Source organism: Phycisphaerales bacterium (assembly GCA_040221175.1).
Taxonomy (GTDB): Bacteria; Planctomycetota; Phycisphaerae; order Phycisphaerales; family UBA1924; genus JAHCJI01.
On record JAVJVK010000019.1, the window covers coordinates 1 to 57671 of the forward strand.

Here is a 57671-nt window from a genome sequence, read left to right on the forward strand (position 1 = left end):
GGGGGCCGCCTCGCCTCCGCATGCGCTTTCGCTCGAAGACTCGCTCGGCGGATGCTGCGGCGCGGGGGGCAGGGTGAGCGTGGGCGTGCACGGTGGCGCCGGAGCATCCGCGCAGCGAGTCCGCGAGCGGAGCGCATGCGCAGGCGAGGCCCGCCAGGGCCCGGCCAAAGGCCGCAAGCGAGCGAAGCGAGCGCCTCAAGAACACTACCTTTGGTCGAGCCGAAGCGCAGCGGACCGTCTTGTCTGGTGGGGGGCGGGCCGCTCCGCGCAGGCGTCACCCGTCGGCGCACCGTCGAAGCCAGTGCGCACACTCCACCGTGCCCCGCGACGCGCAACGCCCCCCGCGCCGGGCGCAGCCCGCGCCCGGCCCCGCCGGCGAGGCGACCAGCTAATCACACCCCGCGTCGAACGCATTCTGGAAGGCGAGGAAGTCGAAGATGGTCAGCGCGCCGTCGCCATCGAAGTCGGCCCGCGGGCTGCCGGCGTCGAACAGATTCTGGAAGGCCAGGAAGTCGAACAGGGTCAAGGCCCCATCGCCGTCGAGGTCGGCGCCGCAGACGCCGCGACCGAAGACGATGAACGCGCGGCCGGCGGAGGCCTGGCCAGGAAGGTCTGCGCCGACGGCACCCACGAGCATGTCGGGCACGCCGTCCCCGTTCACGTCGCCGCCACCGCCGACGGCGAATCCGGTCCGATCCCCATCATTGATTCCGATCAGCAGCACGCCGTCGCCAGTGCCCGGACGCAGCACCGCCGGGAAGCCCGTGGTCCGGCCAAAGATGACGTGGGCTACTCCCGGCCCACCGCCGCTATCGCGGCTGACCATGAGGTCGTCAATCCCGTCGTTGTTGATGTCGCCGGCGGCGGCAACGGATCGGGCCGCGCGGTCGTACGAGCCGAATCGCAGCACCAGCCCATCGCCGCCGTCAAGCGTCTTGAGATCGTACTCGGGCGGAAATGCGCCGCGAGGTCTTCCGAAGACGACGTGGGCCTCGCCGTCGTCGACCGAGGGGAAGGGACTGCCGTATGGATCATTCGAGGTGCCCGGCGAGCCGACAACGAAGTCGGCGAACCCGTCGCCGTTGATGTCGCCCGCGCCCGCCAGAGCGCTGCCGAGCCTCGCGTCGAATGCGCCCGTGCTCATCCGGATAGTGCCCGAGGCGAGACCGGGCACGAGGATCTCGGGGTTCGAGAACGGATCCGACGCGGCGTCACGCCCCAGCAGCACGAACGCCCGCCCCGACTTGAACGTGGAGCAACTGTAAGTCGTGTAGCAGTACTCGCGACCGAGCGAACTCGGCGAGCCGAGGAGCAGGTCGTCAAGGCCGTCGCCGTTGATATCACTCGCGATGGCCACGGTGAGGCCCGGATTATCGTCCGGGGCGCTCGCCCGGAATCCAAGCGGCGGCGCCAGGGTGCGCAGGTCGATGGTGCCCCCCGGCACGGGGCCGTACACGATGCACGCGGCATTGCGGTTGGTGCCGACGACGATGTCGTCCAGCCCATCGCCGTTGATGTCGCCACCGCCGCTCACCGATCGTCCCGCGAACGAATCCGCGAACGGGCCGTCCCTCCAGCCAATCAGGCGCGTGCCCTCGTTCGAGCGGAGCCCCGCCAGGGACAGGACCGCAGGCCACGGCTCGCTCGCCGGTCGGCCGAAGATGAGAAACGCGGCTCCGTTCTGGTTCTGGATGTAGGGGCCGCCGATCAGGATATCGTCGATGCCATCGCCGTTTGCGTCGCCCGCCCCAGCAACGCTCCAACCGGCTCTCGCCCCGCCTTCGGGCCCATCGATCCGGAAGCCGACCCGGCCGTCGAGCATGGAAGGGTTCAGCAACGCCTGCCAAGGCTCGCGACGTCCGAACACAACGTAGATAGAGCCCGCATCGTCGCCCGGGCCGAAGTCGGCCCACGGCGCGGCGATGAGCAGGTCGGCAAGACCATCGCCGTTGATGTCACCGACAATGGCCACCGCCTGTCCGGTGGAGTCCAGCCGCGATACGCCATCGAAGACCACGCCCAGCGAGCCATCGCCGCCTTCACTGGGCAGCAGCGTCTCCAACTCGAACCTCGACCCGAACGGCTCGGCCAGCGGGTCGCTTTGCCCCAGCACGGGGTGCGTGGCGCCAACGCCGACGGCCAGTCCGCACGCGGCCAGGATGCGTGCCTGGGGTGGAATCGCTCCACGGATCATGGCTGGTTCCTCCTTCGGGGCTCTGGAGACCTTACCCAAAACCGCGTTGTATTGCAAGAGTTTCTGGGAACGGATGCACGGCGAGCCTCGTGTTCATCGCGAGAAGCCCGGACTTGCGCCCGGGCTCTTTGCAATTCTCATCCGGATGCAGTTTGGCCTACCGATCCAACTCCGCCGCCACCACGTTGATCGACCCCAGGATCCCCACGATGTCCGCCAGCATGTGCCCCTCGGTCATCAGGGCCATGATCTGGTAGTTCATGAAGGTGGGCGGGCGGGTGCGGACGCGCCAGGGGCGGGGGCCGCCGTCGCTGACGATGAAGTAGCCAAGCTCGCCGTTGGCGGTCTCTTGCGCGGCGTAGTGCTCGGCGACGGGGGGCTTCCACCCCCGGTTGCTCATGATGAGCTCGAAGTGTTGGATCAGGCCTTCGATCGAGCCGTAGACCTCGCTCTTGGGCGGCTTGACCATCTTCGAGTCGGTGAAGGCGTTGATCGAGCCGCCGGGGATGTCGTCGATGAGCTGGTCGATGATCTTGACGCTTTGCTTGATCTCCTCGATGCGCACGAGGAAGCGGGTGTAGACGTCCCCCTGGTCGGCGACGGGCACCTGGAAGCGGACCGGGTTGGCGCCCTGGCCGTCCCAGTTGTCGGCGTAGCAGAGGTAGGGGCTGTCCTTGCGCAGGTCGCGGGCGACGCCCGAGGCGCGGGCCATGGGGCCGCTGATCGACCAGCCGATGGCGTCTTCCTTGCTGAGGATGCCGATGCCGCGGGTGCGGTCCATGAAGATGCGGTTGCGCTCGACGAGGGTTTCCAGGTCCTTGATGGCAACCAGGCAGTCGTCGTGGCAGAAGGCCTTGACCATGCGCTGGAAGACCTCCTGGTCGGGCAGGTCCTGCATCGCCCCGCCCACGCGGGTCCAGTCGGGGTGGTACCGCTGGCCGCTGACGAAGTCCATGATGTCGTAGATCTTCTCGCGGGGGTTGAAGCTGTAGAGGAAGCCGGTGATGGCGCCTAAGTCAAGGGCGGCGGCCCCGACGCACAAGAGGTGGTCCTGGATGCGGCCGAGTTCTGCGAGAATCGTGCGGATGACCTTGCAGCGCGGGGTGATCTCGATGCCGAACATGCTCTCGACCGCGCCGTGCCAGGCGATGTCGTTGGAGACCGGCGACAGGTAGTTCATGCGGCTGACGATGGTGACGTACTGGTTGTAGTCGAGCGCCTCGCCCAGCTTCTCGAAGCCGCTGTGCAGGTAGCCGATGTGGGGCGTGCAGCGGGCGATGCGCTCGCCGTCGAGCTCGAGGACCAGGCGGAGCGTGGTGTGGGTGGCCGGGTGCTGGGGGCCGAAGTTGAGCGTCCAGCGGTCGCCGGTGTCGGGGCGGTCCTGGAGGTAGCCGGTCGACTCCACGTCGAGGTCGTAGCCCTGGTCCGGTCGCATGGTGTACGGCATGGGTGCTCCGCGGGGGTGCCTGGAGATTCGTCTGGCGAGGCCGATGATAGACGTCGCCGGTGGGGCTTTGGCGGGGGCCGGAGCTACGATGGGGTGTCCCGCGCCCGTCCTGCGTCCGTCCTGCCCACTTCCTGAACTCCAGCGAGCCACCGCCGCATGCGCATCTGCCTTGTCAGCCGAGAAATCGCCCCCTTCTGGGGCGCCGGCATCGGGGTCTACGTCTCCCTGATGGCCCGCGCCTGGGCCCGGGCGGGCCACGAGGTCCACGTGCTCACCGAGGCCCACCAGGGGCTGCTCGAGGAAGGCCCCAAGACCCATCCGGGCGTCCGCTTCCACGCCGTGGACACCCAGGCCGGCCAGTGCGCCCTGGACGGCTACCGCTGCCCGCTGGAGCGGCACGCGATGGCCGTGCACGAGAAGCTCGGCGAGTTGCACGCCCGCGAGCGCTTCGACTACGTCGAGTTCCCCGACTTCGGCGGCGAGGGCTGGCTGGCCCTCAAAGCCCGGCGGACGCTGGGCGCCTACGACGGGGCGGTGATGGCCATCCGCCTGCACACGCCCCTGGCAGACTGCATCGAGCTGAATGCCGACGCCATGCTCGACCGCGAGACGGCCCTGATCCTGGCCATCGAGGCCCAGGCCATGCGCGACGCCGACGCGCTGATCTCCCCCTGCACCAGCCTGCTCGAGAAGGTCCGCGCCCGCTACGGCCCGGACGTCGCCGAGGACCGCACCTCCGGCTTCGTCGTGCCCTACGCCTTCGACATGGCAAGCGTGGAAGAGCTTGGCAAGGGCGTGGCCGAGCAATACGAGCGTCCGACGGTGCTCTTCTACGGCCGGGCCGAGCGTCGCAAGGGCGTGCACCTGCTCGTCCCCGCCGCCCAGCAATTGATGGACGAGGGGCTGGACTTCGACGTGCGGTTCATCGGCGGCGACACGCTGACCGGGCCGGCCTGCGGCTCGATGCGGCGGCACCTGGAGAAGCTGGCCAGCCGCGCGCACGCCGACCGCTTCCGCTTCGACCCGCCCCGCCCCCGCGCCGAGCTTGGCCCGGCCATCCGCGGCGCCACGGCCTGCTGCTTCCCCTCGCTGTGGGAGAACTATCCGAACGTGTGCCTGGAGGCCCTGGCGCTCGGCAAGCTGGTGGTGGGGAGCAACGCCGGCGGCATGAGCGAGCAGATCGAGGACGGCGTCAGCGGGCTGTTGTTCGAAAGCGGCAGCATCGAGAGCCTGAAGGACGCCCTCCGACGGGCCATTACCGACGATGCGCTGCGGGAGAAGGTCAAGACGACCGCTCCAGAGCGCGTCGCGACCCTGTGCGACCCGGCCCGCATCGTCGAGCAGACCAGTTCGGCGATCGAGACCGCCCGTGAGCGGATGGCCAGGACGACCGAGTTTACCGAAGCAACGGCCGCCAGCAACGGCTCGACTACGCCCGATGCCTCGATCATCATCCCCTTCTACAACATGGCTCGCTGGCTGCCCCAGACCCTCGAGAGTGCCAGGGCCCAGACGCACGCCAACACCGAGATCATCGTGGTCGACGATGGTTCGACCGACCCGGCCAGCATCGCGATGATCGACCAGCTCGAGCGCGACGCGTTGGTCCGCGTGGTCCGCAAGCGCAACGGCGGGCTGGGCGACGCCCGCAACGCCGGCATTACCCAGGCGCGCGCCAAGTACGTCGTGCCGCTGGATGCCGACGACCTGCTCGACCCCACGTTCGTGGCCAAGACGCTGCACGCGGCGCGGCAGCCGAGCAAGTCATCGCGCCCGCTGGCGATGGTGACCTCGATGGTCGCGGCGTTCCCCGATCCGCCCGGCACGCACATGGACGCCCCGTGGGTCTGGCTGCCGCTGGGGCTGGAGCGTGACATGCTGCCCGCGGCCAACGTGTGCTCGTGCTGCGTGGCGCTCATCGACAAGGACGCCATCGCGGCCGTGGGGGGCTACGACGCGTGGCTGACCAGCTACGAGGACTGGGACTTCTACTGCGCCCTGGCAAGCAGGGGGTACCGCTGCGAGATCATCCCCGAGCGATTGATCTATTACCGCCAGCGGCAGGAATCGATGCGTCACGAGATCGGCGAGCCGAACCTGGTCCGCTTCCGGGCTCTCATTACCCAGCGACACCCCGATCTGGCCGAGCACCCGGACGTGGCCCTGCGGATCCTGGCCGGCGAGCTGCGCCAGCACGAGTCGGTCTACCTGCGCAATCCGAGGTATCAGGTCGCCGACCGGATCAACGAAGCGTTCAAGCGCACGCCGCTGCACCGCCCGCTGAAGAGTCTGGTGCTTCGCACGCTTGGTGTTGGTGCGATGGATTGAGCACCGCGTCGCGCTGCTAGACTTGGCCGATCGCCCCACGCACGAGCTCCACCTCCCCCGGGACCGCGCATGCCCCATACCGCCGCCGAAGCTCGCCGTCTGTCACTGCCCGTCCTGAATAATTCCGCTGCGGCGCGCCCCTCCCACGGGCTCGGGCACGACCCCGACGATTGGGAGAAGAAGGAGAAGTGCGCGGTCTTCGGCATCTGGGCCGGGGCCCACGGCAGCGTCCGGCCGGTCCACACCGCATACACGGCCCTGTACGCCCTCCAGCACCGGGGGCAGGAGTCCGCGGGCGTGGCCATCAGTGGCGATGCGGGCATCGCCGGCCATACGGGCATGGGCCTGGTGCCCGAGGTCTTCGCCCCGCGCGTGCTCGCGACGCTGTCCGATGCCAACCCGCGTGCGGCCATCGGACACAACCGATACAGCACCACCGGGGCAAGCCTGGCCACCAATGCCCAGCCGCTGGTGCAGACGACTGCGCAGGGGCGCGTCGCGGTGGCGCACAACGGCAATCTCGTCAACGCGAGCGCCCTGCGGCATGCGTTCGGCGAAAACGGCCACATCTTCCATACTTCCAGCGATACCGAGGTCATCATCCACCTGCTGGCGGCGCCCCAGCAACAGCGCACGCCCGACCCGCTCGCGGCGACGCTCCGGCGGTTGCAGGGCGCGTATTCGCTCGTAATTCTGTTCGAGGACAGGATCGAGGCAGCCCGCGACCCCTGGGGCTGGCGGCCGCTCGTGCTGGGCGAGATGGAGGATGGTTCGCCGGTGGTGGCTAGCGAGACGGTGGCCCTGGACGTCATCGGCGCCACGTTCGTTCGCGAGGTACAGCCGGGCGAGATCGTCACTTTGGACGATGCCGGGGTCCACAGCCGCCGTTTTGCGCCCGAGGCGTCGCCCACGGCGCTGTGCGTCTTCGAACACGTGTACTTTGCCAGTCCTGCCAGCGACGTCTTCGGGCAGAACGTCCAGGCCTTCCGGGAGAACCTGGGCGCCGCCCTGTGGAAAGAAGACTCTGTCCTGCGCGACACGCCCGCCGACTACGTCATGCCGATGCCCGACTCGGGGCGCAGCGCGGCCAACGGATACGCCCGCGCCAGCGGGATTCCGTATCGCGAAGCCATCGTGCCTAACCGCTACGTGGGCCGCACGTTCATCAAGCCGACCCAGCACGAACGAGAGATCGCCGTCCGGCTCAAGCTGAACGTCATCGCCGAGCTCGTACGAGGTAAGCGGGTGGTGGTCGTGGACGACTCGGTCGTCCGAGGAACAACCACGCGGCTGAAGATGCGGCAGATCTACGAGGCCGGCGCCGCCGAGGTGCACCTGCGCATCAGTTGCCCGCCCATCCGCCATCCGTGCTACTTCGGCGTCGACTTTGCCACGCGCGACCAGCTCATCGCCAACGGGCGCAGCGTCGAAGACATCCGCGAGTACCTTGGCGTCGACAGCCTTCATTTCCTCTCGCTCGAAGGCATGCTGGGCTGCGCGATGCATCAGCCCGAGCGATACTGCACGGCATGCTGGAGCGGTGACTATCGCATCGACGTGGCGCACCCAACCACGGATCAGTTCGTCGAGCCGCAGCAGGAGAAGATGTTCGACATGGCTCCAGCCCCAGGAGCCAACGGCCGGGAGGCGTAACCCGTGCGAGATCGCGCCCATCGACCGGCCGTGCTCCTGCCCGTGCTGGTGTTCGGGCTGCTGGGCGCGCTGTGCGCACTGGGCTCCGCGGTGGTTACCGTGCTCATCCCTGATGGCGGGCAGCACGCACCACGCACGAGCATGCGGCACGATCTCTCGGAGAGCCGAACGATCTACGTCTTCACCGTCCGGCGGCCGGGGTACATGCTCATGTCCGTCAGCGGCCCGATGCCAACGCACGTCGCGGACGAGCTCGATCGGATCCGAAGCCAGGCGATACCCATCGGCGATGGTGATCCGCGGCCGGGCTGGCTGCAAGGTGGCGAGCCGCTCCAGCCCCAGACGTCCCGCGGCATCGCGGCGGGATGGCCCTTCCTCTGCGTGTGGGGTCGGACGGATCGCAACGTCAACGGCCGACCGCAAACCGTGCATTCCGGGCTGGCCCATGTCAACGTGCGGGGCGTACAGCGCGCGTTCCCATGGCGCCCGTGGTGGCTCGGGTTTGCGGGCAACGTCGCGTTCTACGGCGGGGCGATGCTCGTGCTCTGGTACATTCCGGTCCTAAGCATCCGACGCATCCGGCGCGCGAAGGGGCGGTGTCCGAACTGTGCCTATCCGAACTTGGTAGGCGCTGATCGGTGCTCTGAGTGCGGCTACGAATTCGAGCCGGCCGTGGCGGGCTCCAGCGACACTTCCGCAGCTTCGTCGGCGTCGTCGGCCCAGACCACTTCGACCTTCACGTCAAAGAGCTCCAGCAGAGAAGACAAGTGACGAGCCACGCTGCGCTTGGCTTCGGCGAGGTACTTGGGCTCCTTACTCTCGTACAGCTTTGCTGCATCGCGCTGGGCGGCGGCCATGAGTTCGGTCTGGCGCTCGGCGGTCATGGGGATGACGTCGAACAGGCCGAGCACGCGGCCGTGCTGGATGTCGTAGGGCGTGACGTCCGAGAGGCGGAGCAAGCCGTCGATCTCGGGCAGCGTGACGCGATATCGGTTGACGCCGATCTGCTCGATGTCGGTGTGCTCGATTCTGGTCAGGTCGATCGAATACTGCTTCTCGAAATGGAAGATCATCGCGACCTTGGCCTGGCTCAGCAGCAGCGGGGGCATCCACTGGAATCCGCGGGAAGCCGTGGCGATCTCCTTCACCATGACCTCCAGCCCGACGAGTCGGCCTACCGAACGCACCCGCTCGGCCAGGACAATGGTCTGATCGACCTTTGGCGGCTCGGCCTGCTTGCGCTGGCGACTGACACGGTGGCGCCACACGATCAGCACGGCCGCAGCAAGCAAACCACCAGCGACGAACGTGACCGCGACGAGGCCCAGGATTTCAAGGATGCCCATGCAATGTCCTTGGGAATGAAGAGCGAAGGGTTGCGTCGGCTCGCTGGCGTGGTCACGCGGGCGAGGTATTCTCGGACTTGCGCTCGTCCAAGGCCATCTCGAACGGCCGGATCATCAGGTGAATACCCGCGGCGGTGAGCACGACGAACACGATGAACAGCATCAATGCGGCTGCACTGGCTACGAAACCACCGGCATCGACCAAGGATTCCCGGATCGGTTGTGCAGGACCGATAAATCCGAGCGAAGCAATCCCGGCCCCTGCCGCGAGAAGCACGCCCCCGAGGATCACGCGGCGCCAGGCGTGCCCACGGCGACCCAGGACGAGGCAGGCTGCCCAAACGCCCAACAGAATGGCCAAGACCATGCGGACCCCGAGCATGGGCACCAGTATGCCCGAGCCGAGCGTGTTGCGCCCGGCCAGCGTGCTAAGGAATGCCGCCACGGCCAGGCAGCCGGCGGTGGTCGCCAAGGCCATTGGCAGGTTGTCACGGTGGAATCCGAGGCCGGCCAGCACGAGTACGAGCCCCGAGCCGAGCACGATGGGCTCGAACAACAGCAAGGGCCACACCAGATTGTCGACCGCGAAGAGCGCCAGGAACAAGCCGACGAGGGCCGATAACGCGAGGATTACGCCGCCGGCAATGAAGAGCAGGTTGGCCTTGGTATTGCGTGTCACGGTTCCATTATCGGCAAGATCTGCCGGTCAATCCGGCCTGGCATCGGGCGTGGGGGAAATCGGATTCGATTTCCTGCTCCGCTCGGGCCGATAGGCCCTTTGGTGGCAGCGGGGGAAGGTCCCTCGGCGGGCAAGGAGGTCTGCGATGGGTGGCATCACTTCGGGCATCGGGCTGGCCAGCGGCCTGGATACCGCTTCGATCATCCAGCAGTTGCTTTCTTTAGAGGCCCGGCCGAAGCTGCTGGCCCAGCAGCGGCTGAGCAACATCAAGGTCCAGCAGAGCGCGTACCTGGACATCAACTCCCGTCTGCAGAATCTGCGCGGCCTCGTGAGTGGCCTGCGCACCCAGCCGGTGTTCGATGCCAAGAAGGCTTCCAGCAGCGATGAGTCGGTCTTGACGGCGACCGCGTCGGCCGGCGCGGCGCCCGGCTCGTACACATTCCTGGTCGATCGGCTGGTGAGCACCGAGCAATGGCTGACCCGCGGCTTTTCGTCGGCCGACGACGTGCCGGTCGGGGCAGAGGCCTTTACCTTCGAGGGAGCCGAGGCGCGCCTGGACACGGATACCGCGCTGGCCGACCTGAACGGCGGCAACGGCATCACGCGGGGCAAGATTCGAATCTCGGACGGCACCGATTCCGCGGAGATCGACCTGTCCAGGGCCGCGACCGTGAACGAGGTTCTCGACGCGATCAATGAGGCAGACATCGACGTGACGGCGTCGGTCCGAGGTGGCAAGTTCGTCCTCACGTCCGGGTCCGGCTCGGGCGGCGACATCTCGATCACGAACGTGGGCGAAGCAGAGGTTGCCGAGTCGTTGGGCCTGGCTGCCGGTGCCACCGTGTCGGGCGCCGAGCGAGCGGGCGCCAACGTGTATGGCCTGTCGGAGACGACCGCCCTCTCCGTACTGAACGACGGTCGCGGCGTGTTCGCCAATCAGATCATCGGCCAGACGGCAGACTTCACGATCTCGGTGAATGGTGACGAACGCGACATCCGGCTGGGCGAACTCTACGATGCCGGCGGCGAACTCATCGAGGGCAAGGCCGTCACGGTTGGCGATGCGCTCGGCCGCATGAACGACGCGCTCGACGGAACCGGCGTCGAGGCGCGCATCAATGCCGATGGCGATGGGTTCGAACTGTTCGACTCCACGGGCACCGCCACGATCGAGATCTCGGAAGGCACGGGCCTGCTCGGTAGCGCTTTGGAAGACCTGGGCTTTACCGCGGGCACCACGGTGGGGTCTGTCGAGGGCGAGATGGTGCTCGCGGGGATGAACAGCACCCTGCTCTCGGGGTTGCGCGGGGCTGCGGCCGATCTTGGCGACGGCGTGCTGCAAGTTCGAGCGCGCGATGGCAGCGTCTTCAACGTGACCATCAGCGATCTTGATACCGACGTCAACGGGTTGCTCACGCAACTGCGAGATCAGATCGATCCGGCCAAGATCACGATCGGGCTCGATGAGATGGGCACGGGCCTTACCTTTACCGACGTGTCGGGCGGCTCGGGTAATCTCTCGATCGTGGGTTCGGGAGGCGCGAGCGATACGGCCGTGGCGCTGGGCATCAGTACCGGCGCCAGCGGCGTTGCCGAGAGCGCGTTCACCGGCGATCGCATCCAGCGGCAGTACGTCGGCCTGAACACGCTGGTCTCGGACCTGAACAACGGTGACGGCATCGGCACCGGGAAGTTCCGCATCATCGACTCGACGGGCAAGGCGAGCGAGATCGAGATCACCAGCGACGTCAAGAGTGTTGCCGATCTGCTCCGCACCGTGAACTCGGCCATCGAAGGTGACGACGTCTCGATCCGCATCAACGACAACGGCGATGGATTCGTCGTCGAGGATGCGGCGGGCGGGGCTTCCAAGCTGCTGATCGAGGACGTATCCGGACTCGTGGCCTCCTCGCTGCGCATCGAAGGTGAGGCCGAAGACGCGGGAGACAATCGCATCGTGGGCAGCTACGAAACCCGCATCGAGTTCGAGGCCGACGACACGCTGCGCGACGTGATGCGGAAGATCAACGAGGCCGGCGTCGGCGTGACGGCATCGATCCTCAACGAGGGCGTGGGTGCGAATCCATTCCGCTTGAGCCTGACGGGCCGCGATGCCGGCGTGGCGGGCCGAACGTTGATCAACACGGGCGACTTCGATCTGGGCTTGTCCCAATTGCAGGAGGGCGCTGACGCGAAGGCGTTCTTCGGCTCGACCGACCCGGCCAAGGCGGTGCTGTTCACCAGTTCGTCGAACACCGTGACCGACGTGTTCGAGGGGCTCACGCTGAACTTGCAAGGGGCCAGTGAGTCGGCGGTCACCATCAACGTGGCCGCGGATCGCGGCGAGTTGGAGACCAAGATCGACGAGTTCGTGACGGCGTTCAACGAGACGCTCGATCGCATCGACTTCCAGACCCGCTACGACCAGGAAACCGAGGCCCGCGGGCCATTGCTTGGCGACAGCACGCTACTGGGCCTCAAGAACGCAATGGTCAACACCATCCTCGGCCCTCCGCTGAACGTCTCTGGCCGCTACACCAACCTCAGCCAGGTTGGCATCAGCATCGGCGAGGGTGGCCGGCTGGAACTGGACAAGGAAAAGCTGCAAGAAGCCATCGAGACCGATCCGCAGGCCGTCGAGGATCTGTTGATCAATCGAGAGATTGATCAGTCCGGCGGCACGCGGACCCTGGGCGAAGGCATCACCGTGACGGATCCATCCGCTCGGGAGACTTTCTCGTCGCTGGGCGTGTTCGCCCGGATCGAGGAACTCAGCCGGACATACATCGACTCGGTCGACGGTGTGCTGACGGCCCGGGGGCGAGCGCTTGACAACCAGGTCCAGTTGCAGGAAGATCGCATCTCTTTCTTCGATCAGAAGCTGGCCGACAAGCGCACCCGTCTTGAGCGTGAGTTTGCGTCACTGGAAACCATCATAAGTAATTTCCAGGCCCAACAGGCGGCGCTGGCTTCTTTGACGGGATAGCGACATTTCGGCTCAACCCGTTCGCGGGAAACGTCGATTGGAGAGTCATGCCACCTGAATCGGCCATGTCATACTTGCGTTCCCAGGTCATGAGCGCCTCGCCCGCCGAGTTGCGCCTGCTTCTGCTCGACGGCGCCATCCGTTTTGGCTACCAGGGCAAGCAGGGCCTGATCGATAAGAACTTCGAGCAAAGCTACGAGGGCATCAGCCAGTGCCGGGCGATCATCACCGAGTTGGCGGTGGGGGTCAATCGCCAGGTTGACCCGGACCTGTGCGATCGCGTCACCAGCGTTTTCATGTTCATGTTCGGCGAGCTCACGCAGGCAAGCATGGAGAAGGACCCCGATCGAGTACAGGGCGTGATCGACCTGCTCGAATTCGAGCGAGAGACCTGGAAACTGGCGATGGACCGGGTTAAGCAAGACAAGGCCGGCGTACCCGCCGCGCAGCAAGGCGCCCAGCATCAGCCTGCTTCAAGCGTCGAGTCTCAGCCCAGGTCGCTCAGCGTGCAGGCGTAGGCCCGGCCTCTGCCAGGCGCTCGGCGAGCACCTCGTACGCAAACTTCGGTTGCACGTCGCGGCCCAGCAGGCCCGAGCATGCCGTGATGGCCTCGAGCGCTTCGGGGCCCACCTGTTCGTTGCGCAGGAGCCTCCGCGCCCATGTTGCGATGATGCCCAGGGCAAGGCCGTGGGCGGTGCGGTTGGCTGCGTCCTTGCTGGCGGCGGGGTTGGCCTTTACCCATGCCTCGGACCAGTCGCTGGCGAGCTTGGCGCAGGCTTCGGCCAGGGATCCGTCGTCGCGGCCGGCAAGTGCAGCCTCGGCTAGGGGCTTCAGGGTCTCGAACCATGTCGTCACGCCCGTATTCAACATAAGCTCGGCCAAGCCCGGGGAGCCATCGGCCAGGTAGAGCACGCTCGAGCGCTCGGCATCGCCGATGGCCCCCCGGCGAGCGAGCCAGGCCTGCATGGCGTCGTTGTCGACCGGTCCAATGCGCAAGCGCTGGCAGCGGCTGTGGATGGTGGGCAGCAGGTCGTGGGGGCGATCGGCGACCAAGATGATGACCGTTCGGGGCGGTGGCTCTTCGAGCGTCTTGAGCAAGTGGTTCTGGCCCTCGCGGGCGAGCAGGTGGGCCTCGTCGATGACGCAGACCTTGGCTGCCAGGCCGCCCGGCAGGCTCGAAGTGCGGGCGACGGCGGGGTCGAAAAACTCGCGGAGCAGATCGATGGAGATGTTCCGCTGCTTCTTGTCGCGGAGTTCGGCTTCCTCGCTGTAGCTGGCGAGTTCCTTCGAGATCAGCGTCAGATCGGGGTGGGCGCCGCTCTGGAGCAGGTCCTGGGCTTCCTCGCGCTCGGGGCCCGACTCGGGCGTCAGCAGGGCGGCGCCGAAGGCCAGAGCGAGCGTGCGCTTGCCCACGCCGGGCGGGCCCTGGAACATCCACGCGTGGGGCACGCGGCCGGCCGCCAGGGTCTTTCGAAGGAAGCCGACCGCCTCGTCCTGTCCCAGCACGTCGTCGAGCGAGCCGGCGGCCACCGCCCGCTCGGGCAGCGGATCGGGCTCACGGGTCGCGGCTTTGCGGGTGCGTTTGGCCATGCCGGGGCGAGGCTAGGCCGCGATGCAACGGTCAGGTGCTGCGCAGCCGATTACGGCCGTTGAGCGCTGCCACCTTGTAGCACTCGGCCAACGTGGGGTAGTTGAAGACCGTGTGGATGAAGTAGTCCAGCGTGCCGCCCAGGGCCATAACGGCCTGGCCGATGTGGACGATCTCGGTGGCCCCCGCGCCGATGACGTGGACGCCCAGGATGTGCTGGGTCTCCTGGTGGATCAGCAGCTTGAGCATGCCCAACTCGTCGCCCAACAGCTGGCCGCGGGCGATCTCGTCGTACTGGGCCACGCCCGACTCGAAGGGGATGTTCTGCTCGGTCAGTTCCTGCTCGGTCTTGCCCACCATCGAGATCTCGGGGATGGCGTACACGCCGTAGGGCAGGGTCTTGCTGTGCTCGGGAAGTTGCAGGCCAAACATGTGGCACGCGGCGTGGCGGCCCTGCTCCATGCTCGTGCTCGCCAAGGCGGGAAAGCCGACCACGTCGCCTGCTGCGTAGATGTGCTCGACGGCGGTTTGGTAATGCTCGTTGACCTCGATGCGGCCGCGCTTGTCGGCGGAAAGCCCGGCGGCCTGCAGATTGAGCGATTCGGTGGCGCCCTGGCGGCCCACGCAATACAGCAGGCAGTCTGCCCGCAGGGTCTTGCCGCTCTCGAGATATACCTCGGCCATCTGATCATTGCCGCTGCGGGCCAGGTCGGGTGGATCGATGACCGAGATGCTGACGGCCTTCTCACCCAGGCGCAGGGTCATGCCGCGCTTGCGCAGGTGGAACTGCAGGGCCTCGGTGATTTCCTTGTCGACGAAGCCCAGCAGTTCATTGCGGCCCTCGATGAGCGTGACACGCACGCCCAGGGCGGTGAGCATCGAGGCGTATTCGGTGCCGATGACGCCGCCGCCGATGACGATCATGGTCGCCGGCAGGTATTCCAGCCGCAGGAGTTCGTCGCTGGTGATGACGTTCTGGCCGTCGAAAGGGATGTCGCTGGGGCGGGCCGGGCTGGCGCCGGTGGCGATCATGACCTTGTCGGCCTTGATCTCCGACACGTTGGCTCCCGCGACGCGGATGGTGTGACCGTCGATGAAGGACGCCTCGCCGTAGGCAACGTCGATGCCGTTGGAGGCGAAGTGCCCTGCAATCTTGGCGACCTCGTGGCGGATGACCTTGTTCGCCGCCTCGAGCAAACCCGCGAAGGACTGGCTGCGGGCCGACATGAAGTCCCGCTCGGTGGGCAGCAGGCTCTTGTTGCCGCTGGTGCCCAGGATGGCCTCGCGCAGCGCCTTGCTGGGGATCGTGCCGGTATTGACCGCAACGCCGCCGACCTCGCGGAAACGCTCGATCACGCACACGCGCTTGCCGACCTTGGCCGACTGGATCGCCGCCCGCTGGCCGGCGGGACCGCTGCCGATGACGCAAAGGTCGTAGGTGCCCATGTCTGCTGCTTCCCGATGCTGCCGTCGGGATTGATGAGAGCCCGGCCGGCGTGTCAGTCGTTGGTCGCGTCGAGGATCTCGATCGCCTCGAATCGCTTGCCTTCGAGCATCTCCACCGAGGCGCCGCCACCGGTGGACACATGGGTGATATCGGTCGCAAGGCCCATCGAATCCAGCGCGGCTGCAGAATCTCCGCCGCCCACGATGGTGGTGGCCCCCGCCCTGGTCGCCTCGACCAAGGCCTGGGCTACGGTGCGAGTGCCCCCGTCGGCCCCGGGCCACTCGAAGATGCCCATGGGACCATTCCACAGGACCGACTTGGCGCCCGCGATCCGATCGGCGTACATCCTGGCGGTCTTGGGTCCGATATCGACCGCGACGGCTTGATCGGGGATGCGTTCTTCCGCACGGGTAGGGGCCCCGTGGTCAAACTTGTCGGCCACCATGTGATCGATGGGCAGGAGCAGGTCGACGCTGGCTGCCTTGGCCGCCGCCATGGCGCGCTCGGCCGTCGAGACGTGGTCTTCTTCGACCAGGCTCGTGCCGGTGGGCTCGCCCTTGGCGCGCATGAACGTGTAGGCCATGGCGCCGCCGATGAGCATCGCGTCGCACTTGGGCAGCAGGTGCTCGATGGCGCCGATCTTTGATGAGACTTTGGCGCCGCCGAGGATCACCACCATCGGCTTCTTTGGATTCGCGACGGCGTCGCTCAGGAACTCGATCTCCTTCTCGACCAGCAGGCCGGCGACGCGTGGCTTGCCCTCCATGGTCCGGGGTACGGCGACCATCGAGGCGTCGGCACGGTGGCAGGTGCCGAAGGCGTCGTTGACGTAGAGGTCGCCGTATGCCGCGAGTTTCTGAGCGAAGTCCGCGTCGCCGGTCTTCTCGGCCTTGTGGAAGCGCAGGTTCTCAAGCAGCACCACGTCGCCGGGCTTCATGGCCTTGACGGCCTTGGTCGCATCGTCGTCGACGCAGTCCTTCGACGGGAACTGCACGTCGATGCCGAGCAACCCCGAAAGATGCTTGGCCACCGGTTCGAGGCTGAACTCGGCTTCGTAGCCCTCGCCCTTGGGCCGGCCCATGTGGCTCATGAGCACGACGCTGCCGCCACGATCCAGCACGCTCTTGATCGTCGGAATCGCCGAGCGGATGCGACGGTCGTCGGCAATGTCGCCACCGTCCATCGGTACGTTGAAGTCCACGCGGACAAGCGCCCGCTTGTTTTCGACGGGGGTCTGGGCAATGGTCCGCGTTGGCATGGAAGTGCATCCCTTCTGGAGGGAATGAGTCTGGAATCAGGCGTCGGGGACGTCCGAACTGGTGCTCGCCTGGGCGTCGATCATCTCACCGACGCGAGCACGGATGCGGGCGGCGCCTTCGTGCCCGAGTTGGTCGCGCAAGCGTCGAACACGCGCCGCGATCGAGCCGTCCACGAGCTGATCGCCGAACCGCAGCTTCAGGCCGCCGATCATGGCCGGATCGCTGCGGTGGTGGGCCACCACGTCCTTGCCCAGGGCCGAGGCAAGCCGCTCGCGGATGGCATCCAGGTCGGCCGAACTGATGGGTCCGGCGGTGTGGACGTCAACTTCGAGGCGGCCAAAGGCTTCCTGAGCCTTATCGTGGAAGGCCTTGACCATCCCCGGCAGACGGCCGAGGCGGTCCTTGTCGTTGAGCACGAGCAGAAAGGTAAGAGTTCGGCTGGAGACTTTACCCTCGAAGACCTTCTTGAGCGATGCGGCGCGATCGCTGGTGGACAGCACCCGAGAGGCCAGGAACTCGTTGAAGGCCGGGTCCTTGTGGGCCATATCGAGGATGGCCTCGAGCTCGTCGAGTGTTTCCTGGACGGCCTGGTCGCCGCCGCTCTTGTGGCACACCTCGAACAGGCTGGTGGCGTAAATGTCCGACAGCGCGTCGGGCGGTGTTTCAAGCAGTGGCATGCCGTGGGTACTCCCGGAATGGCGCCAGAACGGAAAACGATGCTAGTTGTTCGACGCCCGGCGACTGGACTCGAACTCGCTGAGGGCCTGCTCGACCAGGCGTGCCTGGTCCTGCTCGCTCACCTCGCGCTCGAGGATCTTGGTGGCCATGAGCGTCGCGAGACGCGCGGCCTCGGCGTACAGCTCGTTGACCGCCACGCGCCGGGCCGCGTCGATGTCCTTTTGCGCCTTCTCGCGCATGCGGGACAGTTCGGCGTCGGCCTTGGAGCGCAGCTCAGCGGTGAACTCGGCCTGGCGGGCCTTGGTCTCCGCGAGGATACGCTGGGCCTCGCTGCGGGCCTCGGTGAGCTGGCTCTCGTAGCGCTCCTTCATCGCGTCGGCCTCGGCCAACGCGCGCTTGGAGGCTTTCAGGCCTTCAAGGATCTTGCGATCCCGCTCTTCGAGGCCCTTGACGATGGGCGGCCAGGCGAACTTCCACAGCAGGAAGAACACGATGCCGAACACCAGGAACGTGGCGACCATCATCGGCACGCCCTGCTTGATGCCCGGGATGACGGTGCCCTTCTTGCCGGCCTCGTCGGCGGCCATGGCGATGGCCGGCAGCGCGAGGACGGCCGCCGAGGCGACCTTCCCGAAATGGGATTGAATCAGCGAACGTCGCATCGCGACCTCCTCTGGGCGCGCACCGGCGGTGCCGGTGCGCCTGCGATCGGCCGGGTTACTTGATGAGGACGACCAGCAGGCCCACGAGCGCGCCCACCAGGGTGGCGCCTTCGATCAGGCCGGCCGCGATGATCATGTTCTGGCCGATGGCGCCGCCGGCCTCGGGCTGGCGGGCGATGGCCTCGACGGCGCCCTTGCCGACCAGACCGATGCCGATGCCACCGCCGATCAGGGCGATGCCGGCGCCGATGGCCGCCAGGCCGTAGGCCATCGCGGTCGGCGTTGCACCGGCGGCGGCGCCGGTCTGCTGGGCGGCCATGGCCAGCGGGGCGAACACGAGCAGGGCCAGCGTGGCCAGGGCGAAGTTCTTGGTCATCGTTTCTGCGATCCTTTCTGGAACGGTGCCGGCCGCGGCCGGAAGCCAACTAACGAATACTCGTGAAAGCGGACCTCGTCGTCAGACCGGCGAGGCCGCGGTGGGAACGTCCTGGTCGTAATGCTCGTCCACGTGGTGGTGGTGATCGCCGTGGTGGTCGAGCAGGCCGATGAACACGGCCGTGAGGAACATGAAGATCAGCGCCTGGAGGAAGCTGACGAAGACCTCCAGCAGGAAGATGAACGTGGCCATCAGGATCACCGGGATCCACAGCACCACGGCCACCAGCATGCCCGCACCCGTACCCAGGGCGGCCGTGTCGCGGGCGATCATCTCGAAGAACACGAACATGACCGCCAGCAGGATGTGGCCGGCCGTCATGACGGCGAACAGACGCAAGGCCAGCGCGATGGGCTTGATCATGGTGCCCATGATCTCCACGGGCACCATGATGGGCCACAGGAAGACCGGGGTGCCGGCCGTCAGGTGCTTGGCGTACTCACCCACGCCCAGGCGCATCACGCCGGCGATGTTGATCACCAGGCCCGCGACGATCGCCAGGGCGCCCGTCACCCAGATGCTCTGGGTCGCCGTGCCGCCGAAGGGCGCCACGTGGGCGTCCTTCCACTTGGTCGCTTCTTCGCCGAACACGCCGGCCTCGACCAGGTAGAAGTTGATGAACATGTTGACGTCGATCAGCGGAATCATCCCCAACAGGTTGTTGATGAGGATGAAGAAGAAGACGCACAGCAGATACGGCAGGAACTTGTCGCTGCGATCGCCCAGCACGGGCTTGATCATCATGTCACGCAGGCCGACGATCAGAACCTCGACGAGCTGGGCAAACTTGCCGCGCGTCAGGTAGCGGGCCTCGCCCTGCGAATCAGGGCCGGTCCGCACGCGCTTGGCCACGTAGAAGCCGATGAGCAGCATGAGCACGCCCGAGATGACCAGGTTGGCCGTGGCCGACGACCACCACCACCAGCCGCCGGGAGAGATCATGAACGGGTGGGCCACGATGTGATCCACCGGGCTGGGCAGCGCGTTGGAGTCGGCGGCGGCCACCAGCTTGGTGGGCAGGTTGGTCAGCATGTCCAGGCCAATGGGCGTCAACGCGTGCCTCCGCTCGTCGGGTCAGGAGAAACCGAGGGGTGCTGGCGGAAGCTCTTCAGGGCCAGGGCGCTGTCCACGCCCACGGCCGTCAGCCCGCCCGCCAGCAGGGCGAGCCACAAGCCGAGCCCCATCGTTGGCGCGGCCAGCGCAAAAGCAATGCCCGCCACGATCAAAACCAGCAATCTCGCCGTCGAGAGCGCCAGCCAGGCCATGCCCGCCACCGCCGGGCGATAGGGGCCGGTCAACGCCGCGCCACCCCAGGCCAGCGCCCATGAGCCGCCCAGCAGCATCGCCGCCACCATGCCGCCCCGCAGCGAGTCGCCTTGAGCGCCCGCGGCCATCGCCAGCATCGCGCCCAGCATCGCCGCCACCGCCGACGCGACTGCGCCGATGCCCACGGCCGAGGGGCCGTAGAGCGAGATCGAGGCGGATTGCGGGGCGGTAGCTTGGGTCATGTTCGGGGTCGTACTGCGGGCCTTGCGGGCGGGTCGGTCGAGCCTTCCCCCCCGGGGGGCGTAAGGGTAGCGGGTATGGTCCCCATAGGCGAGCCCGTCGGGCACCCACAGGGCTCCGATTGTGGCGTATGCTGGCCTTCCTGACGGGGGTGGCCAGCCTCTTTCTTCGGACCGCCTGGATCTTCCGACCGACCCACGGAGCGCAGCATGACCGACGCCGATGCCGGCCCCATCTCCAGGCTCAGGGACAACATCGCCTCGGTGTTCATGGGCAACCCCCGGGCCATCGACCGCGTGCTGCGCACCATGCTGGCCGGTGGGCACCTGCTGATCGAAGACGTGCCCGGCGTGGGCAAGACGGTGCTGGCCGGGGCCATCGCCCGCAGCGTGCAGGGCAAGCTCGCGCGCGTGCAGATGACCCCGGACCTCTTGCCCAGCGACATCCTGGGGGTGAGCGTCTACGACCGCGACCGCGGGGAATTCAGCTTCAAGCCCGGCCCGATCTTCGCCAACTTCGTCTTGGCCGACGAGATCAACCGGACGACACCGCGCACGCAGACGGCCCTGCTCGAGGCCATGAGCGAGGCGACCGTGTCGCTGGACGGCACGAGCCACCCGCTGCCCAAGCCCTTCATGGTGATCGCCACGCAGAATCCCTACGACTTCGAGGGCACCTACTTGCTCCCCGAGAACCAGCTCGATCGCTTCCTGATGCGCACGCGGCTGGGCTACCCCGACCCCCAGACCGAAGTCCAGGTGCTCGAGCGCCGCCCGGCCAGCAACGCGCTGCCCCAACTCCAGGCCGTCATGCCCTTGGAGACGCTCAGCGACCTGCAACAGAAGGTCAGCCAGGTGCGCGTGGACCAGAAGATCCTCGAGTACGTCGTTGCGATCGCCAACGCGACGCGCCGCTCGCCCGACCTTCGGCTGGGCCTCTCGCCCCGTGGCGCGCTCGCGCTCACGCAGGTCGCCCGCGCGACGGCGCTCATTGATGGCCGCGACTACGTCGTGCCCGAAGACGTGCTGGACAACATCATGCCCGTCGTCGCCCACCGCCTGATCGTCCGTGGCGGGCTCGAGCAGGGCGATGGCCGCGAGGCCGAGGGCATCCTGGAAGGGATCATCCAGGGCGTCGAAGCACCGACCTGATCGCGGTCGGGCCGCAACCGGCGGCGGCTGCTGTCGGAAGAAGTGGCATGCGAAGTCGTGTCCATTGCGTGTGTGTGCTAGTGGCGATGGTGGTGGGTCCGGGAAGTGTGATGGCCCAGGGGGCGTGTGAGCCCCAGCGACTTGCGCCACCCCCAGACGTACCGCCCACCTCGTTCGGCTCGACGGCCGTGACGAATGGTCGCTCCTGGCTCGTGGGCGACAAGAGCGCTCGCACGTGGTGTCCCGGCGATCCGTTCAGTTGCTCTGCGGGGGCCGTGATTGCGTACGAAGAGTTCGATGGCGCGCTGGAACAGGTCCAGACAATCGTGCCGCCCGACGTCCAGCAGGGCATGAAGTTTGGCGACGCCCTTGCGATCCACGGGGACGAATTGATCGTCGGCGTGCCGGGTAGGCGTTGGACCGACACGGAAGTCCTCGGGGGCGCCTTCGCATACCGGTTCGCTGATGGGCGATGGACCGAGTTGGAACGAATCCAGCCGCCCCCGGGGGCTGCACCCGAGCAATACGACTATCTCGGCGGCTGGGTGGCGTTCGATGAGTCGCTGGCCATCCTGCGGTCGGAGATCGCGATGTCGTCGATCCTCGCGGTCTATGCCCGCACGCCCGAGGGCTGGACGTTCCGCGAATCGCTCGAAGCGCCCGATGGCGTGCCCGACGACGCGTACTTCGGCGAGAATCCCGCGCTCTCGGACGACTGGCTGTTCGTCACGGCCCGCGACGACTCCACCGCCGCCGACCGCGCCGGCTCGGTGTACGCCTACCGCCGCCACGGCGACGACAGCCTGGAGTTTGTGCAGAAGCTCTACGCACCCGATCCCCAGGAGCGTGATCGTTTCGGATACAGCATCGATCATCAGGGGACGACGCTTGTGGTTGGAGCGTTCCTGGCCGACCGTCCGTTCGATGGCCAGGGACTCGTCTTCGTCTACGGCCTGGAGAACGATCGCTGGGTCCTCCGGCAGGAGATCGCCCTCGGCGACGCCCGACGCAACGACGGCTTCGGGGCGGCGGTTCACCTCGACGGCGACCTGCTGCTGGTGCAGGCCCGCGGCCGGCGAGACGGCACGTCATCGGGCAAGGTCTTTCGTTTCGAGCGCGACGCCGCGGGGCACTGGTACGAGATCGGTCAGCTCGTTCCCAACCCGCCGGTGTACGCCGGCTCCTACGGCTGGGCGATGGCCTCGGCGGGCGGCGCCTCGGGCATGGCGCTCGTGGGCGCCCACGACGACGTCACGCTGCCCGCCGATCAGTACGGCGCCGCCTACTACTTCGACCTCGCCTGCAACCCCTGCGTCCCCGACCTCGACCTGGACGGTTCGCTCACCATCTTCGACTTCCTGACATTCCTGAACCTGTTTAAAGATGGAGAAGCGGCCGCCGACTTCGACGGCGACGGCGAGTTGACGATCTTCGACTTCCTGGCGTTCCAGGACGCGTTCGACGCGGGCTGCTGAGCCTACCTCCCCAGCCGCTGATCCATGGCTTCCAGCCGCTGGCGATGGATGTCGCGGTCCGGTTCGATAATGGTCAGCGCCTCGACGTGGTCGCGAGCCTGGGTGAACTCGCCCGCGCGCCAGGCGATCGTGGCAGCAAGCTCGCGTAAGGGTGCGTCGAAGGGCTCGATCCGCACGGCACGGTTGGCCTTGGCGAGTGCTTCTTCCGACTCGTCGCGCTGCATGTACAGGCGTGCCAGTTCGGCCGCATAGGCGCCGGTGTACTGGGCCCGGGCGTCCAGGTGCTCGAGGTAGCCAATGGTCGTCTCGTCGGCGGGGTCGATGCCGGTTTCACGGGCCAGCAGCACGAGCATACGCCGCGGCTCGTCGGCCACGGGCACGGCGGTCGCCCATCGCGTCAGGATGTCGCGCATGTCGTCGGTGGGCCGGCCGTTGTTTTCCTCGAGCCGGTTGCGCGCGACCTGCTCGATGAGCTGGGGATGGTGCGGATAGGCCTCCAGCAATGCCGAGAGGCTCGAGGCCTGCTCGCCCGTGTCCGTCTCGTACTGCTGGGCGAGTTGGTCGAGCGTGGGATAGCGCTCGGGCGGGAGCAATCCCCAGCCGCGGGCCTGGCGCGCGGCCCAGGCGAGGAAGTCGGACTCGAGCTCGTCCTGGTCGATCTCCAGCACGCTCGTGAACGCCTCGCGCTGCGTCTGGCCCGCCGCGTAGGCGTCCATCAGGTCCAGCGGCGCGGCCGAGCCGAAGCGCTCGACGAGGTACTCGTACAGCCACGCGGACTGGGCGTAGGCAAGGCTGCGGTCGCCGGGCCGCCTCGGGCGGATGAACCCGAAGCTCAGTTCGTCGAGGGGGAACAGCTCGTCCTTCTCGAGGGCCGCCGTCAGCATGCGGGCGCGGTTCTCGTCCCATGGCCCGTCCTCCAGGAACACCGCCTGCGCCTCGGTGAACCAGTGGGGCACACGATTCTTTGTGCGGCTCAGGCCCACCGTGTGCACGTACTCGTGCTGCAGGACACGCGGCCAGTCGTAGCCTTGTGTGGTGCTCCCGGGGTTGGGCCGGGGCGTCTCCATGGCGATGGCCGGGCCCGTCGAGGCGGCAATCGTGAAGATGTCGGGCATGCCGGTGATGCGCACGGCGAACCAGTCGTGGCTTGGCATCAGGTCGATGACGGTCTTGCGGTCCGGCTCGTGGTCCAGCCCGTTGTCGGCTTTCCCGGTGATGCGTGCGTGGATGGCTTCCATGACCGGGGCCATCTCTCGGGCGAGCACGGCGTCAGGGCCGGAGCGGTAACGGATGGTGAAGTGCTCGGTCTCGATGCGCTCGTAGTTGGCAAGTTCGCTCGCCAGGCGCAGCGTGTTCTTCGCCCGCACGTTGAAGGGATCGAGGGCCGTTGCGCGCTCCAGGGCGGCGATGGCCGTGTCGTCCTGAGCCGCCTGCATCGCCAGCAGCCCAAGCTCGATCCACGGCTCGGGCCAGGCGGGCTGGCGTTTGGTTGCTTCCTCGAGGTATTCCATCGCCGGGGCGTACTGCCGCCAGTCGGCCAGTTGCTTCCCGGCCTCGTAGTGGGGCAGCGCGCTGCCCGGTGAGAGCTCTTCCAGCAGGGCCACGAGCTCCTGCTCCTTGGCGCTGTCTCGATACACCGCGGCGATGGCCAATCGCAACGCCAGCGCGTCGCGCATCGTGGGGTAGGTTTCCAGCAGCTCGTCGACGGCCTGGGCCGCCAGGCGCGGTTCTTTCTGGCGCAGGAGCGAGCGTGCCCGGATCAGCGTGGCATACGGGGACGTCGCGCCCGGGCGCACCGAGGCGGCGATGCGGTCCAGCTCGCTGGCGACGGCTTCTGCGGCGTCGAAGTTGAACGAGCGCACGTGGCTCTCGCCGAGCGCACGCCACGCCGCGGCGCTGGAGGGATTCAGCGCGAGCGTTTCCATCAGGGCCTCTCGGGCCTGGGGCCGGTTGTCACGGGCGTCCAGCAGCGTCGCCTCGGCCAGGCGCGCGGGCCAGTACAGGCGGTCCAGCTCGTCGCGCACGGTCGCCAGCAGGGTGGCCATCAAACCATAATCGCCCGCGCCCTGCTCCACGCCCACCGTGCGGGCACGGATGATCAAGAGGCGCACGCCCTCGGTCAGCTCCCGGGCGTCTTCCGCTCGCTCGCGTGCGAGTCGGTTCATGGCGATGTCGGTCACGCGCCGCACGGCGACGAGATCGCCCAGCAGTTCGTTCGCCTGCGCACGCAAGCGCAGGGCCCGCATCGTGCCATCGTCCTCGATCAGCGACAAACCTTCACGAACCTGGCCGCGGAGGATCATCGCCTCGGCGGTGTCGAGAACATCGGATTCGTCGCTGGCAAGTGCCGGATGGTTGAAGTCCCCGGCGGCCAGCGCGGCCTTGGCGGCAATAGCGGGGTCTCGAAGATCCGTATCCGTCCACTGGCCGTGGAAGACGCGAAGCTCGCGCCGCTCGGCGTCGGTCAGGTAGCCGGCCTCCAGGGCCCGCTGCACGGCGGGCGACAACGCGATGCCGTCTTCCTGCACGCGGTTCTGGGCAAGGGCCAGTCCCGCGCAGGCCAGCAGGGCCGCCAGGGCGGTTCGCAGGGGTCTCTGGACGCTCTTCATCATGGGACCAACGCCTCCCGGTCCCTTGTTCTTCGCCCATATCCGGGGGGCGGCTTGCGGGAAAGTGTCCCGCTAGGGGCGTTCCCTGCCCGTCTCGGGGGTTCGCAGCGGGATCTCGTTGACCGTCCAGCCCTCGGGCGCCTCGATGGTCAGCAGGTCCTCGCGGGGCGGGTCGTTCACCTTCAGGGGGTGCATGAGCTGGACGATCGACACGTCGTTGGCGTTGGCGTCGACGGTCCGGCTCATCCTGGGCAGCAGCCTTCCATCCTCGCCGGCCTTGTACCACAACCGGATCTCGGAAAACTTCGTGTCCGCGCTCGCGCGCCTTGGGACCAGCAGCAGCTGCACCGATCCCTCGGCGAAACGCATCAGGTTCTCGGCTATCCGGATCTCGGTGCGGTCGAAGGGATCCTCGGGGTCGAGTTCCTCGCTGGGCTCCAGGCTCTGCGTCGCCGGGACCAATCGCACGTCGTAGCGGCGGAGGATGTCCTCTTTCTGCTGGCCGATGGGAAGCGGCGGGAAGGGGCCGTCGCCCAGCTCGAAGGGATCGACCTGCTGGCCTTCGGCGACGATCTCGCGCTTGTTGATCTGCTGCTCGCCGTGGAGCATTTCTGTCAGATAGCGGCCGTCGAAGGCGATGGTCTGGAGCGCGCGCTCGTCCTCGAAGTAGCGTTCGCCCGCCAGCAGCGTGTCGAAGCGGACCGCGAAGCGGCGGTTGGTCGGTCCCGTTTCGGAGGGCTCTTGCGCGAAGGCGATCTCGCCCGTGCGCCTCGTCAGAGCGCCGCCAAGATCGGTAATGGTCGTATAGATGATGCCGCTGGTGAAGGATTCCAGGTCCGCGTCGGCGTCCTCGAGGGCCGCCAGCACCGCCTCGGCCGTCTCGTAGTCCTGGTTTCCCGCTGCGCGTTGCTCCTGGGCGATGGCCACGGAACTTCCCGTCCCCGACTGGTGGGCGCAGGCGATGGGCCCGGCCATCACGAATCCGGCGGTCAGCATCACGCTCAGCACGTCCGTGCGCATGGTCTTACGTCCCTTCTTCCCCCACGCCGTCCTTGTTGGGATGCGCGGGGTCGTTCTTGCCGTCCTGGTCATCGTTGGCCTTCCCGGCCGCGAGGTCCTGGAGGAAGGCCTGCAGGAGGGCCGCCGCGGCGATCGAGTCCCGTCTTCGCTTCTTCTGCAGGTGGGTCATGCCGCTGCCGCCCATGGCCCAGTCGGCCTGCTTGCTGGTCAGGCGCTCATCGGCGAGATGGACGGTCCGGCCGGTGTGCTCGCCGAGCCGCCGGGCGAATTCCCGGCTGAGCTTGCTGCGATGGCTCTCCTGGCCATCGAGATGCAGGGGCAGGCCCACGACGAGTTCCAGGCGGGGGCTGGAACCATACTCGCGTGAGATTTCTTTTTCGATCGCCCGGATGAGTTTCTCGCCCCCCTCGTGCCCGATGGGGATCTCGAGCGTCTTCCACGGCGAGGCGACGAGCGTATGGTCGTCGCCCACGGCAAGACCCGTGCGGCGGTCGCCAAGATCGACGGCGATGTAGCGCGTGATCGGGGGCGCAAAGCCCATTACATCAGCGCCTCGGGCAGGTTCGCGTGCAGGTCCTTGAGCGCTTCGGCCCTCGCGCTGGGCATGATCAGCGTGGCGCCCTTCGTGTGCACGACGACCATGTCCTGGCAGCCCAATAAAGCCACCGTGTGCCCCGCCTCGCTGTTGACCACGAGGTTGCCGCTGGAATCGTGGGCGACCGCGCCCGAATCTTCGCCCAGGGCCGCGACGCGGTTGTCCGCCGAATCGCCCTGAAGCGTTCCCGCGTAGCTGGCCCACGAGCCCACGTCGATCCACGAGACGTCCATGCGCAGGGTCGCGACGGTGATGGCCCCGCCGATGGCGTTCTTCGCCGCGTGCGTGGTCGCCGGCTCCATGATGGCGTAGTCGACGCTCTTCTTCGGCAGTTCGGGGTAGACCCGGTGCAGCACGGCGTCGCGGTCCTTGGTGTCCCAGGCCCGGGCGATCTCCATCAGGCCGTTGTAGGAGGCCGGCAGGAAGGAGCGCAGGCAGTCCAGGAAGGTCTGGGCCTTCCAGACGAACATGCCGCTGTTCCAGCCATAGACACCCTCGGCCAGATACGCCTTCGCCGTGGCTTCGTCGGGTTTCTCCACGAACTTCTCGACGTGGTATCCCAGCCCCTCGGTGCCCTCGATCTCGCCGGCGCGCCGGACGTAGCCGTAGCCGGTGGCCGGGTAGGTCGGCTCGATCGAGAAGGTCACCAGCGTGCGCGGGGCTTGCTCGACCAATTCGAAGCCCTGCCGCACCACCTCCTGGAACGTCGCCACCGGCTCGATCACGTGGTCGGCCGTCATGACACAGAAGCTCGCCTCGGGGTCCTTCGCCGCCAGCACGGCCGCCGTCAGCCCCACGGCGTTGACCGTGTCACGCCCGACCGGTTCCCCGAGGATCTGGTCGCTGGAAAGCCCATCGAGCACGGCGGCAACATCATCGCGGTAGCGTTCCAGCGTGCACACCAGGAGGTTCCGTTCTGGAACCAGGCCTTCCAATCGCCCGGCCGAGACCTCGATCAGGCTGCGCGGCGTCGAGCGTCCGGGCTCGGAGAGGAAGCGCAGCAGTTGCTTGGGTTGCGCCCTGCGGCTCATGGGCCACAGCCGCGTTCCGGATCCCCCGGCCATGACCATCGCGTAGCGGTGTTCGTCCATCGGCCGACCGTATGCGCCGGCCCCGGGGGCGTCCTAGAGCGAGAGCGCCAGCGACACCAGGTCCGACGCCTCGAGCCCGTCCCCGGCGTGCTTCTGCCTGGCGAGGGCGACCTTCCTGGTCGCCTCGGCGGGCGGCTCGCCCAGGGCGATGAGCGCCCGCACGGCGTCCTCGGCCTGGGGGTCGCTTGGCTTCTTCACTTCCACGGCCGCTTCCATCTCGTCGATGGCCAGCGCGTCGCGGAACGCCGGGCCGAGTTCCTCGACCAGCGTCCTGGCCAGCTTCGCCCCGATCTCGGGCAGGCGCTTGAGGCCCACCTCGTCGCCCCGGGCGATCATGGCGCCCACTTCGGTCGGGGGCTCGGCCAGCGCCCGCAGGGCCTTTCGATGCCCCAGCCCGCGGATCTGGGTCATGGCCTCGTAGACCTCACGGTCGGCGGCGGTCGCGAAGCCGAAGAGGCGGGGGATGAAGCTGGCCCCCTGGTTGGGGCTCTCGAGCACGTGAACGGTGAACAGCTCGGCCTGCGCGCCGGCCCGGCCCAGGCGTCCATCCATGTAGGGCGGCAGCAGCACGTCGTAGCTCACGCCCGAGGCGGTGGCGATCGTTGCCCGGCCCGTGCGGATGTCGGCGATGGCGCCGGCGATGTGCGCGATCATGGTCGGGGTCCTCGCGGGTGCGTCCGTGCGGCCAGAGGATATCCGCCGGCGGGGGCGATGGCCCGTCGCCCCGGCGGGCGCCGCCGCACGGACCCTCTACCCTCCGCCATGCCCAGCGCCCCGTCCCAATCCACCGACGCGGACCGCCCGGTCGTGCAGGGGTGGCCGCTGCTTGATCGACGGATCCCCGGGGCGGTCCGGCGGTGCATGTGGTGGAACGTCTGGGTGAACGGTCCGATGCCGCTCGTCATTCTCATGGCCATCATCCTGGGCGGACTCGGCGCCACCCCGTTCATTCGATGGGTGGGCGTGCCCAGCCTGGCGGTGGTCGCGATCGGCTGGGCGTTGTTCTGCCACGCGTCTATCAAGCGCACCCTCCGCCGCGCCGCCGCGCACGAGCACCTGCTCTGCCCCGAGTGCCTCTACGACCTGCGCACGCTCCACGCCGCCGGCGCCTGCCCCGAGTGCGGCCGGGCGTACGAGCGCGAGGCCGTGCGGGCGCAGTGGGTGGATGCGCAGCGGCGGCTCACGCGGAAGTAGGCGAGCCGCGCGGTCCTACGGTTTCCGATGGCGACCATGCCCAACGAGCGACCTCCCGGCGGGTGGGCCTGGGTGTCCGAGGCGGTGCGCCCGCCGGCCGGGACGCCGCCGGCCGTGGCCGCGCAGCGTCGCCTCGTCCTCGGCTTCACGGGCCTGTTCGTGGGCGGGCTGGGCCTCTTCCTGCTGACATTCGCAACGGGCGTCGTGCCCAGCGGCGCCCTGGGCGCGCTCTCGATCTTCGTGGCCGGGCTGGGCGTGGCGGGCGCGCTGTGGGCCGGGCGACGCATCGAGTCGATCTTCCGCGTGGTCCGCCGGTCCGAGTTCACCCTCTGCCCGGCCTGCCTCTACGACCTGCGGGCCCTCGACCAGGCGGGGACATGCCCCGAGTGCGGGCGGCCGTACGAGCACACGTCGGTGCAGATCCGCTGGGTCGAGGCCGAGCGGCAGCATCGCCTCTGGCGCGAGGCCCAGCACGCCGGCGACTGAGCCGGCCGAGCGGCGCCCCGCGGCGGGCGAGCCCGAGCGCCCCAGACGTGCGATCCGTCGCGCGGCCGTGGCGTCCGGCGAACTCGACGGCCATGTTCCTCGCTCGCGAGAGCGGCTCGTTGCGTGCGTCGGTTGGCCGGGCCGTGGCTTCACGCGGGCGCGCAGCGGTGATGCTCGGCCTCGCGGCCGGCCGCGTCAGTGGCCATCTGGCAGCAGCCCGCCGAGCACGCCCCTGGCCCGGTGGCACCGCCACGCCAGCAGGCCCATCGACGCGACCACGCCCAGGCCGGATGTGCCGATGGCCCACCAGATCGCATCCGCGCTGCTGAGTGCGCGCACGGCGGGGATGAGCCCGATGGCCGGGAGGATCGACCACGCGACCTCGCGCCAACGCGGCGGCACGGGAGCGCCGGCGCGGGCGAGCACCAGGCGGGCGTACGCCGCGCCGGCGACGTAGAACGCCGCGCACCCGATCGTCGCGGCGAGCGCGCCCAGGCCCGCCAGGAGCACGCCGGGTCCGGGGGCGACGATGCCCGCCGTCACGCCGGGCAGCACGCCCAGGCCCACGCCCGCGGCGATGATCATGAGGCCGACGCGGGACGTGCGACGCGGGCCGCTGGCGTACCGCCGGCCCGCCCCGGGGTGCCGCCGCCACCGCCGTTCGAAGGCGCCCAGCGGCCCGGCGGCGGCCAGCACCAGCACGATGCTCAGCACGAGCGCCACGGTGCCCGCGTCGCGCAGATCGTCGGCGCTGGGAGACGCGACTTCGGTTGCCGCCACCGCCGCCGCGCACGCCGCCGCCGCGCCGATCAGCAGCGCGGTCCGGCCGATCCAGCCCAGTTCCGCCCGCACGTGCCGGACGTACAGCGGATGGCACTTCCGCAGGTCCCACGCCGGCCGACTCGCCGCCACGTCCAGTCCGCACTCGGGGCAGACGCCCGCGGCCGGCAGCCCGGCCAGGCTGTAGCCACAGCCGTAGCACCACGCGGGCGATGCGTCGGGCCGGCTCGCCGCGACGCCCGGCCCGCACGCGTCGGCCCGCGGCTCGGGCACGGGATGGTCGTCGGCCGGCATCGCGGGATCATTGGCGCGGGCGGGGGTGTCCACGGACCACGCGCCCGCGCCGTTCGGGCCGACCACCTGCTCTGCCCGCAGTGCACCTACGACCTGCGCACCCTCGACGCGGCGGGCGCCTGCCCCGAGTGCGGCCGGGCGTACGAGCACGGGGCCGTGCGGGCGCAGTGGGTGGATGCGCAGCGGCGGCTGAAGCGCACGTAGCGCGGGCGTTCAGTCGGGCTGGGAGAGCAGGCCCTTGAGCACGCGCAGCGCCCGGCCACATCGCCGCGTGGCCCGGGCAGCCGTCAGCATGATGGCCACCAGCCACGGCACGGCCAGCCACCACCACGGGGTGTAGCCGCCCAGCGCCGAGGCGAACGCGGCCGTGTAGCCGATCCACACCACCGCGTCAACGGCCGCATCGTTGCTCTGGGAGGCTTCGTAGCCGGCGCGATCGAGGATGTGGCTGGCGTAGTCGAAGGTGGCCGCGCACGCGATGCCCACGCCGAGCACGCCGGCCACCAGGGCGACCACCGCAAGCGCGATGCCGAGCGGCTGGAAGGCCTCCCGCACCGCCGCGGCGATGGCCAGGGGGATGGCCGCGCCCGCGGCGAGCAGGTACACGCTGGCCCGCACCCGCCCGCGCATCGACGCGCCCGGGGCGAGATGGTCGTTGGCGTGGCGGCGCATGCGCCGCGCGGCCAGAACGAGGCCGCCAACGCCGAACAAGACGCCGGGCAGCACGCCACCGCTGATCAGCCCGCGGGCGTAACCCTCGGCGGCCAGGCCATCGATCAAGGGGTCCAGCAGCAGCGCTGCGGCGCCCGCCATGGCGCCAAAGCCGATCCAGAACGCGGCCCAGAACAACGCGCCGAGCTCGTCGACGTCCTGCGCAATGATCGCCCGATGGCACGCGCGAAGATCCATCGCCGGCCAGCTCGCCGCGACATCCCGACCGCACTCGGGGCACACCCCGGCAAGGTCCAGGCCCACTAGCTCGTACCCGCACGCGACGCAGCGCGCCCCCGCGGGCGGCCGCTCCGCGGTGGGTTCCAATCGCCCCGCGGCGGGGGCGACCGGCTCGGCGGCGTCGGCCTTCGGCTCGGGCGTGGGCTGGTCGTCGGCCGGCATCTCGGCATCCTTAGCCCGCGCGGGCCGGAGCGCGGGCGTGGCGTCGGGGATCGGCCCCCGATCCTCCCGAATCGCGCCGCGATCATCGTGAATCAGCGGCTGATTCACGATGATCGGCCGGTGATCCTCGACGATCCGTGGGCGATTTTCGAGGATTCTGCTGGGTTTTTCGTGGATCGGCGAGAGAATCGCGCGGATCCGGCGCGGATTGGCGAAAGTCGGGCGGCGGCCCGGCCGATGCTCTCCAGGGAGCGACCGGTCGCCGATGGGCGGTGGCCGGGGCGCCGTGGAGGTTTCGTCATGCGACTGCCGAGCTCGAAGATCGGGAAGCTGGAGTACCTCGAACGCCGCGTGGGCGGGTGGGACGCCGATCCGGCCGCCGTGGGGCTGGCGAGCGGCCAGTCGGCCGCGGCGGTCGAGAGCACGCAAGCCGCCCGGGCCGCGTACGACGAGATGCTGGCCGCGCGGCGCAAGGCCGAGGCGCTGCACGACGCGTGGCTGGGGGCCATGAAGACGGCCGAGGGCGATGGGCGCTCGTGCCTGCGCTCGATCGACGCGTTCGCCAAGAACAGCCCACAGCCGGACACCATCTACGCGAGGGCGTCCATCGAGCCGCCCAAAGACAAGCACCCGCTGGGCAAGCCGCCGACCCCGACGAAGGTCCGCATCACCATGGACACCCAGGGCCAGGCGAACCTGGCATGGGGCGGCACGCGGCACGGCGGCACGGTCTTCCAGGTGCAGCGCCGCACGATCGGCATCGACGACGTGGAGGGCCCGTGGGAAACGGTCGCCACCGTGGCCGAGCGCAGGTTCGTCGACGAGGCGACGCCGAGCGGCGTGCGGGGCGTGAGCTACCGCGTGCGCGGGCAGCGCTCGGGCGGCGTGGGTTTCTACTCGAGCCCGATCGTTATGCCGATGGGCGTGTCGGGCGTCGCGGGGACCATCGCGCCGGCGCGGGGGAGCGGGCGGGCGGCGGGCTGAGGGCGCGCGGGCCGCGGGCCCGATGGACTACACCAGCGTCTGCCCCGGCAGCAGCGGCGGCACGGGCACGCCCAGCAGGTCGGCGATGGCGCGCAAGAGGTCGGCCTCCGATGGCGTCACCTCGTGGTCGTGCGCGATGGCCACGGCGGCGGCCTGCAGGACCACCTGCTTGAGCCGGGGCGCCATCGTGCGCAGGTCGGCGATGGCGGCGTCGAGCCTCGCGGGCGCGCGCTCCTGGGCGCTCGGGAACGCGAGCGTGGGGGGCATGCCCGGGGCGCGCTTGATGACTTCCGAGGCGGCCTCGAACGCGTCCTCACCGTCGCCGGGCATCCGCTGGCCCGCCCGGCACACGGCGCCGAGCACGGCGCTCAGCTGCGGGCCCAGCTGGCCCATGGCGTAGTACTTCACGCCCGGCGGGCGGGCGTCCCTGAAGCGCTCGTCCAGGTGGGTCTCGAGGATCCGCAGCAGGGCCCACTCGTTCGTTGTCAGCTTGCCGTCGGCCATGGCCAGCTCGTGCACGACGCGGCGGAAGGTCTCGTGCTGGGATTCGCTCAGGCGCGCCAGCGCGCCGAGGCAGAGGTCGACCAGGGGCAGGCAGAGGTCGGCGTCCAGGCCGGCGGCGTCCTTGGCCAGCTCGCGGACCAGCGCGGCGACGCCGGTGTCGCCCTGCTGGTCGAGCACGTCGAGCTGCTTTCGCATGGCGGCGTCGTCGCCGGTCCAGTGCACGAAGAGCGCGTACGCGACGGCCCGGCAGCCGTAGGGGTCGCGCGCGGCCGATTTGAGCTTCTCGGGGATGCGGTCCAGCAGCGTCCGCGCCTGGCCGGCGTGGGCCTCGCCCGCCGCGCCGATGAGCGCCAGCAGGGGCAACGCGGCCGCGGCCCCGGTGGCGGCGGCGCCCTGCCGATCGCCCATGCGCTCGCGCATGGCGTCCTCGAGTTGCTGGCGGGGGCCGGGGGTGCGTTTCCTGGGTTCGTCCTGCTTAGGCGGCTTGATGGCGCGCGGCTCCAGGAACGTGCCGTCCCACGTCGGCAGCACGGCGCGGATGCGCTTCTTCAGCGGGGGGTGGCTGGCGAGCGATGAGCCAAGGAAGCTGCTCGCGCCGACCGCGTTGCCGAAGAACATGTGGCTCATCTCGCGCGCGTGGGCGTTCATGATGGCCGCCCGCTTCTTCGCCCCGCCGATGCGGCGCAGCGCCCCGGCCACGCCCTCGGGGTTGCGGGTGAACTGCACCGCGCTGGCGTCGGCCAGGAACTCGCGCTGGCGGCTGACGGCCGCCTGGATCAATCGGGCGAACATCGAGCCGATCCCGCCGATCACGATCAGGCCCACGCCCAGCACGATGATGACGATGGCGCCCTTGTTGTCGCGGCTTCGGGCCAGCGAGCCGTAGTAGGTGGCCCGCATCAGCGTGTACCCGGCCAAACTCAGCAGCACGATGCCGCCCAGGATGCCAACGAGGCGGATGTTCAGGCGCATGTCGCCGTTCAAGATATGGCTGAACTCGTGGGCCATGACGCCCTGGAGCTCGTCGCGCGTCAGCCCGTGCACGCACCCGCGCGTGACGCCGATGACCGCGTCGCCGGGGGAATAGCCCGCGGCGAAGGCGTTGATGCCGCTCTCCTGCTCGAGCATGAAGACCGGCGGCACGGGCACGCCGCTGGCGATGGACATCTCCTCGACGACGTTGAGGACCATCCGCTCGTCGGGGTCGGTCGTCGACTGGTCGATGGGGCGCCCGCCCAGGCTGCGGGCGACCGTCATGCCCCCGCCGCGGAGTTCGCTGATGCGGTAGGCGGTCCCCCCCGCGATCAGAAGCGCCGCGCCGATGGCGCCGCCGCCGGCGAACATGGCCAGCAGGAACGGGTCGGGGCCGTTGCCGCTCTTGTCCTCGACCGTGAGCAGCGCGATGACGACGGCCAGCGCCGCCACCGCCGCGCACGTGAGCAGCACCGCGCACGCGTAGAGGAAGACCAGGAGCCCCGTGCGCTTGCGCGCGGTCTCCTGGCGTCCGAAGAAGTCGGTGGTCTGCAGGTCGGCCATGCGTGGGTCAGGCTACGGGCCGGCTCAGTTGAAGGCGACCTTGGGGGCCTCCTGGATCTGGGCCGAGTCCTCGAACTCCAGCAGGGCGGCGTCCTGGCCGTGGCCGAACAGGGGCGCGACGGCGACCTGGGGGAAGCTCTTCTTGTAGATGTTGTACCGCGTGACGCCGTCGTTGAAGGCCTGGCGGGCGAAGGCGACCTTGTTCTCGGTGGAGGTGATCTCCTCCTGGAGCTTCATCATCTGGTCGTTGGCCTTCAGGTCCGGGTAGGCCTCCATGACGGCCATGAGCCGGCCCATCGCGCCCGTGAGCGCCCCCTCGGCGGCGCCCAGGTTCTGCATGGCGTTCGGGTCGCCGGGGTTGGCGGCGGCGTTGTTGAGCCCGCTGACGGCCTGGTTCCTCGCGGCGATGACCGCCTCGAGCGTCTCGCGCTCGTGGCTCATGTAGCCCTTGGCCGTCTCGACCAGGTTGGGGATGAGGTCGTGGCGGCGTTTCAGCTGCACCTCGATCTGGGCGAAGGCGTTCTTGAACTGCTCCTTGAGCTGGACCAGCTTGTTGTAGATGGCGATGAGCCAGCCGATGCCGCCCAGCCCCACGAACGCAACCACGGCGACGATGGCAAGAATGATCCACACGCCCATAGACATCCGCTCCCCTTTCCCTTTGAGTCTCGCGGGGCCCCGCGCCCCCGGGACAGTATTCGGGATTCATCGTACGAGCTTGCACGCGGGCCGGCCGCGGATGAACCGAACCCGCTCAGGGGCGTCCCCATGGCCAGACGGCTAACATGGGGCCGGCGCGGGGGCCTTGGGGGTCTGGCGCCATCGCACCGGATGGACCGTCGAAAGGGGCCGAGCGTGAACCTTCCCGAAGTCGCCAAGTGGCAGAAGATCCTGCTGTTCATCATCCTGGGCATGCTGATCCTGTACGTCGCCAACATCGGGCTGGCCGTGACGGGCAACCTGAACGCCCCGCCGCCGGCCGGCTCGCCCGCGGGCACGCCGGCCAGCCCGACGGCCATCAGCCTGGTGCTCAGCGCCGTGGGCCTGGCCCTGGTCGTCGGGGCGATCGTCGCGATGATCCTGATCGGCGGCGCCCTGGGCTGGGGCATCCTCCCCCGCGTCCTGTGCGCGCTGCTGATGTTCTGCCCCCTGATCAACCTGATCACGCTGCTGGTGGTCAACGCCAAGGCGACCGCCGCGCTGCGCGCAGGGGGCTACAAGGTTGGCTTCATGGGCGCGCAAGGCCCGGCGGCCTGAGGCGACCAAGGCGGCGTGAACGATCGACCCAACGTGCCCGACGGCTTCGTGCCCCTGAACCCCTACCGGCCCGAGGGCTCGCCCCTCGAGGCCGCGCGGCGGTTCTACGAGGTCATGGACCGCCGGCGGACGGTGCGGATGTTCAGCGACGAGCCCGTGCCGCGGGAGGTCATCGAGACCTGCCTGCTGGCGGCCGGCACCGCGCCCAGCGGCGCGCACAAGCAGCCGTGGCGGTTCGTGGTGGTGGGCGATGCCGAATTGAAGCGGAAGATTCGCGCCGCTGCGGAGGAAGAGGAGCGCGAGTTCTACGGCCGCCGCGCCAGCGAGCAGTGGCTGGAGGACCTGCGGCCCTTCGGCACCGACGAGCGCAAGCCGTTCCTCGAGGTCGCCCCGTGGCTGATCGTGGTCTTCAAGCTCGCCAAGACCGACGATGGCGGTCAGACGTACTACACGAGCGAGTCGGTCGGCATCGCCACCGGCATGCTGCTGGCGGCCCTGCACCACGCGGGGCTGGCGACGCTCACGCACACGCCCAGCCCGATGGGGTTCCTGAAGGACGTCCTGGGCCGGCCCGAGCACGAGCGGCCGTTCCTGCTGATCCCCGTGGGGTACCCGGCCGAGGACGCGGTGGTGCCCGCGCTGGAGCGCAAGGGGCTGGGCGAGATCAGCGTGTGGCACGAATAGCCGCCGTCAGCTCGGGCGGCCGGTGAAGCGGTTGAAGCCCAGCGCGGCCAGGACCAGGGCGGCGGCGCCGACGGCCGACAGGCACAGCGTGTTGATGAAGACCATGCCGGTGAAGGTGGCGGCGCGGACGGTGCCGCCGCCGTCGAGCTTCTCGTATCGCAGGAAGTAGTTGAACCGGTCCCACTCGCCCGTCGCGGTGGTGCTGGCCTCGGTCAGCAGGATGAAGGGATTGGAGACCATGATGACGTCGCTGAGCGTCTCGCTTCGGGAGGCGTAGGACTGGTAGAAGTTGTACTGCATGTAGAAGTTCAGCGCCACGGGCATGCCCAGGAAGAGGACCAGCGGCACGATCATGTTCAGCACCGAGGCGGTGACGCCGCGCTTGCAGGCAAGGCCCAGCAGCGTGCCCGTGCCGGCGAGCATGAGCATGAGTCCGCCGGTCAGCATGAGGGCGTGCAGGGCCCCGATGGGGTGGAACCAGCCCGTGGACATGACCAGCACCAGGTGGAAGCCCACGACGCCGGGCACCAGCCAGAGGCGGCGGACCGAGCCCAGGGCCTTGCCCAGCACGACCTGACCGGGTCGGACGGGCGTGGTCAGCAGCACGCTCCAACTGCCCGCGTCCCGCTCGCTGCTGATGGCCGCCGGGGCCGAGAGGGCGGCCTGCACCGTCATGGCAAGGGCGGCGATGACCAGCAGCGTCGTGGTCAGGCCCGAGTGATCAAGGCCGGCGACGGCGTAGAGAAACAGCAGGATGCCGATGCCGATGGCCAGGGCGATGACGGTTCGCTTGCCGTTGCCCAGCGCGTTGAGCCGCAACTCCCTCCAGAGCACGGGGCGATCGCCCACGGGCCGGCTCTGGCGATCAGCGCGTGTCGCGGCCGAGCCGGGGCCATCGCCTCCCGGAGCGAGCAGGCGTGTCATGGCGCGGCCGGCGTCGTCGCCGCCCGCTTCGCGCTTGAGCACGCCGCGGAGTACGAAGATGGAGAAGAGCGTGACCAGGCCCGAGACGAGCGTGAGGTAGATGACCGTCGCGACCCAGAACCCGCGCACGGCCGCGACGGACGGCCCGGACACCTGCTCGGGGCTGAGCACCGCGAACAGGGCGATGGGGGCGATGCACTTGAAGAACGTGTTGTCGGGGTTCGGGTCGAGGCTCCACTCGGTGGCCATCATGCCGACCCATGGCAGGAACACCAGCACGGCGGTCGAGCACAAGGCGAAGAACACGACCGAGGGCGTCCGGCGATGCCAGATGCTGAACATGAGGGCCAGGGTGGAACCCAGCATGCCCACCGCCAGGGCCAGGGCGACGCTGGCGACGATGGCTTCCGCCTCGACGCCGCCGAAGACACGCAGTGCCAGCAGCAACGGCAGCGGGACCAATGCGAGGATCACCAGTTGAACGGTGCGAGAGCCGAGCTTGCCCAGGACGATGTCGCGGCTGGTCAGCGGTGTGGTCAGCAGCGTGGACAGCGTGCGCTGGCGCTTCTCGTCGGAGATGGCGCCGGCGGTGAGCACGGGGGCGACGAGGGCCAGGACGCTCATCTGGACGACCGCGACCGTGGCCAGCATGGCCGGCGCCAGGAGCTCGAGCACCGATTGCTGGGCCCACATGCCGTTCTGGTTCGAATCCCAGACCGAAACGAACACGAGCGCGACGATGGCCAGCAAGAGGAGCGTGTATCCCGCACGAACCCAGTGTGGGGCACGGCGTCGGCCCAGGGAGCGAACCTCGCGCTGGAAGATGGGGCCGACGAACATCCGCAGCAGTGACCGCGGCGATCGCACCAGCAGGCGCAGCGGCGCGATCATTGCACGGTGCCCTTGGTCAGCCTGAGGAAGGCGTCCTCGAGTCGGGCCTCTTCGGGTCGCATGGCGCCGATGCGCGCGCCGGCTCCGATCAGCTTCTCGATCAGGAAGTGATGCGACTCGACTTCGGGCGCGAGGTCGACCGTGATGGAAGCGCCGTTGGTCGTAACCCGCAGCACGCGGCCATCGTCCTGGAGCGATGCCGCGGCAGACTCGGCGGCGATGCCGCCCTCGATGGCGATGCGAACCCGATCACCAAGCGAGGCCTTGCGATATGCGTCCTCGAGGCTGCCCGAGAAGAGCAGCTTGCCGCGCTCGATGATGCCGATGGTGTTGCACAACTCGGCCAGTTCGGTCAGGATGTGGCTGGAGATCATGATGGACTTGCCCATGCGGCCCAACTCGGCCAGGAGCGTGCGCATCTCGATCCGCGCCCGAGGGTCCAGGCCGCTGGCGGGCTCGTCGAGCAGCAGCACCTTGGGATCATGGATCAGCACGCGGGCCACGCCCAATCGTTGGGTCATGCCGCGGCTGAGCCCGTCGACCGGGCTGCGCCGCTTGTCGGCCAGATCGGTCAGTTCCAGCACGCCATCGACGACGGTCTTGCGCTGCTTGCGTGGAATCTCGAAGGCCGAGGCGAAGAACTGGAGGTACTCGTCGACGGTCAGGTCCTCGTAGACCCCCAAAAAGTCGGGCATGTATCCGATGAGCCGTCGAATGACGGCGCCTTCGGTGCGGACATCGTGGCCATCGACCGTAGCGTCGCCCGAGTCGGCCTTCATCAGGCACGCCAGGATCTTCATCGTGGTGCTCTTGCCCGCGCCATTGGGGCCGATGAAGCCGAAGACCTCGCCCGGGGCGATGTCCAGCGAGAGATCATCGAGCGCCAGCAACTTGCCATAGCGCTTGGTCAGATTGCGTGCTTTGATCATGGCATTGGCTCGACGGGGATCGCCAGGCGGCACACCCACGTGGTATCAAACGACTCTCCGACGGCGGAAGCGATGAGGGGTGTGTCGTCGGTCCAGGCGGCGTACACCACGGCCCAGTCGTCGGTATTGCTCAGGACCTCGAATCCCGGGCTTCTGTCTCTGGCGCCGGGGAGTTGGGTGCTCAGGATCGGCGGTGGCCGACGAGGCACGTCGTCATAGACGAACGACATAGCCCCGTATCGCCCCTCGGTGATCGTGCGAAGGTCGAAGGAGCGTGGAGGTTCGAGTGCCAGATCCGTGCGGCTCGCGCGCAGCACCCGCGTGCCATCGCGGGAGGAAGCTTCGTTGTTCGAACGGAAGCGCAGCCACTGCCCACTGAGGCGAACCGCGAGCGATTCGACGTTGAGTGCGGCCGCGCCCTCGAGCCGCAATTCGTATCCTGCTTCGTCAGCATAGAAGCGCGCAGTGAACGGGGGAGGTGTGGGGCCATGCTGCTGGAAGTTGCGGATCGTCCACAGCCGGGCATTGGTGGGCTGGGGCTGCGGGGCCTGACCGGTGTCGAGTTGGGTCAGCGAACCCAGATTGGTGTACTGCCAGGGATGGACCACGGGTGAGAGCCAGGCCCCGGACTCGATGTCGTCGAGTTGGATTGTGGCGGATCGGTTGAGGAAGATGCCGCTCACGGTCGTCTGCCAGGCGTGCGTTGGCCCGCCGGGTTGGCCCCATGCATCGATCACGCGGATGTTGCCCACGGTCGTGGGACCCGACCGGACCTTCGTTGGCACAAGCCACGCGCCGACGGTGGCCAAGGCGATCCATGCCAGTGCGGTGAGCCACCAGCGATGGAGCGATCGAAGACGCTTGAGCAGGAAGCGATCGATCGGGCCGAGGGTGATCGCCAGCGCGAGCATCATGGCAAAGATTGCCAGAAACGCGCCGGTTCCCACCGCCGGGGCGCGCGAGACCCAGTTGAGCCCCGCGATCAACGCCGCACTTGGAACTGACTGGACGTCCCATGCGCCACCGCCCAGCGCGGCCCGACCCAGTTCGAGACGATCCTCGATCTGTACGGCAAGCGTGCCATGCCAGGCCGTCTCGGTTGCGGCGATCAGATCATCATCGGCCAGGGTGTCGGGGTCAAAGCCGACGACAAAGACCTCGCCCAGGCCCACAGGCCCGTGGGCGACGAGCCTTCCGGTTTCTCTGGGTGCTTTCCAGCCGGCAGGGAGCGTGGCGGGATCGAAAAGCCGCGCCACGATGTCGCCCGGGCCTCCCAAGCTCCTTGGAAGGATGGCTTCTTGAGCCTGACCGATGACCAGTCGGTCGGGCGCATAGTTGGACAGGATGAGCTGGATGGCGTTGTTGTCCGCATTGGCGATGAGCAATCTGCCGCCAGAAATGACCCACTCTCGAAGGGCTCGCAAGCCGTCTGGCTCCAGTCGGGCCGCAAGTGCTCCATCGATCACGACGGCAGCGAGCCCCTGGAAGGCCATGGGATCGGTCGGAAGCCAGGGTGGCAGGCCGACGGCTGGTGGAACAGCCGACGCGACCCTCGCGACCGCCGTACGCGCCCGCAGTTGCTCTGCTGCGGCACCGACGAACTCTCGCTCGTAGTTGTCATGCCCGAAGGCCATGCGTAACGATGGCGAGCCCACGCCGAGGATGATGGGCATTGTGCTTGGCGGGTCGAAGGCGATTGATAGTGCACCTGCAACAGCCCCGTACGCCGAACTGGCGATGACCGACCCGCCCTCACTGATGAGTTCGACGCGGAGGCTTGCAATCGATGGTGGGATCCACACCGTCGTTTCGACGATCGTCTCACGGCCGGGCGTGGTGGCGACGGGCAGGATCGTCGTGAGTGTGTCTCCGCCCGACGTGTCGATGCGGATTCGCGCCACGGCCTGGACGGGCTCGTCCAGCGCGCTGACGACGACGCGCACGGGGGCCCATCGTTCGGCGGGCAATCGACCGTTGAAGCCGAGATCGAGCAGAACCGTCGGGACGGAGGGGCCTTGCTGGTCCTGGGCATGGGCTGCAACGGCAAGCACCATCGCGGCGATGATGCTCACCCATCCCGTCCATGCACGCCTCATATCTGCACCTTGCGGTTGTAGACGTACCACTCGAGCATCATCACAAGGATGCCCGCCACGATGAGCCAGGGCCAGAGCGGCCTGGGGGCGCGATCCGTGCCTTCCGGCGTGGCCGCTGCTCCTACCCGTTCGGCACGGATGACCAGTTCCCGTCGGGGCGAGATATCCGAGGCCGTGCTGCTCGTGATGTTGACGGCAAACTGTCGCTCGCTTCGACCGTTGCTGCGCGTGTCGTTGGGGCCGGGCGGGCCGTCCCATGAGAGGGTGTACAGGCCAATCGCATTCAACGGACCGGCGATCGCCTGGCCGGTGTCGTCGACAACGATTGAGAATCGATCGCCCTCGGGCGGGCTGAGTTGGGCCGTATCAACGCCAGCGGGCAGCGACTCGCCGCGAGCGACGCCGGGACGGCTGGCCTGGCGTGCATCTCCGGGGCCGCCATCGGTCACGTGACGCACTGCCTGGCCGAGGAACACGATGAAGCTGGGCTCGAGCCACCAGTTGCTCTCGTCCAGATCCCACGGGACGACGACGGCGCGCGTTCGGGCAGAAGACAGGCCGATGATCGCTGGGCCGGTTCCGGCCGAAGCAATGACCGTGGCCGTTCCATCTTCGGTGGGCTCGACGAGCCGGCTGGCCGAGAGGCGGACGGCCGAGAGCGAGAGCCCCCGGAGCGTGGGGTGATCGCGGCGCCAATCGACGACCTCGGTCGGCGGTCCTTCGCCTCGATCGATCAGTGCCGAAGGGCCGGTGGGCACCGCATCGAACACCAGCCAACTCCCCGGCGGCAGGCCAAGGTCGGCATCCGCTGGCGCGGCCGGGAGCCAGCCGTCAAGCACGACGACGTCGAATCGCGTGAAGGGATCGTCGAGCGCCTGGAACGATTCGGGCGTAAAGACCTCGACCCGCTCGACTGGTAGGGCCGAGAGGGCCTCGCTCAGCACGAGGCTGCCGTAGGTGACCAGCGCGAGGGATAAGCGCTTGGCGCCCGGCAGCACGACCCAGGCTCGATCATCGCGGTCGAATGCATCTGGGGCCCCACCGGTGGAGGCGTCGAGGATGCGTGCTTCCAGGACTGCCGAACCGGGGCGGCGGATCTGGAACTCGAGACCGCTCGAGGTGGGGGTGATCAACTCGGTGGTGCTGCCATCCTCGTCGACCCGTTGTTCGATCGTTGCGGCTGGCAACGTGAGGCGACGGGCGGCAGCCGAGTTGCCGTCGATCAGCAGTTCGACGGCGATGTTCGTCGGCTGCCGAGCGGTTGATTGCAGGCCGACGAGCACCGACACCTCCTCGGGCTGCCGTAACTGGCGGCGGGCGTCGAGCGCGGTGATGCCGACGTTGCCCGTTTCCTGCTGGCCCAGCGATACGAATTCGATTTCGTCGCCGGCGTGCAGATCGACGCTTTCACCGCCTTCGGGTCGACCATCGCTGAAGATGTGGATGGTGCCCACGCTACCGGGCAATGGTTCGGCCGCCTCGCCCTCCGCCTCAGCGGGAGGCGCCTGGAGTGGTGCTTGGGCGCGGACGAGCCGGAGAGGTTCGTCGAGTCGACTTGGGGCGTCAGTTGGCTTTATCGACTCGATGGCCTCGCGCAGCAACCGCTTGTCGCTGGTAAATGGCTGGAGCATCTCCGCCGTATTGTCGAACGCGACAACCATGGCTTCCTGGGCATCCGAAACTCCGAAGACGCCGGGCTCGCGCAATCCGTCGATGAATTCGAGCGCTCGTCGCTTGGCTTCGTCGAGCCGGCTGATTGCGTTGCCGTTCGCATCCGTTCCGTCGATGACGCGCATGGAAGCGCCGCGGTCGATCACGATGGCGTGGCGGCCGCTGGTGGCGCGATCGCCTTCGATCTGCGGCTGGCCCAGAGCGAGCAGCACGGCTGCAAGGGCGAGCAGTTGCAGGAGGAGCAGGATGTTCTTGCGCAGCTTCTGGAACGGAGCGTTGGCCTGGAGGTCCTGGACGGCCTTCTTCCACAGCAGGGTGGAGCTGATCTCAACATCCTGTCGCCTCAGCTTCAGGAAGTACAGCAATAACAGCGAAGGCACGGCGATGGCCGCGGCGATACCGGCGATGGCGGGGGTGAGCCAGGTCATCGCAGCACCCCGCGCTTACGCAGGTAGTCCATCAGCAGCGTGTCGATGGGCGTGTCGCTGCGGACGGTCATGTGGGTGATCTCGCGGGCGGCGCAAAAGTGCTGGACCTCGCGCATGTAGGCCTCGACGACCTTCTTGTATCGCTTGAGCAGCGGGGCGGAGATGGTGACTTCGGCGTGGTCGCGGTCTTCCACGTCTCGCAGTCGCAGGTCGCCACCGACGGTGGGGTCGAGTTCCTGCGGGCTCATGACCTGCAAGACGATCAGGTCGTAGCCGCGGCCGGCGAGCAGGCGCAGGCCGTCCTGGTAGCCCTCCTTAATGAGCAGATCGCTCAGCACGACCATGACGCCCTTGCCGGTGCGGTTGAGGGCGATGCGCTTGCAGGCGTCGGTGAAGGGCAGGTCGCCGCCGGGTTCGAGGCTGCACATCCAGCGGCCCATCTCGTGGACACGCCTGCGGCCTCTGAGATTGCGCACGCTGGTCAGCACGCCCGTTCCATCCTCGGCTCGCGCGATGGCCGTCGCAGACACGCGGTTGAGGTTCACCAGACCGATGTACCCCAGCGCCATCGCGGCACGCTGCATGAACGTGAACTTGTTCGGCGAGCCACAGTCGGCGGATCCACTGCAATCGAGGACAACGTGCAGCGAGAGGTCTTCCTCTTCCATGAACAGCTTGAGGAACAGCCGGTCGAGGCGGCCGTAGATGTTCCAGTCGACGTGCCGCAGGTCGTCGCCGCTGACGTATGGCCGGTGGTCGGCGAACTCGACGCTCTCGCCGCGCTTCTTGCTCCGTCGCTCGCCCTGGACCTTGCCGCGAAAGATCTTGCGGCTCTGGAGGTCGACGCGGGATAGCTGCGCAACGAGATTGGCGTCGAGCAGGTCGTCGACGGTCTGGGGGCGTTTTGGGGAGGCGTCTTTGAGCATTAGAAGTCAACGACTATCGGATCGAAGTACGCAGCATGAGATTCTGGTCGAAAGCCCTCGATACGCACCTGTTTGAGCTTGTAATCATCTCCGAATGTGAACACGTATCTGTTCACGTCGTTCGCGTAGCTGTAGCCGGAAGGGGGGCAATCTAGCCAGATGCCCTTATCAGTGAACTCAAGACGATCGGTACGCTCGATTCGCCAATGCTCCGGGTGATCCGACATCCAACTGTCGATCGTGGGGAGGGGCATCTCGCCAGCCAGATGATTCATGTCTCCCAGGAAGATCCTTGCGCCATCCGCCGTTTGGGCAAGCTTGTACGACAGTCGCTGAAGGCCGAGCGTTTCGGCTTTCATCTGCACGCGCGAGTAGCTGTCGTCGGCTGAAAAATTGTCACGCAGGCGACCCTCAACACTATCACTTTCGAGATTGGCGTAAAACTCCGGCTCGGGCCCCCAGCTGTTCCAGCAGCAGCCGGTGAGCACAAGCGGTGTGATGACCAGAACAGCGAGCCGACGGTGCATCACGCCACCCTCGTCGCCACGGGCTCGGTCGGTGTCAGCTCGATGATCTTCTTCACCACGTCGTCCGGATCCACGCGATCCGCCTCGGCCTCGAAGTTCAGCAGCACGCGGTGCCGCAGGGCGAGGATGGCCGTCTCGCGGATGTCGGCGTAGCTAACGTGATAGCGACCGTCGATGAGAGCGCGGACCTTGCCGCCCAGCAGCAGCGCCTGGGCCGCGCGGGGGCTGGCGCCGCAGCGGATGTACTTGGCCACCGGGCCGTTCTCGCCGCCGGCGGCGAACTGGCCGCCGGGGTGGGTCGCCAGCACGAGGCGGGCCGCATACTCCTTCACGTGCGGGGCGATGATCGCGCCGCGGACGAGCTTCTGCACCTCGATGATGCTCGGCCCGTCCATGACGGGCTCGACCTTGGGCGCCTGCTGGCCGGTCGTGCGGTCGAGGATGGTCATGAGGTCTTTGAGCTGGCTGTATCCGACGTTGACCTTGAACATGAATCGGTCGAGCTGGGCCTCGGGCAGGGGGTAGGTGCCTTCTTGCTCGATGGGGTTCTGAGTGGCCAGCACGATGAAGGGCTTCTCGAGCGCGTGGGTGACGCCGCCGACGGTGACGCTGCGTTCCTGCATAGCTTCCAGCAGCGCGCTCTGGGTCTTGGGCGTGGCGCGGTTGATCTCGTCGGCCAGCACGATCTGCGCGAAGATCGGGCCCTTCTGGAACACGAAGTTCCGCCGGCCGGTCTCCTGGTCCTCGCTTACCAGCGTGGTGCCGATGACGTCGGCGGGCATGAGATCGGGGGTGAACTGGATGCGGCTGAAGTGCAAGTGCAATGCCTCGCTGAGCGAGCGCACCAGCAACGTCTTGCCCAGTCCCGGCACGCCCTCGAGAAGCACGTTGCCGCCGGCGAAGAGCGAGATGAGCACGGCGTCGACGACATCGGCGTGGCCCACGACGGCCTTGCCGACCTCGGCACGGAGCTTCTGGAACTGCTCGCCGAAGCGCTGGCAGGCTTCCTTCACGGCCTCTGGTGTTTGCATGTCCTGCTCTGCTGCCATGGTGATTCACTCCTGCCTGCTGGCTCTATCGATCCTTGAACTCATCGCGCGTGCGCTGCTTGGCCTTGAGCAGACGCGACATGCCCTGCTCTTCTTCATCTGTGGTGGCATCGGGTTTCTTGGTGCTGGGCTGCTCCGGGGCCCCGTTGGCCGCGCCTTCGACCACGCTGCCCTTCGTGCCCTTGAGATCTTCGTCTGATACCTCAAAACGAGCCTTGGCGGTCGCCTGCTGCTCGCTTGCCCGCATGGCGGCGCGCACCTTCTGGCTCGGCCCCTCGTCGGGGCGCTTCAGGCGATCCTGGGCTTTGGCTCGTGCCGTTCGCAAGGCATCGATCTGCTGAGATTGGGTTTGTTGCTTGGCATTCAGGCTCTTCTGGATGAATCGCCCAATGCCCCGAACATCGACTCGCACGCGGCGGATGCCAACGTCCAGCAGAAACAGGCCGATGCCGAGCATCGCCACGGGCAACCAGATGCTGCGAAGGGCGACGGGCATTTCGATGCCCTCCCGTCGCCATGGGCTGACGGCTTCATCCATCGAGTCTGCCGAGAGGAGCTGCCCGCCGGTCACCTCGGCCACCTGCCGAAGCAACGCGTCGTTGGTCCGCGTAGCTCGGAACTCGTCGGCAAACGGGCGGTCGATGGCGGCGCGCGCCGTGCCGCGCAGGCGTTGCCCATCGGCCTGCGGCGCGTCGTAGTTCAGGCTCAAGAGGTACGAGCCCGATTGCTCGGTGTCGAAGACGCCCTCGTAGAGCCCGGGCCCGGTCTGTTGGAGCGAGACGTCGATGCCGGTGCCATCGGGGGCCGCCAGGCGGCCATTGATCGTGGCGAAGTTCATGCGCTGGCCGGCTGCATCGGTGGCCTCCACGACGACGCGGGTCCGGTCGCCTTCCCGCGTGGTCACGATGCGGATGCTGGCGTCACCGCTGGCGCGCATCGTCCACCGAACGTGCTGTTCCCAGAACTGCTTATAGTCGCCCCAGGCCAGCCACATTGGGTTCCATCGGCTCAATGCATCGCTGGTATACGTTACGACGCGCCCCAGCCCATGCTGCCATTGCGCCATCACCGGATCGTTCTCCTGGCCTCGCATGGTGACGACCGACATGCCCTCGCGATCACCTGCGACGACGTAGCCGCTGATTGGCGGAACACCTCGGATGCCGCGCGAAGCCTCGGTGAGTCCGGGCGTAAACGCGGGCACAAAGGGCGTGCCCTCCCAGACGAGCGGACGGCTGATGGTCTGGGCTTCGCGAATGAAGATCTCAGGGAGTTGGGCCTTGCTGTTGGCGATGGTCACCGGGTAGTAGCGACCGTTCGTGGCTGCGGCGATCTCCTGCATCAATGCATCGTTCGAGAAGTCGCCAATCGTCACGGTTGAAATCGAGATGTTCGTTTGCCGGGCACGGCGGATGATGGTCTGGAACTCCCGGCTGCTGCCGGTTGTCTGCCCATCGCTCAGCACGATGATGTGCTTGACAGCGGCGGGCGCATCCTCGAGTTGCTCCAGGGCCATCACGAGGCCGGGCGCCATGTTCGTGCCGCCGCCGACCTCCATGCGCCGGATGGCCGAGGCGAACGCGCCGCGGTCGGTGAGTTCGGCCAATGGCATCACAAGGCCCGCCGAGCTGTCGAATCGAATCACCGAGGCCATATCTCGCGACGAGAGCGTGTTGATGCCCGCCAGCGCTCCTTCTTTCGCGATGTCGAGCTGGCTCTGCCCGAGACCGCCCACGCCACCGCCCATCGAACCCGACGTATCGATGACGATGGCGATGGCGCCCTTTGGAAGCTGGCGCTTTTGCGGTGGATCAAGACGGATCGGTAGTGCGTCTTCGAGGGGGCTGTTGATCCAGCCGCCGGCGCCAAACGAGTTTGGACCGCCGAGCATCACCAGCCCGCCACCGGCGTCGTGCACGTATTGGCGGAGCTGGTCCATGGCCATGCGGCTGAAGTTGGCCGCCGGCTGGTTCATCAGGACGATCGCGTCGTAGGCGCCAAGCCCGACCAGACTGTCGGGCATCGCGGCCGAGGGGCGGGCATCGACCAGCACGCCCGCTTCGGTCAGCGCTTGCAGGAAGGGCTGGGCGGTGGGAGGGTCTTCGACGAGCACCAGCACCTTGCCCTCTCCTGCAACGAATGTGGTCGCCAGGGCGCGGTTGTTCTCGAGGATGGTATCGCCGGCCTGGGCCGAGCTTGGCTCGAAGACTGCCTCAAAGCGAAGCACCTCCGCATTGGGCACACGAATGGGTACGACGAAGCTGTTCAGTCCCGGGTCGAGTTCGACCTGCACGCCCGGGCCGGGGCCGTCCGTTGCGATGTTGATCGGTGAGCCATTGGCCGTGATGGTCAGCGTGCCACTGGCAACGCTGTTGGAACGGAGCGCGACGCGCAGGTTGGCGTTCTCGCCCATTCGAGCCGTTGCCGGAGCCAGGATCTGCTCGACGATGACCTCGTTCTCGTAGTTGTACCGAAGCGGCAGAACGTCGATCGGCACGCCCTGCGCACGAGCGGAGCGAGCTTCGGACAGCAAATCGCCCGTGGTCTCGTTCCCATCGCTCATCAGCACGATGCGGTAGGCGGCGTCCGTTGGCCTGACGGCCAGGGCGAGGCGAATAGCCTCGGCCAGGTTGGTTTGATCCGTTCGGCCCGTAAAGGCCCGGTCGATCTCTGGCGCCATGGTGCGGGGCAGGTGTTCGATGATCGCCTCGCCGGCGACCGCGACCGTGCCAATGCGGTCCTTTGGCTCTTTCTCTATCCGGGCGGCTTGGCGTACGAAGGCCCGCGCACGCTCCTGGACGATGGCGGGGACGGAGCGGCTCATGTCGACCACAAACGTCGCCGAAACGTCCTCGGCGGTGTCGCGCGACGCGGGCCGCGCCAGGGCTGCCACAAGCATGGTCAGGACCAGGAGCCGAACGATCAGGGCGACGCGCCGGCCGTTCGATGCCATGCCCGAGAGGCTCTTCCTGCCGATCACCACTGCCATGGGCACCAGCACCACCAGCAGCCAGAGCCAGTGCGGCTGGGCGAATTCGATGGGCCCCACTCGGAGCACGGCCAGCAGACTCAGCAAGACTCACCCTCCAAGGCCGCCGCCGCGGCAAAGAACGTCTTGGCGGTCATGAGGGAAATCGGCATGGGTGACCCCGATCGGCAAGCCGGTTCGGACGAGAGTTCGTCCACCTTCTCGATCCTACCGGCGACCGTGGCTCAGGGTTCAAATACGCATGTTGAATGCGAAATACGCGGTTGATTCAGGATCACCCGAACGGATCAGAGGAATCCAGCATTAATCTTGGTTCATTCAGTGCCCAAGCGCGAAACGGTGTCCCCGCAAGTGGGGTAGTTGGGACGAGGACAGCTGTGTTGCGCTGCGTCCCGATCGCGTTCATTGGGGCTTGCCCCAATACAGAGGATAGAGAGGTATCGTTATGAAGAAGATCGTTGCTGCTTCGATGCTCGCCGTGCCCGCCTTGGCGCTGGCCCAGGTGACGCCCGTCGGCCCGTTCACCGGTGACCTCCAGGAGGGCTTCGACGCCCTGCCCGGCGGTTTCCCGGCATCCCACCCAGTGTTCGATGGCACCGCTGAGATGATCAGCACGGGTGGTTCCATGCACACGACCACGGGCTGGAGCTTCATGTGCGTCATCCGTCCGTTCGAGGGTTCGCGCCTGGCGGCTTCGGCCGGTGGTTTCGTGATCTACGAGTTCACCGACGAGGTCGGCATGTTCGGCGGATACTTCGGCACCAACGCCGATACCAGCGGCCCCGACGCCACCGCTCGCTTCCTGGACGCTTCGGGCGCCTTGGTTGACGAGGCCGTCATCGAGATCAACCCCGACTGCGCTTGGAACTGGAATGGCTGGGAGGTTGCCGGCGGCGTCACGACCATCGAGATCGAGGGCGCCGTTTTCGGTGGCGCCTTCGTCCAGATGGACGCGATGGAGCTGACCTACGGCTCGGCCAGCTGCTATGCCGACTTCGACATGGACGGCGACCTGACCATCTTCGACTTCCTGGCCTTCCAGAACGCCTTCGACTCGGGCGATCTGGCCGCCGACTGCGACGAGGATGGCAGCCTGACGCTGTTCGACTTCCTCTGCTTCCAGAACGCGTTCGACGCGGGCTGCGAGTAATCCAAGAACCCGGCGAAGGCCGGACACCGATTCGAATCCAATGCTGACCCGGCCACCCCCGCACCCGCGGGGGTGGTTTTTTCTCGTGGCTCCAGTCGAGGGACACTCCGATAACGAGAAATCTCCTGAGGTTTCCGGGCGTGCTCAAGGGGGGATCGAATCGGGCCGAAGATCAATTCCGGGAGTTGCCCCGACGCAGGAAAGAGGTGTCGTATGGGTTCGCACGACGACGACGCGTTGCTCGAGGCCGTCCGCGAGGTGTTCTGGACGACCATGCAGGTGCCAGTCGAGAACACGGGGCAGCGGGAGTGGTCCGGTGATTCCGGGCCGATCGCAGTTTCTGTCCAATTCGACGGCGATCCAGGCGGCCACCTCACGCTCGGCATGGATGCACATGGCGCCCAACGCATTGCATCGATCTTCAGCGGGCGCGACGTGCCGGCCGAAAGCGCTGCGTGCTCGGATGCGCTGCTCGAACTGGCGACCATGATCTGCGGGCGCGCGACGGCACGGATGGGACTTGTCTCCAACGTTCGGCCCCTCGGCCTGCATGATGAGCGGGAATCGCGGGCTGGCGAGGTCGGAAGCGAATCGATGATGACAGCACGGACGCTGCGACACGAGCACGGCTTCGTGACGCTGGAACTGGTCACAACAGGTACGAGTGCGGTCGAGCGTGAACCGGCCGCTGGAGTGAAAGCGCGATGAAGATCCTCTTGATCGACGACTCGAAGACGATGCGTGAGATCATCCGTTCGGTGCTGGTGCAAATCGACGACGTCGAGGTCTGCGAAGCCGTAGGAGGCCATGAAGGGCTTGCCCTTGCGGCATCCGCCGAGCCCGACCTAGTGCTCGTTGATCAACTGATGCCGGAGGTCGACGGCCTGCAGTTCATCCGAGCCTTTCGCGAGCGAAACACGCGTACGCCCATTATCCTGCTCGGATGTAGCAATGACCGTCGGCAGGTGGTGGAGGCGATTCGGGCAGGCGCGAACAACTTCCTGGCCAAGCCGTTTACGCCCGATTTGCTCGGGCAGCGTGTCCGCGAGACCATGGAAGCACTCTCGCCACCGACCATTCGCGTCGCTTCGTGAGGTACCTGCGACGTGTCCGTCGAGACTTTGGAGCAAGCCTGTCGTGTCATCATCTCCCCGGACGGAGTGCGCGCCGTCTTGCGCATTGCGCCCAATCGCGAGAATGAGAGCGTCACCACCGATATGATCGAGGCGGTGCTGAGCGGCCAGGGCATAGACGCGCAACGAATGCTCAAGCCCGCCATTGCTTCATTGGTGGAGCAGTTGCGGACGAAACCGGGAGAGGAAGCAGAAGCGGTGGCCGCCGAAGGTGTGGCGCCCACGAACGGAGCCGATGGCTGGTTCGAGCGATCGCCCGAGCTGGCTTCGCCCGAGCCACCGGCAGCAGGACCGGAAGACTCCGCGGTTGACTTCTACGCGCACACCTCGATCGTCGTCGTGCGTTCGGGGCAGGTCCTGGGCGTGTTGCACGAGCCGACGGAATCCGCCGACGGACTGGACGTGTATGGAACGCCAATCAAGGCTTCACAGGGCCAGGCGGCAGCGTTTCGGCTCGACGACTCGGTCGAACTCCGCGAAGATGGTTCGGTCGTCTCACTCTTCGACGGATGCCTTGATGTCAGCGATGGCCAGTTGTCGGTGCGAGCAACGCTGGAGATCGATGAGTCGGTCGATTTCAGCACCGGAAACGTTGACTTTCCTGGCAACGTGACGATCGGCGGAGGCGTGTGCGACAAGTTCAAGGTGTGCGTCGGGGGCGATCTCGAGGTCCTGGAACTGGTTGAAGCGGCACGAATCGAAGTCACGGGCTCTGCGACGCTCCATCGGGGCATCGCCGGCCGCGGGAAGGGCTCGCTTTCGGTTGCGGTCGACCTTGAGGCTGGTTATGTCGATGGCGCCCGCCTGTATGTCGGCCGAGATCTCCTCGTTCGCAAGGAGATCTCCAACTGCACCACCATCGTGGGGCGCTTCGTGCAATCGCCCGAGTGTTCGGTGGTCGGTGGCGAGATGTCATTTCGATTCGGCGGCAACGTTCGCACGCTTGGGAGTGAGGCCGAGACCGAGCTGCTCGTGCGCATCGGCTGCGATCCGGAGATGGATGCCCGGGCGAAGCTGCTCGATGGGGCCCTTCGTGATATCGCTGGCCGAATGGAGAAGATCCGAGCGAAGCTCGCCGAGGCGAGCCCCGCTGATGCCAACAGACTGAACGCCGAACTGGCGCGGCTCGAGTCGCGTAGGCCATCCATTCGGTCGGCCCTTGAGCGATTGATCGATTCGTATGGACGCATGGCGGGCGCAATGCTTCGGGTCGAGCGGTCGATCATGCCGGGTGTGACGCTGGCGATTGGTCCGCAGGCGGCGACGGTGCGCCAGGGGCTCCCGGGGCCTGTTGAGATCCTCGTGGATGAGAGTGGCACGATGGTGTTTCGCACTCCGGGATCGAAGACGATGACACCGCTGGCCGGGAAGGCCGTGATGCACGTCGATCGCGACGCGGTAGACCTCGACGATCTCCAGCGTTGGCTCGAGAGCCCCTTGCTTGGGTCGTCCGAGAACGCGGCCTGACCCACGGCAGTCCGTCGGCGTTCGAGTTCGGGATAACCGTGAAATCAGCACGAGATTTCTGATTGGAGAGGGCTCGTTGATCCACCGATGAACACGCCGGCGGGAGGTCGGTTGCTTCCCGCCCGATTCCGTGCTCTGCTGTCCCGGACACGGAGGCTCAAACCATGATGCGGTGGCCCTACATGAGACCAGTTCCAGCTCAACCTGATCCGAATCAGAAGCGTCGAACCGGGAGGATCGCTCCCGAAGGTGTTCAGTGCGATATCGGCACAGTGCTCGACTTGTCGGCCGGCGGCGTCCGGTTGTCGGGTCGCGGTCCGCAGCCGGGCCGCGTTGGAGACAAGGTCTCGCTCCAATTGGATTGGGGTTTCGGCAAGCAGGAGTTCGAAGGCGTCGTGACGCGCCTCGAGCGTCGGTGGTTCTTCGGCTGGGTGGCCGGCGTGAAGTTCGAGAATCTGACGCCGGCGCGCAAGCAGGCGTTGTCGAAAGCCTCGATGCTCGCGGCCAGCGGCGAGATTACCGAGTGGTGCCGGGCGAGCTGATGCCTGTGAGTTGAGCGGCGCAGGCGTGCCACGCCTGCGTTGCCTGCTGCGCTTGGGCGGGCGAGATACCCAGGTGGAAGACGGCGCGTACGCGACCGTCTCCCTCGGGCAGGATGCCAACGCCCGCGTCGGCGAGCAATGCACAGAACTCGTCAGCCGTGCTTTTCTGGACTTCGAGCGGAGCCTCAGGTGCCATGCGCGCGAAGACGATGTTGGTGCGCACGTCGGCGGGGTCGAGCGCCATGCCGGGGCACGCCGCGATCGCATCGGCCAGTTGGTGCGCGTGGGCGTGATCGTCGGCCAGTCGATCGATGTGATGGTCCAGCGCGTGCAGGGCCGCAGCGGCAATAATGCCCGACTGGCGCATGGCCCCGCCCAGTAGCTTGCGCCACCGGCGGGCCACGGTGATGGTCTTTGCATCGGCGGCCAGGGCCGAGCCCACGGGGGCGCCCAAGCCCTTCGAGAAGCACACGCTCACGCTGTTGGCACCCTCGACGAGGCGAGCGAGCGGCTCGCCCGTGGCGACGTGGGCGTTCCAGAGGCGTGCGCCGTCGACGTGAAAGCGGAGATTCAGGGTCTTTGCTTCTTCGGCGATCGCGTCGATGGCGCCGACGTCCCACACGTGGCCGCCGCCCTTGTTGTGGGTGTTCTCGATGGTGACGAATCGAGTGGGCGGGCAGTGCTGGTCCTCGAAGCGGATGTTGCGGCGCAGCGTTTGGGGCGTGAACTGGCCGCGCTCGCCGGGGACAAGGCGGATGGAGCAGCCGGCGACGGCAGCGTACCCGCCGGTTTCCCAGTGGTAAATGTGCGATTGCTCGTGGGTGACAATCTCATCACCCGGGCTGGTCTGAGTCTTGATCGCCAGAAGGTTGGCCATCGTGCCGCTGGGCACATAGATCGCGGCTTCCTTGCCCAGCAACTCGGCCACGCGGGCCTCGAGCTCGCGCACGGTGGGATCGCCCTCCTGCACGTCGTCGCCCACGCGTGCCTTCGCCATGGCCTCGCGCATGGCGTCGGTCGGTCGGGTGACGGTGTCGCTGCGGAGGTCGACGGCAAGCTCTGGGGTGGGGGCGCCCATGGGGGTCTCCAGTTCGATGAACGATCAGGCGCTGGTGCGGCTGGGCGGCGCGGGTTCGAAGGGTTGCTCGCGGATGCGGCTTTGCACGGTGGGATCCTTGGCCAGCACGAAGAACGCCGCCGTGCCGCAACTCGCCACGAGCAGGCACAGGCCGTAGGTCCACGCGCCGGGGTTTGATTCGAAGCCCGAACTGGCGGCGATGGTGTAGATCGAGACACCCAGCATGGGGGCGAGGGCCCCACGGACGCCGGTGAGGGTGACGTGGACGCCCATGTACTGCGACTCGCGGCCATGGGGGGCAAAGTCGAGGTGGCCCAGGTTCCAGGCGAGCACGCCGCCAGCGAAGGCGATGCCCTTGGCGACGACTGCAAGCACGATGAGCCAGAGCTGGCCCGTCCAGACGCCGGCGATCATGAGCGAGAGATTCAGGAGGAACGCCCAGCTATGGATGGTGCGGAAGCGGACGATGTGGGTGTGGTCGAGCAGGCGGGCCCAGACGGGGATGAAGAGCGGCATCAGCCCCAAGGGGATGGAACTGGCGATGAGGATGCCCGCCAGGTAGCCCAGGCCGAACTGCTCGCGCAGCACCAGTACCAGCGGAGCGCCCGCCATCATGTTGCCCATGCCAAGCAGGAACTGGGCGGACATGAACCGCGCGAAGGGCGGATCGTCGCGCAGCGTGCGCACGACCGACCAGGGGTTGAGCGAGACGGCCTTCTGAGAATCGCCCTTGCGTTCGCCGGCCAGGAGCACGGCCTCGTGGCGTACGCGGATCTTGGAGTAGTGCCAGACGCCGATACCGGCCAGGAGCACGCCCAGGGGCAGGATGATCCGGAAGGCCCGATCGTCGAAGTCCATGGCCTGGCCGAGTCCGAGCCCGAGCAGAGCCAGCGTGAGCACCTGGATGGTCGCGAACTTGCCGGTGATCTGGGCCCGCACATCCCGTCGGTAGTTGTATCGCCAGACGGTGGAGCGGATGGTGACCAGCCCGGCCCAGCACATGCGCCCGCCGATGACAGCAAGCGTGGTGCTCGCCAGGCCCAGCCCGTTGCGCGGGCTGAAGGCGATGACGAGCACCAGGGCCAGGAGCCCAAGCTGGAGCATGTTCATGAAGCGGATCTTGGGCACGCCGTGGCTGAGCTTCACCCACAGGAAGCTGGTGATGTTGGCCATGGCCGGAGCGGCGGCGAGCAGGCCCACGGCGAAGTTAAGCAGGATGCGGTCGACGCGGTCTTCGTAGGCCACGCGGACGAGCACGCTGATGATGGCGCCCTCGGTGGCCGCCAGGGCGAAGGGCAGGAAGACGGCGGCCAATGCCTCGCGGCGATAGTTGGGCCGGGCCATGGGGGGCAGCGATTGGGGCAAGAAGCTCCACAGCACGCGCATGGCCACCGATCGCGAGGCCTTCCGGAGGGGCGTCGCGATCGGGCTTGTCTGCGGTGGGGGGCTCACCAGTCATATTTGGCAACCAAGCCCGGAAGGCAAGTCCGTGCGGGCTGGCCCGCACGAGGCACTGGCGTGTGGGGGCGGGTTCGTGTCCGCGTGCGAACTACAATGCTCGCTTCGGGGCTCGCCCCGGCCAAGTCCCGTACCAAAAACCTCGCCGCAGCCGCCCGAACCCGGAGCACCCAGCCCGTATGGACCCTGAGATCCGCAACTTTTCCATCATCGCCCACATCGACCACGGCAAGAGCACCCTGGCCGACCGGCTGCTGCAGGCCACGAATGCCGTCAGCGACCGCGAGCGACGTGAGCAGACGCTGGACGACATGGAACTCGAGCGCGAGCGGGGCATCACGATCAAGGCCTCGGCCGTTACGGTGATGCACGAGCACGACGGCAAGCCCTTCATGCTCAACTTCATCGACACCCCGGGCCACGTGGATTTTGGTTACGAGGTCAGCCGGGCGCTCAAGGCCTGCGAGGGCGCCATCCTGGTGGTCGATGCGAGCCAGGGCGTAGAGGCCCAGACGATCGTCAACGCGTACCTGGCGGTGGCCCAGGACCTGGAGATCGTGCCGGTGCTCAACAAGATCGATCTACCCGGCGCGAGGCCCGACGAGATCGCGATGGAGGTCGAGCAGGCGCTGGGCTTTCCCGCCGAGGAGTGCCTGCGCGTGAGCGCCAAGAGCGGCATCGGCATTCCGGAACTGCTCGACGCCATTTGCGATCGCCTGCCCCCGCCGCGCGAGAGCCAGATCAAGCAGACCCGTGCGCTCATCTTCGACGCGGTGTATGACGACTACCGCGGCGTGATCGTGTACATCCGACTTTTCGACGGGAAGTTGAAGACCGGCGACAAGATCCGCATGATGGGGCTCGGGCGCACCTTCGTGGTGACCGAACTTGGCAAGTACACGCCCAAGCCGACGAAGGTAAAGGAACTGCGTGCGGGCGAGACGGGCTATCTCATCGCCGCCATCAAGACCCTGGGCGACGTGCGCGTGGGCGACACCATCACCCTGGACATCGACCCGGCGGCCGAGCCGCTGGAGGGCTACGAGCCGCCGCGGCAGATGGTATTCTGCGACTTTTACCCGGCCACGAGCGACAAGAAGGGCAATGACTTCGAGAGCCTGCGCGAGGCCATCGAGAAGCTGAGCCTCAACGATGCGGCCTTTACGTTTGCCCCTGTGCACAGCGAGGCGCTGGGCTTTGGCTACCGCTGCGGCTTCCTTGGCTTGCTCCACATGGACATCATCCAGGAACGGCTGGAGCGCGAGGGCGGCGTCGAGGTCGTGCAGACCGCGCCAACCGTGAGCTACCTGGTCGACATCCGCACCAAGGGCGGCGAGCGCGAGACCATCGAGGTGCACAACCCGGCCGACCTGCCCGATCCATCGATGATCCTGGCGATCAAGGAGCCGATCTGCAAGGTCGACATCATGA

50 protein-coding genes (1 of these 50 running past the window's edge) are annotated in these 57671 nt (G+C 67.6%); 19 read left to right on the forward strand and 31 right to left on the reverse strand.

The features are described from left to right. Window positions 1-388 precede the first annotated feature (388 nt). Both RIE32_12220 and RIE32_12225 read right to left on the reverse strand, forming a co-directional pair. Complete coding sequence (locus RIE32_12220; protein MEQ9097016.1) at window positions 389-2194, reverse strand: GC-type dockerin domain-anchored protein; 1806 nt, start codon at window positions 2192-2194, stop codon at window positions 389-391. Window positions 2195-2351: 157 nt separating this feature from the next. Continuing rightward, a complete protein-coding gene (locus tag RIE32_12225) occupies window positions 2352-3641 on the reverse strand; it encodes an NADH-quinone oxidoreductase subunit D (GenBank protein MEQ9097017.1) in 1290 nt (429 codons plus the stop codon). A 156-nt stretch (window positions 3642-3797) separates the two neighbouring features. Here RIE32_12225 and RIE32_12230 point away from each other — a divergent pair, with 156 nt between their 5' ends. The 3 genes from RIE32_12230 to RIE32_12240 all read left to right on the forward strand — a co-directional run bounded on the left by RIE32_12230 (window position 3798) and on the right by RIE32_12240 (window position 8393). After that, window positions 3798-5969, forward strand: coding sequence for a glycosyltransferase (locus tag RIE32_12230; GenBank protein ID MEQ9097018.1), 2172 nt, complete (start codon window positions 3798-3800; stop codon window positions 5967-5969). A gap of 69 nt (window positions 5970-6038) precedes the next feature. Beyond that, complete coding sequence (purF, locus tag RIE32_12235) at window positions 6039-7622, forward strand: amidophosphoribosyltransferase (GenBank protein ID MEQ9097019.1); 1584 nt, start codon at window positions 6039-6041, stop codon at window positions 7620-7622. A gap of 3 nt (window positions 7623-7625) precedes the next feature. Continuing rightward, window positions 7626-8393 (forward strand): hypothetical protein, encoded by a 768-nt coding sequence (locus RIE32_12240; GenBank protein MEQ9097020.1) that lies wholly within the window; start codon window positions 7626-7628, stop codon window positions 8391-8393. On the opposite strand, the gene RIE32_12245 is transcribed toward RIE32_12240, so the two are convergent. Both RIE32_12245 and RIE32_12250 read right to left on the reverse strand, forming a co-directional pair. Then, complete coding sequence (locus RIE32_12245; GenBank protein ID MEQ9097021.1) at window positions 8276-8968, reverse strand: DUF4230 domain-containing protein; 693 nt, start codon at window positions 8966-8968, stop codon at window positions 8276-8278. The two genes, RIE32_12240 and RIE32_12245, sit on opposite strands and share 118 nt — an antisense overlap. Window positions 8969-9020: 52 nt before the next feature. Next, window positions 9021-9647 (reverse strand): hypothetical protein, encoded by a 627-nt coding sequence (locus RIE32_12250; protein ID MEQ9097022.1) that lies wholly within the window; start codon window positions 9645-9647, stop codon window positions 9021-9023. Window positions 9648-9792: 145 nt separating this feature from the next. Between RIE32_12250 and fliD the strand changes: the two genes are divergently transcribed. Beyond that, window positions 9793-12633, forward strand: a complete 2841-nt coding sequence (fliD, locus tag RIE32_12255) for a flagellar filament capping protein FliD (GenBank protein ID MEQ9097023.1) — start codon at window positions 9793-9795, stop codon at window positions 12631-12633. Window positions 12634-12680: 47 nt separating this feature from the next. Further along, window positions 12681-13151: a flagellar export chaperone FliS gene (fliS, locus tag RIE32_12260; GenBank protein ID MEQ9097024.1), complete on the forward strand. Its 471-nt coding sequence runs from the start codon at window positions 12681-12683 to the stop codon at window positions 13149-13151. Here fliS and RIE32_12265 read toward each other — a convergent pair. From RIE32_12265 to RIE32_12300, 8 genes are all read right to left on the reverse strand, one after another. Beyond that, window positions 13135-14223 (reverse strand): AAA family ATPase, encoded by a 1089-nt coding sequence (locus RIE32_12265; GenBank protein ID MEQ9097025.1) that lies wholly within the window; start codon window positions 14221-14223, stop codon window positions 13135-13137. The genes fliS and RIE32_12265 overlap by 17 nt on opposite strands. A 31-nt stretch (window positions 14224-14254) precedes the next feature. Next, on the reverse strand, window positions 14255-15667 hold the full coding sequence (gene sthA / locus RIE32_12270) for a Si-specific NAD(P)(+) transhydrogenase (protein MEQ9097026.1): 1413 nt from the start codon (window positions 15665-15667) through the stop codon (window positions 14255-14257). A gap of 53 nt (window positions 15668-15720) precedes the next feature. After that, window positions 15721-16926 (reverse strand): phosphoglycerate kinase, encoded by a 1206-nt coding sequence (locus RIE32_12275; protein MEQ9097027.1) that lies wholly within the window; start codon window positions 16924-16926, stop codon window positions 15721-15723. Window positions 16927-16962: 36 nt separating this feature from the next. Further along, window positions 16963-17604, reverse strand: coding sequence for an ATP synthase F1 subunit delta (gene atpH / locus RIE32_12280; protein ID MEQ9097028.1), 642 nt, complete (start codon window positions 17602-17604; stop codon window positions 16963-16965). A gap of 42 nt (window positions 17605-17646) precedes the next feature. After that, window positions 17647-18267 (reverse strand): F0F1 ATP synthase subunit B, encoded by a 621-nt coding sequence (gene atpF, locus RIE32_12285; GenBank protein ID MEQ9097029.1) that lies wholly within the window; start codon window positions 18265-18267, stop codon window positions 17647-17649. 55 nt (window positions 18268-18322) lie between these two features. Continuing rightward, window positions 18323-18643 (reverse strand): ATP synthase F0 subunit C, encoded by a 321-nt coding sequence (locus RIE32_12290; GenBank protein ID MEQ9097030.1) that lies wholly within the window; start codon window positions 18641-18643, stop codon window positions 18323-18325. Window positions 18644-18724: 81 nt separating this feature from the next. Next, complete coding sequence (gene atpB / locus RIE32_12295; protein MEQ9097031.1) at window positions 18725-19756, reverse strand: F0F1 ATP synthase subunit A; 1032 nt, start codon at window positions 19754-19756, stop codon at window positions 18725-18727. Further along, a complete protein-coding gene (locus RIE32_12300; GenBank protein MEQ9097032.1) occupies window positions 19753-20211 on the reverse strand; it encodes a hypothetical protein in 459 nt (152 codons plus the stop codon). The genes atpB and RIE32_12300 overlap by 4 nt, the downstream gene beginning before the upstream one ends. 207 nt (window positions 20212-20418) lie before the next feature. On the opposite strand from RIE32_12300, the gene RIE32_12305 reads away from it, so the two are divergent. After that, entirely contained in the window at window positions 20419-21360 is a 942-nt protein-coding gene (locus RIE32_12305) for a MoxR family ATPase (GenBank protein ID MEQ9097033.1), read from the forward strand. 47 nt (window positions 21361-21407) lie between these two features. Continuing rightward, entirely contained in the window at window positions 21408-22835 is a 1428-nt protein-coding gene (locus tag RIE32_12310; GenBank protein ID MEQ9097034.1) for a GC-type dockerin domain-anchored protein, read from the forward strand. A 2-nt stretch (window positions 22836-22837) separates the two neighbouring features. Here the strand turns inward: RIE32_12310 and RIE32_12315 are convergent, their stop codons facing one another. The 5 genes from RIE32_12315 to ruvA form a co-directional block, all read right to left on the reverse strand. Next, entirely contained in the window at window positions 22838-25447 is a 2610-nt protein-coding gene (locus RIE32_12315; GenBank protein ID MEQ9097035.1) for a peptidase MA family metallohydrolase, read from the reverse strand. Window positions 25448-25516: 69 nt separating this feature from the next. Next, window positions 25517-26464: a hypothetical protein gene (locus RIE32_12320; protein MEQ9097036.1), complete on the reverse strand. Its 948-nt coding sequence runs from the start codon at window positions 26462-26464 to the stop codon at window positions 25517-25519. Window positions 26465-26468: 4 nt separating this feature from the next. After that, window positions 26469-27005, reverse strand: a complete 537-nt coding sequence (ruvX, locus tag RIE32_12325; GenBank protein MEQ9097037.1) for a Holliday junction resolvase RuvX — start codon at window positions 27003-27005, stop codon at window positions 26469-26471. Beyond that, entirely contained in the window at window positions 27005-28150 is a 1146-nt protein-coding gene (locus tag RIE32_12330; protein MEQ9097038.1) for a mannose-1-phosphate guanylyltransferase, read from the reverse strand. Before RIE32_12330 ends, ruvX begins: the two co-directional genes overlap by 1 nt. Before the next feature lie 33 nt (window positions 28151-28183). Further along, entirely contained in the window at window positions 28184-28804 is a 621-nt protein-coding gene (gene ruvA, locus RIE32_12335) for a Holliday junction branch migration protein RuvA (GenBank protein MEQ9097039.1), read from the reverse strand. Window positions 28805-28912: 108 nt separating this feature from the next. Between ruvA and RIE32_12340 the strand changes: the two genes are divergently transcribed. Beyond that, on the forward strand, window positions 28913-29344 hold the full coding sequence (locus RIE32_12340; protein ID MEQ9097040.1) for a hypothetical protein: 432 nt from the start codon (window positions 28913-28915) through the stop codon (window positions 29342-29344). A gap of 27 nt (window positions 29345-29371) precedes the next feature. Beyond that, window positions 29372-29830 carry a hypothetical protein gene (locus RIE32_12345; GenBank protein MEQ9097041.1) on the forward strand — a complete coding sequence of 153 codons (459 nt, stop codon included), beginning with the start codon at window positions 29372-29374 and terminating at the stop codon, window positions 29828-29830. Between the two features lie 195 nt (window positions 29831-30025). Here the strand turns inward: RIE32_12345 and RIE32_12350 are convergent, their stop codons facing one another. Further along, complete coding sequence (locus RIE32_12350; protein MEQ9097042.1) at window positions 30026-30904, reverse strand: hypothetical protein; 879 nt, start codon at window positions 30902-30904, stop codon at window positions 30026-30028. Between RIE32_12350 and RIE32_12355 the strand changes: the two genes are divergently transcribed. Beyond that, window positions 30887-31108, forward strand: a complete 222-nt coding sequence (locus tag RIE32_12355) for a hypothetical protein (protein MEQ9097043.1) — start codon at window positions 30887-30889, stop codon at window positions 31106-31108. The two genes, RIE32_12350 and RIE32_12355, sit on opposite strands and share 18 nt — an antisense overlap. Before the next feature lie 9 nt (window positions 31109-31117). Here the strand turns inward: RIE32_12355 and RIE32_12360 are convergent, their stop codons facing one another. Beyond that, the gene (locus RIE32_12360; GenBank protein MEQ9097044.1) at window positions 31118-32125 is read right to left on the reverse strand and encodes a hypothetical protein; all 1008 of its coding nucleotides are present in this window, start codon (window positions 32123-32125) and stop codon (window positions 31118-31120) included. A 192-nt stretch (window positions 32126-32317) separates the two neighbouring features. Between RIE32_12360 and RIE32_12365 the strand changes: the two genes are divergently transcribed. Further along, window positions 32318-33001 carry a hypothetical protein gene (locus tag RIE32_12365; protein ID MEQ9097045.1) on the forward strand — a complete coding sequence of 228 codons (684 nt, stop codon included), beginning with the start codon at window positions 32318-32320 and terminating at the stop codon, window positions 32999-33001. Window positions 33002-33028: 27 nt separating this feature from the next. Here RIE32_12365 and RIE32_12370 read toward each other — a convergent pair whose 3' ends face one another. Next, complete coding sequence (locus RIE32_12370; protein MEQ9097046.1) at window positions 33029-35041, reverse strand: M48 family metallopeptidase; 2013 nt, start codon at window positions 35039-35041, stop codon at window positions 33029-33031. Window positions 35042-35065: 24 nt separating this feature from the next. Continuing rightward, complete coding sequence (locus tag RIE32_12375; protein MEQ9097047.1) at window positions 35066-35680, reverse strand: LemA family protein; 615 nt, start codon at window positions 35678-35680, stop codon at window positions 35066-35068. 216 nt (window positions 35681-35896) lie between these two features. On the opposite strand from RIE32_12375, the gene RIE32_12380 reads away from it, so the two are divergent. Next, the gene (locus tag RIE32_12380) at window positions 35897-36298 is read left to right on the forward strand and encodes a hypothetical protein (GenBank protein ID MEQ9097048.1); all 402 of its coding nucleotides are present in this window, start codon (window positions 35897-35899) and stop codon (window positions 36296-36298) included. A 15-nt stretch (window positions 36299-36313) separates the two neighbouring features. Continuing rightward, window positions 36314-36982 carry a nitroreductase family protein gene (locus RIE32_12385; protein ID MEQ9097049.1) on the forward strand — a complete coding sequence of 223 codons (669 nt, stop codon included), beginning with the start codon at window positions 36314-36316 and terminating at the stop codon, window positions 36980-36982. A gap of 6 nt (window positions 36983-36988) precedes the next feature. Here the strand turns inward: RIE32_12385 and RIE32_12390 are convergent, their stop codons facing one another. The 8 genes from RIE32_12390 to RIE32_12425 are packed head-to-tail and all read right to left on the reverse strand — an operon-like array spanning window position 36989 to window position 49499. Beyond that, window positions 36989-38797, reverse strand: a complete 1809-nt coding sequence (locus RIE32_12390; GenBank protein MEQ9097050.1) for an ABC transporter permease subunit — start codon at window positions 38795-38797, stop codon at window positions 36989-36991. Beyond that, window positions 38794-39726: an ABC transporter ATP-binding protein gene (locus RIE32_12395; GenBank protein ID MEQ9097051.1), complete on the reverse strand. Its 933-nt coding sequence runs from the start codon at window positions 39724-39726 to the stop codon at window positions 38794-38796. The genes RIE32_12390 and RIE32_12395 overlap by 4 nt, the downstream gene beginning before the upstream one ends. After that, window positions 39723-41798: a hypothetical protein gene (locus RIE32_12400; protein MEQ9097052.1), complete on the reverse strand. Its 2076-nt coding sequence runs from the start codon at window positions 41796-41798 to the stop codon at window positions 39723-39725. The genes RIE32_12395 and RIE32_12400 overlap by 4 nt, the downstream gene beginning before the upstream one ends. 20 nt (window positions 41799-41818) lie before the next feature. Continuing rightward, the gene (locus RIE32_12405; GenBank protein ID MEQ9097053.1) at window positions 41819-43921 is read right to left on the reverse strand and encodes a VWA domain-containing protein; all 2103 of its coding nucleotides are present in this window, start codon (window positions 43919-43921) and stop codon (window positions 41819-41821) included. Then, window positions 43918-44847 (reverse strand): DUF58 domain-containing protein, encoded by a 930-nt coding sequence (locus RIE32_12410; GenBank protein ID MEQ9097054.1) that lies wholly within the window; start codon window positions 44845-44847, stop codon window positions 43918-43920. Before RIE32_12410 ends, RIE32_12405 begins: the two co-directional genes overlap by 4 nt. Next, on the reverse strand, window positions 44847-45377 hold the full coding sequence (locus RIE32_12415; protein MEQ9097055.1) for a hypothetical protein: 531 nt from the start codon (window positions 45375-45377) through the stop codon (window positions 44847-44849). Before RIE32_12415 ends, RIE32_12410 begins: the two co-directional genes overlap by 1 nt. Next, window positions 45374-46423, reverse strand: coding sequence for a MoxR family ATPase (locus tag RIE32_12420; GenBank protein MEQ9097056.1), 1050 nt, complete (start codon window positions 46421-46423; stop codon window positions 45374-45376). The genes RIE32_12415 and RIE32_12420 overlap by 4 nt, the downstream gene beginning before the upstream one ends. Before the next feature lie 25 nt (window positions 46424-46448). Continuing rightward, a complete protein-coding gene (locus RIE32_12425) occupies window positions 46449-49499 on the reverse strand; it encodes a VWA domain-containing protein (GenBank protein MEQ9097057.1) in 3051 nt (1016 codons plus the stop codon). A gap of 358 nt (window positions 49500-49857) precedes the next feature. Here RIE32_12425 and RIE32_12430 point away from each other — a divergent pair, with 358 nt between their 5' ends. From RIE32_12430 to RIE32_12450, 5 genes are all read left to right on the forward strand, one after another. After that, a complete protein-coding gene (locus tag RIE32_12430; GenBank protein ID MEQ9097058.1) occupies window positions 49858-50562 on the forward strand; it encodes a GC-type dockerin domain-anchored protein in 705 nt (234 codons plus the stop codon). A 237-nt stretch (window positions 50563-50799) separates the two neighbouring features. After that, window positions 50800-51270 (forward strand): chemotaxis protein CheX, encoded by a 471-nt coding sequence (locus RIE32_12435; protein MEQ9097059.1) that lies wholly within the window; start codon window positions 50800-50802, stop codon window positions 51268-51270. After that, the gene (locus tag RIE32_12440) at window positions 51267-51656 is read left to right on the forward strand and encodes a response regulator (protein ID MEQ9097060.1); all 390 of its coding nucleotides are present in this window, start codon (window positions 51267-51269) and stop codon (window positions 51654-51656) included. The genes RIE32_12435 and RIE32_12440 overlap by 4 nt, the downstream gene beginning before the upstream one ends. A gap of 12 nt (window positions 51657-51668) precedes the next feature. Then, window positions 51669-53162 (forward strand): FapA family protein, encoded by a 1494-nt coding sequence (locus RIE32_12445; protein MEQ9097061.1) that lies wholly within the window; start codon window positions 51669-51671, stop codon window positions 53160-53162. Between the two features lie 272 nt (window positions 53163-53434). After that, window positions 53435-53704 (forward strand): PilZ domain-containing protein, encoded by a 270-nt coding sequence (locus tag RIE32_12450; GenBank protein MEQ9097062.1) that lies wholly within the window; start codon window positions 53435-53437, stop codon window positions 53702-53704. Here RIE32_12450 and RIE32_12455 read toward each other — a convergent pair. Continuing rightward, window positions 53679-54782 (reverse strand): GntG family PLP-dependent aldolase, encoded by a 1104-nt coding sequence (locus tag RIE32_12455; GenBank protein ID MEQ9097063.1) that lies wholly within the window; start codon window positions 54780-54782, stop codon window positions 53679-53681. The two genes, RIE32_12450 and RIE32_12455, sit on opposite strands and share 26 nt — an antisense overlap. A 24-nt stretch (window positions 54783-54806) precedes the next feature. Beyond that, window positions 54807-56234, reverse strand: coding sequence for an MFS transporter (locus tag RIE32_12460; protein MEQ9097064.1), 1428 nt, complete (start codon window positions 56232-56234; stop codon window positions 54807-54809). Window positions 56235-56419: 185 nt separating this feature from the next. Here RIE32_12460 and lepA point away from each other — a divergent pair, with 185 nt between their 5' ends. Beyond that, window positions 56420-57671 carry the 5' portion of a translation elongation factor 4 gene (gene lepA / locus RIE32_12465; protein ID MEQ9097065.1) on the forward strand. 569 nt of this gene lie beyond the right edge of the window, so the window shows 1252 of its 1821 coding nt (coding positions 1-1252); its start codon is at window positions 56420-56422; the stop codon falls past the right edge of the window.

Excerpts from the sequence above, each read along its gene's own strand:
- RIE32_12220 (MEQ9097016.1), bottom strand. The coding sequence starts at position 2,194 with ATGATCCGTGGAGCGATTCCACCCCAGGCACGCATCCTGGCCGCGTGC.
- RIE32_12225 (MEQ9097017.1), bottom strand. The coding sequence starts at position 3,641 with ATGCCGTACACCATGCGACCGGACCAGGGCTACGACCTCGACGTGGAG.
- RIE32_12230 (MEQ9097018.1), top strand. The coding sequence starts at position 3,798 with ATGCGCATCTGCCTTGTCAGCCGAGAAATCGCCCCCTTCTGGGGCGCC.
- purF (MEQ9097019.1), top strand. The coding sequence starts at position 6,039 with ATGCCCCATACCGCCGCCGAAGCTCGCCGTCTGTCACTGCCCGTCCTG.
- RIE32_12245 (MEQ9097021.1), bottom strand. The coding sequence starts at position 8,968 with ATGGGCATCCTTGAAATCCTGGGCCTCGTCGCGGTCACGTTCGTCGCT.
- fliD (MEQ9097023.1), top strand. The coding sequence starts at position 9,793 with ATGGGTGGCATCACTTCGGGCATCGGGCTGGCCAGCGGCCTGGATACC.
- fliS (MEQ9097024.1), top strand. The coding sequence starts at position 12,681 with ATGCCACCTGAATCGGCCATGTCATACTTGCGTTCCCAGGTCATGAGC.
- RIE32_12265 (MEQ9097025.1), bottom strand. The coding sequence starts at position 14,223 with ATGGCCAAACGCACCCGCAAAGCCGCGACCCGTGAGCCCGATCCGCTG.
- sthA (MEQ9097026.1), bottom strand. The coding sequence starts at position 15,667 with ATGGGCACCTACGACCTTTGCGTCATCGGCAGCGGTCCCGCCGGCCAG.
- RIE32_12275 (MEQ9097027.1), bottom strand. The coding sequence starts at position 16,926 with ATGCCAACGCGGACCATTGCCCAGACCCCCGTCGAAAACAAGCGGGCG.
- atpH (MEQ9097028.1), bottom strand. The coding sequence starts at position 17,604 with ATGCCACTGCTTGAAACACCGCCCGACGCGCTGTCGGACATTTACGCC.
- atpF (MEQ9097029.1), bottom strand. The coding sequence starts at position 18,267 with ATGCGACGTTCGCTGATTCAATCCCATTTCGGGAAGGTCGCCTCGGCG.
- RIE32_12290 (MEQ9097030.1), bottom strand. The coding sequence starts at position 18,643 with ATGACCAAGAACTTCGCCCTGGCCACGCTGGCCCTGCTCGTGTTCGCC.
- RIE32_12300 (MEQ9097032.1), bottom strand. The coding sequence starts at position 20,211 with ATGACCCAAGCTACCGCCCCGCAATCCGCCTCGATCTCGCTCTACGGC.
- RIE32_12305 (MEQ9097033.1), top strand. The coding sequence starts at position 20,419 with ATGACCGACGCCGATGCCGGCCCCATCTCCAGGCTCAGGGACAACATC.
- RIE32_12310 (MEQ9097034.1), top strand. The coding sequence starts at position 21,408 with ATGCGAAGTCGTGTCCATTGCGTGTGTGTGCTAGTGGCGATGGTGGTG.
- RIE32_12315 (MEQ9097035.1), bottom strand. The coding sequence starts at position 25,447 with ATGATGAAGAGCGTCCAGAGACCCCTGCGAACCGCCCTGGCGGCCCTG.
- RIE32_12320 (MEQ9097036.1), bottom strand. The coding sequence starts at position 26,464 with ATGCGCACGGACGTGCTGAGCGTGATGCTGACCGCCGGATTCGTGATG.
- ruvX (MEQ9097037.1), bottom strand. The coding sequence starts at position 27,005 with ATGGGCTTTGCGCCCCCGATCACGCGCTACATCGCCGTCGATCTTGGC.
- RIE32_12330 (MEQ9097038.1), bottom strand. The coding sequence starts at position 28,150 with ATGGACGAACACCGCTACGCGATGGTCATGGCCGGGGGATCCGGAACG.
- ruvA (MEQ9097039.1), bottom strand. The coding sequence starts at position 28,804 with ATGATCGCGCACATCGCCGGCGCCATCGCCGACATCCGCACGGGCCGG.
- RIE32_12340 (MEQ9097040.1), top strand. The coding sequence starts at position 28,913 with ATGCCCAGCGCCCCGTCCCAATCCACCGACGCGGACCGCCCGGTCGTG.
- RIE32_12345 (MEQ9097041.1), top strand. The coding sequence starts at position 29,372 with ATGGCGACCATGCCCAACGAGCGACCTCCCGGCGGGTGGGCCTGGGTG.
- RIE32_12355 (MEQ9097043.1), top strand. The coding sequence starts at position 30,887 with ATGGTCGTCGGCCGGCATCGCGGGATCATTGGCGCGGGCGGGGGTGTC.
- RIE32_12350 (MEQ9097042.1), bottom strand. The coding sequence starts at position 30,904 with ATGCCGGCCGACGACCATCCCGTGCCCGAGCCGCGGGCCGACGCGTGC.
- RIE32_12365 (MEQ9097045.1), top strand. The coding sequence starts at position 32,318 with ATGCGACTGCCGAGCTCGAAGATCGGGAAGCTGGAGTACCTCGAACGC.
- RIE32_12370 (MEQ9097046.1), bottom strand. The coding sequence starts at position 35,041 with ATGGCCGACCTGCAGACCACCGACTTCTTCGGACGCCAGGAGACCGCG.
- RIE32_12375 (MEQ9097047.1), bottom strand. The coding sequence starts at position 35,680 with ATGGGCGTGTGGATCATTCTTGCCATCGTCGCCGTGGTTGCGTTCGTG.
- RIE32_12390 (MEQ9097050.1), bottom strand. The coding sequence starts at position 38,797 with ATGATCGCGCCGCTGCGCCTGCTGGTGCGATCGCCGCGGTCACTGCTG.
- RIE32_12395 (MEQ9097051.1), bottom strand. The coding sequence starts at position 39,726 with ATGATCAAAGCACGCAATCTGACCAAGCGCTATGGCAAGTTGCTGGCG.
- RIE32_12405 (MEQ9097053.1), bottom strand. The coding sequence starts at position 43,921 with ATGACCTGGCTCACCCCCGCCATCGCCGGTATCGCCGCGGCCATCGCC.
- RIE32_12410 (MEQ9097054.1), bottom strand. The coding sequence starts at position 44,847 with ATGCTCAAAGACGCCTCCCCAAAACGCCCCCAGACCGTCGACGACCTG.
- RIE32_12420 (MEQ9097056.1), bottom strand. The coding sequence starts at position 46,423 with ATGGCAGCAGAGCAGGACATGCAAACACCAGAGGCCGTGAAGGAAGCC.
- RIE32_12430 (MEQ9097058.1), top strand. The coding sequence starts at position 49,858 with ATGAAGAAGATCGTTGCTGCTTCGATGCTCGCCGTGCCCGCCTTGGCG.
- RIE32_12440 (MEQ9097060.1), top strand. The coding sequence starts at position 51,267 with ATGAAGATCCTCTTGATCGACGACTCGAAGACGATGCGTGAGATCATC.
- RIE32_12455 (MEQ9097063.1), bottom strand. The coding sequence starts at position 54,782 with ATGGGCGCCCCCACCCCAGAGCTTGCCGTCGACCTCCGCAGCGACACC.